We start from the raw sequence: 57287 nt of genomic DNA on the forward strand, positions 1-57287 counted from the left end.
GATGCGCACGGGCGGCACGAACCGTCTGATGAACCGCAGCGGCGGGTCGGTGAGCCCGTAGACGACGTTCGCGAGGACGAGGACGATGCCGGTGGGCCGCCACGTGCGGGAGAAGATCTGGACGAGGTCGATGACGACGCGGGCGAGCAGGACGAGGAGGTAGAGCCACAGGATCAGGCTCAGCGCGCTGAGGACGATCCCCACGATGTCAGGCGCGGGCGAAGTCGAACCCCGAGCGGGGAGACTCCTCCTCGGCGTGCGTCACGGCCACGCTGCGGGGGGCAAGGATGAAGGCTCCCGGCGAAACCTTCTCGAGCACCCCGCCGAGGGCCATGGCGAGTCCGGCGGCGAAGTCGATGAGGCGACGCGCGTCGGCCTCGGAGATCCCCTCCATGTTGAGGATCACCGGAGTGCCGGAGCGGTAGGCGTCACCCACCGCGGGCGCGTCGTTGTAGCTCGTGGGACGCATGGTCACGATGCGGGAGAGCTCGACGTCCACTGGGGCCTCCTGGCGGGCGGGTGCGAGGCGGGTGATGTGGGTGACCTCGGCGTGCCGTTCGCGGGCGGCGGGCTGCTCGCGGGTCTCCTCCGCCTCGCGCCGGTCGTCGTACGACCGCCGGTCCTCGGCGACGCGTCGGTCGTCACGACGGCGGTCGGCGGGCTCGTCGTAGCCTCCCTCACCCTCGTACAGGTCGTCCTGCGGCTCGGCGAAGGAGAGGTACTCCATGAACTTGCGCATGGTGCCGGGCATGGGGGTCGCTCCTCGGTCGTGACGGGCGGCGGGAAGGTCGCTCCCGCCACGCACCTGACGCTAACCGGTGGAGGTCCGCGCCGGTGGTGCGACGCGCCGGGCGGGTCACGGGCCGAGCGTGACGATCCCCGCGAACCGCCCGGTACGCGGCTCGCCGGCGTGCGTGGCCCGCCGGTAGGAGTACAGGCGGCGGTCCTCGTAGGTGCAGGCGCTGTCCCGGGACACGCGGCCGACCCCGGAGGCGAGCAGCGCCGCCTCGACGGCGCCGGCCACGTCGAGGCCGGGCGTGCCGTCGTGCGTGATCGCCTCGGCGGCGGGATGCGCGGCGAGGACCTCTGCCTGGAGGCGGGCGGGAACCTCGTAGCAGCTTCCGCAGATCGAGGGCCCCAGGTGCGCGGAGAGCTCCGACGGGTCGACGCCGGCGTGCGCGAGCGCCCGGACGGCGGTCCCGACCGCGTCCGCGACGAGCCCCGCGCGCCCCACGTGGACCGCGGCGGCCGCCCGGCCGGCGGCGTCGGCGAGCAGAAGGGGCACGCAGTCCGCCACCATGACACCGACCGCGACGACGTCCCCCGCACGCGGCAGCGCGAGCAGCACGTCGGCCTCGCCGACGCTCTCGACGGGTTCCGGCCGCCCGGTCACGGCCGCGACGGTCGTGCCGTGCACCTGGGTCATCCAGGCGACCGGAGCACCGACGAGGCTCGCGACCCGGTCGCGGTTCGTACGGACACGGCTCGGGTCGTCACCGACGTGCGGCCCGAGGTTGAGACCGTCCGCCGCGCCTCCGGTCGCCGACCCGGACCAGGTCGCCGCCGCAGGGACGGCCGCGGCCCACGGCGGGCGTGAGACGCCGCCGTGGGCCGTGGTGAACACTCCGTGCGCCGCCGGGCCGAGGTCGGCGACGCGGACAGGGACAGACATGCGCCGCCGGTTACTTCAGGAAGTCGGGGATGTCGAGGTCGTCGTCCCGGCCGTCGCTCTCGGGGAACACGCGCGGGACGCGCCCGGTCTGGGACGCCGGACGCTGCTGCCCGTTCGGTGCGTACCCACCCGGACCGGGCTGCCGGCCGTCCTGCCCGTGGCCGCCCTGACCGTTGCCGCCCTGACCGTACGCGCCCTCGGCGTGCTGCTCGCCCGGGAAGCGGTCGTCGACGGGACGCTCGTCGCCGTAGGCCGGTCCGCCCTGCGCGTGCGCGGGCACCTGCTGCGGCTGCGCGGCACCCTGGCCCTGGGCCTCGACCGGGACGGGCCGCTGGTCCGTCCGCGGGGTCTGCTCGAACGTCGGGCGGGCGGCCTGGCCGGCACCCTCCCGCGCGCCGCGCGCACCGGCGTCGGCGGGCTCGGCCGCGGCGCGCACCGGGGCGAGCGGCCGACGGCCGACGGTGGACTGTGCCCCCGCGGGGCCCTCGCCCTCGTCGAAGCCCGCGGCGATGACCGTGACGCGCACCTCGTCCCCGAGGGCGTCGTCGATGACCGTGCCGAAGATGACGTTCGCCTCCGGGTGCGCGGCCTCCTGCACGAGCCGCGCCGCCTCGTGGATCTCGAACAGCCCGAGGTCGGAGCCGCCCTGGATCGAGAACAGCACGCCGTGCGCCCCGTCGATGGACGCCTCGAGCAGCGGCGAGGAGATGGCCCCCTCGGCGGCGTCGACGGCGCGGTCGTCGCCGCGCGCGGAGCCGATCCCCATGAGCGCGGAGCCTGCGCCCTGCATCACCGACTTCACGTCGGCGAAGTCGAGGTTGATCAGGCCCGGCGTCGTGATGAGGTCGGTGATGCCCTGGACACCGGACAGGAGCACCTCGTCGGCGGCCTGGAAGGCGTCGAGGATCGAGACGTTCTTGTCCGAGATCGACAGCAGCCGGTCGTTCGGGATGACGATGAGGGTGTCGACCTCGTTGCGCAGCGCGTCGATGCCGGACTCCGCCTGTGAGCCGCGGCGGCGCCCCTCGAAGCCGAAGGGACGTGTGACCACACCGATGGTCAGGGCGCCGAGCGAGCGGGCGATGCGCGCGACGACCGGCGCACCACCGGTGCCCGTGCCACCGCCCTCGCCCGCGGTGACGAAGACCATGTCGGCCCCGCGCAGGACCTCCTCGATCTCCTCCTCGTGGTCCTCCGCCGCCTTCTTGCCGACCTCGGGGTCGGCGCCGGCGCCGAGCCCGCGCGTGAGGTCCCGTCCGACGTCGAGCTTGACGTCGGCGTCGGACATGAGCAGGGCCTGCGCGTCGGTGTTGATGGCGATGAACTCCACGCCCTTGAGCCCGGAGTCGATCATCCGGTTGACGGCGTTGACGCCACCGCCGCCGATGCCGACGACCTTGATGACCGCCAGGTAGTTCTGCGGTGCTGCCACGTGAGTTCCCCTCGTCGTCGCTCGACCTTCAACCTCGACTTGAAGGTGAGACTTCTGTCCTTGTCTGGCGCAGGGAAGGTAGTCGCGACGACCCGGTTCGTGGGGAGCGACGCGCCACGAGAACCACACCGGTGTCGTTCGGTCGACGAGGGCGGTCCTGGGGTCCGGGTCCGCCCCGCGTCAGCCCGTGGTCGGTCGAGCGGGGACGGACACGTCGTAGCGCTGCGCCGGCGACTGCTCGAGCAGGACGAGCAGCACCTCGGACTTCAGCGCCGAGTCCTCCGCGCTCCCCCAGAGCACCTCGGCCTCGTCCGCGAGCGTGAGGGTGATCGTGCCGGGGGCCGACGCCGACGCGGACGCGACCTGGGAGCGCAGCTCGGTGGGCATCTCCCCGAGCGCCGAGAGCAACGCGGTCAGGGCCCGGCGTCCCTCGTCGGGGTCGTCCGGGACGTCGACCTGCGGCAGCGCGTCGTCGGGCTCGTCGGTCCGCGCCACCTCGGCGCCCGTGGCGTCGAGCAGGGCCCAGCCGTCGTCGACCTGCGTGCGGGCCACCGGCACCCGGGGCGTCACCTCGATCTCCAGGCCGGTGGGCCAGGCACGCTCGACCTCGACGTCCGCGACGCCTGGTAGCTCGCCGACCGCCTCGTCGACCGCGCCGGTGTCGACCCGGGCGAGCGGGGTGCCGACCTGTGGGTCGGCGACGGCCGCCACCTCCGCCAGGTCGACGTGGGGCGAGTCCTCGGTCGTCGACACCGACACGTCCTCGAGGGCGGTGAGCGGGGAGAGCAGGACCGCCCAGGCGACGGCGAGGAGAAGAGCGAGCGCGGCCGCGCCGATGACGATCCGCCGCACGGTGAGCCGCCGGGCGGCGTGCTCCTTCTCCGCGCGACGTTGGGCGAGCGAGGCGGTGGGCCGCGCCGGGCCCCGCCGACCACCGCGCGCGTGCACGGGCGGCGCACCGCCCGACGACGCGGCCGACTTCGCCTTCCCGTCCTTCGCCGGCTCGACCGACTTCGCCTTCCCGGCCTTCGCCGGCTCGACCGACTTCGCCTTCCCGTCCTTCGCGGGCCCGTCCGACGTCCCCTTGTCCGCCGCCGACGTCCGCGCGTCGGTACCACGGTCCCGCGAGCGCTCCTGCGGGCGCGACCCTGCGCGCCGGGGCGGAGTCGGTTCACCCCGCCGCGGCGGCCGCGGCGCCCTCACGTCCCCTCGTCCAGGTGCGCGAGGACGACGGGCGCGAGCTCGGTGACGTCGCCCGCACCCATCGTGAGCACGAGGTCCCCGGGCCGCGCGGCGGCCGCGATGGCGCGGGCGGCCTCGAGACGGTCGGCGACGTACCGCGCGCCGGCTGCCCGGTCGGCGACGAGCGAGCCGTCGACGCCGGGCTCCGGGTCCTCGCGCGAGGCGAACACGTCGGTGACGACCGCCCGGTCGGCAGCCTCGAGCGCGGCCGCGAACTGTGCGGCGAACGCCCGGGTCCGGGAGTACAGGTGGGGCTGGAAGAGGACGAGGACCCGTCCGCCGTCGGCCGCGTCCCGCGCGGCGGCCAGGGTCGCCGCCACCTCCGTGGGGTGGTGCGCGTAGTCGTCCACCACGCGCACGCCGCCGGCCTCGCCGCGGGGCTCGAATCGTCGGCCCGTCCCCCGGAACCGACCGAGACCGTCCGCCAGGGCCGCGAGGCCGACGCCCAGCTCCAGTCCGACCGCGACGCACGAGGCCGCGTTGCGCAGGTTGTGCTCCCCGCCGACGGCGAGCGCGAGCTGGGCTCGCTCGCCGTCGACCTCGACCTCACCGAGCGCGCCGGTGGTCCGCGCCTCGCCGACGTTCAGCGCGACGTGCCGCTCCGCGCCGTCGACGCCTGCGGTGGTCCCGTACGTGGCCACCCGGGTCCCGCTCGCCGCGGCGGTCGCGGCGAGGCGCCGGGCCCCGGGGTCGTCCGCGCAGGCGACGAGCAGGCCGCCCGGGCGCAGGCGGGCCGCGAAGTCCTCGAAGGCGGCGTGGAACGCCTCGGCGCTGCCCCAGTGGTCGATGTGGTCGACCTCGATGTTCGTCACGACCGAGACGCGCGGGGCGTAGTTGAGGAAGGAGCCGTCGGACTCGTCGGCCTCGGCGACGAAGGCCCGCCCCGCCCCCAGGTGGGCACCGGTGCCGAGCCCGACGACGGACCCCCCGATCGCGTAGGACGGGTCCAGGCCGGCGACGCGCAGGGCGACGGCCAGCATCGCGGACGTCGTGGTCTTGCCGTGGGCGCCGGCGACGGCGACGAGGTCGAGGTCCTCGGCGACGAGCTGGAGGGCCTCGCTGCGGTGCAGGACGGGCAGCCCGTGGGCGCGCGCGTGGGCGAGCTCCGGGTTGGTCTCGCGCACGGCCGTCGACACGACCACGGTCGCCCCGTCCGGCACGTGCTCGGCCGCGTGGCCGACGCTCACCTGTGCCCCCGCGTCGGCGAGGGCGGCGAGGACCGCGGAGTCCTTCGCGTCGGACCCGCTCACGCGTGCGCCGCGGGCGAGCAGGAGGTGGGCGACGACGGACATGCCGGCGCCGCCGATCCCCACCAGGTGGTAGGCGGTCTCAGCCACGAGCCACCGCCACGACGAGCTCGGCGAGCGGACCGGCGCCGTCGCCGGGGCCCGAGGCGACGGCCGCCTCGCCCATCGCGCGCAGGCGGTCGGCGTCACCGAGCAGCGGGACGAGGTGCTCGCGCACGTAGGCGGGCGTGAGCGCGGCGTCCTCGACGAGGACGCCGCCGCCGGCACCGACGACGTCCGCGGCGTTGAGCCGCTGCTCCCCGTTGCCGTGCGGCAACGGGACGTAGACGGCGGGCAGGCCCAGAGCGGAGAGCTCGGCGACGGTCCCGGCGCCGGAACGGCACACGACGAGGTCCGCGCAGGCGAGCGCGTGCTCCATCTCGGGCAGGTAGTCCAGGACGTGGTAGTCCGCGGCGTCGCCGACGCGCGCCCGGACCGGGCCGTCCTTGTCGCGCCCCGTGAGGTGGAGGACCTGGGCGACGCCGGCGAGGTCGCCGGCGCTCGCGGCCAGGGTGTCGTTGAGGCGCTGGGCCCCGAGCGAGCCGCCGGTGACCAGGAGGATCGGCCGGTCCGGGTCGAGGCCGAGGGCACGCGCGCCCGCCACCCGGGCGGCCGCGCCGCGGTCGTCGCCGGTGCGCTGCGCGACGAGGTCGGCGACGGCGCCGCGCAGGGGCAGCCCGGTGACCTCGGTGCGGCCCCGGCGGGCGGCGAGCGGCGTCGTGGCGAACGTGAGCGCGACGGCGGCGGCGGTGCGCGCGCCGACCTTGTTGGCCAGGCCCGGCCGGGCGTTCTGCTCGTGGACGACGACCGGGACGCCGGCGCGGCGCGCGGCGAGGTAGGCGGGCGTGGCGACGTAGCCGCCGAACCCGACGACGACGTCGGCGCCGGTGGCCTCGATGGCCTCGCGCGCGGCGCGGACGGCGGCCCGCAGGTTGGTCGGCAGGCGCAGGAAGTCCGCCGAGGGCCGCCGGGGCAGCGGGACGCGCGGGACCGGGTGCAGGTCGAGGCCGCTCGCCGGGACGAGGCGGGACTCCAGCCCGTCGCTCGTGCCCAGGGCGGCGCAGGTCGCCCCGTGCTCGCCCGCGAGCGCCGACGCCGTGGCCAGCATGGGGTTGACGTGGCCGGCGGTGCCGCCGCCGGCCAGCAGGACGCGCAGCGGATCAGCCACGGCCGCTCCTTCGCCGGGGCGCCGTCACCGAGCCCGTGCGTCGGGCGCTGCGCGAGCGCACGCGCAGCGCCTCGCGCGCGCCGGGCTCGGTGCGCGCGAAGCTGAGCAGCACGCCGACGCCGAGCAGGGTGGCGATGAGCGCAGAGCCACCGGCGGACACGAGCGGGAGCGGGACGCCGAGGACGGGCAGCAGACCGATGACGACGAGCATGTTGACGATCGCCTGCCCAAAGATCCAGGCGCCCAGGCCGGCGGCCGCGATCTGCACGAACGGGTCGTGGTGCCGGCGCACCACGCGGTAGATGCCGGCGGCGAGGACCGCGAACAGGGCGAGGACGACGAGGGTGCCGATGAGGCCGAGCTCCTCGCCGATGATGGCGAAGATGAAGTCGTTGTGCGCCTCGGGCAGGTACTCCCACTTCTCGCGGGACGCGCCGAGCCCGACGCCGGAGATGCCGCCCGAGCCCAGCGCCCACAGGCCGTGCAGGGGCTGGAGCCCGGCGCCGAGCGGGTCGGACTCGGTGAGGCCGAAGAACTGGGCGACCCGCTGGCGGCGCGAGTCCGAGGACATGATGAGGAAGGCGGCCAGGCCGGCACCGACGACGCCGACGACGGCGAACCAGCGCAGCCTGAGGCCGGCGACGAAGTAGGCGCCGGCGACGAGGACGACCATGATGGCAGCGGTGCCCATGTCGTGCCCCGCGAGGACGAGGGCGATCGCGGCGACCGACCCGAGGACACCGGGGATCGCGGCGTGCAGGAGGTTGTCCATCACCCGCACCTTGCGCGCGAGGACGGCCCCGAGCCAGATGGCCAGCGCGAGCTTGAGGAACTCGGCGGGCTGGATCACCTGCCCCGTGCCGGGCACGACGATCCAGTTGAGGTTGCCGCCCTGGCCGCGCGCGAAACCGGTGAAGATGAGGCTCTGGAGGGCGAGCCCGCCGGCGAGCAGCACCCAGGCCGCGCGCCGGTAGAACCCCGGCGGCAGGATCGCGGCGACGACCGCACCGACCACGCCGACGACGACGAAGAGCAGCTGACCGACCCACTCCTGGTAGGGCGAGCCGGTGTCGGAGATCGCGGTGACTGTGGAGGCGGACAGGCGCATGACGGCACCGAAGGCGACGAGCAGCGCCGAGGAGGCGGCGATGAGGTAGAAGCTCAGCGCCGGGTTCTCCTCGCGGCGGGGCTGGGCACGCTCCTGGGTGACGACCCGGCGCGCGGCGGTGGCGGTCATCGCTCCTCCTGCGTCGCGAGGGCGCGGACGGCGTCGGCGAACGCGCGCCCGCGCTGGTCGTAGGACCGGAACTGGTCCATGGAGGCGCTGGCGGGTGCGAGCAGCACGGTCTGCCCGGGCAGGGCGCGGGCGGCGGCGAGCCCGACGGCGCGTTCCATCACCGCCTCATCGTCGTCCCGGGTGACCTCGACGAGCGGGACCTCGGGTGCGTGTCGCGCCAGGGCGTCGAGCATCGGCTCGCGGTCCTTGCCGATGAGCACGACGTGGGCGAGCCGGTGGGCGTGGGCGGCGACGAGGTCGTCGAACCGGGCGCCCTTGGCCAGCCCGCCGGCGATCCACACGACCGAGCGCTCGGCGTGGGCGGACAGGGCGGCGTCGGCGGCGTGGGCGTTGGTGGCCTTGGAGTCGTCGACGTAGGTGACGCCGCCGAGGGTGGCCACGTGGGTCGCGCGGTGGTCCTCGGCGCGGTAGGCGCGCAGCCCGTCCCGCACGTGGTGGGGCTCGACGCCCGCGGCGCGGGCGAGCGTGGCGGCGGCGAGGGCGTCGAGGACGAGGTGGTCGGGGACGTCGCCCGGGCCGGCGGCGTCCCCGAGCAGGTGCGCGAGGTCGGCGACCTCGCCGAGCTCGGTGGCCGTCGTCCAGCGCCCCGGGCCGACGCGCTCGGCCAGGACGCCGTCGACGACGCCCACCTGGGACACGGCGGGCGGGCCGAGGGTGAGGCCGACGGCGCGGGCGCCCTCGGCCACGTCGGCCTCCTCGACCATGGTCCGGGTGACGGGGTCGGCCTCGGAGTACACGCACAGGCCGGTGACGCCGCGGTAGACGCGCGCCTTGTCCGCCCGGTAGGCGGCGTAGGAGCCGTGCCAGTCGAGGTGGTCGGGCGCGAGGTTGAGGCACACGGCGGCGAACGGGGCGAGGGAGTGCGTGGCGTGCAGCTGGAAGCTCGACAGCTCGGCGGGCAGCACGTCGGGCCCCGGCCCGTCGGCGGTGACGATCTGGACGGGCGGGGTGCCGACGTTGCCCACGGCGGGGGCGTCGAGCCCGGCGGCGGCGAGGATCGCGGCCGTCATGGTGACGGTGGTGGTCTTGCCGTTGGTGCCGGTGACGGCGAGCCACGGCGCGTAGCCGCCGCCCGGGCGGGGGCGCTGGAGCCGCCAGGCGAGCTCGATCTCGCTCCACACGGGGATCGAGAGCTGCTGCGCACGCACGAGCAGGTCGGACGTGGCGGGGATGCCGGGCGAGACGACGAGGACGTCGGGGTCCAGGCCGAGCGTGACCTCGGCGAGCTCGCGCGGCGTCGGGCCGGACGCGAGCACCGCGTCGGGGACCTCGACGGATGCGCCCTGGAGCGCCTCGTCGCGGCCGTCGGTGGCCAGCAGCGCGCCGACCCGGCCCTGGAGCGCGCGCAGGGCGGCGCGGCCGGACGTGCCGAGCCCGACGACGGCGACGCGGGCGCCCGCCAGGTCCCGCGCCTCGCGCTCGGCCCACCGGGCGCGAGCCGCGTCGCGGGCGGCGCCGTGCCCGGGCTGCGCGTCCTCGCCGGGCGTCATGAGACCGCGACCCACTCGCCGTAGAAGATGGCGAGACCCGCGGCGGCGCACAGCAGCGCGATGAGCCAGAAGCGCACGACGATCGTCACCTCGCCCCAGCCGGACAGCTCGAAGTGGTGGTGCAGCGGGGCCATCTTGAACACGCGCTTGCCGGTGGCCTTGTAGACACCGATCTGGATGACGTCGGAGATGACGACGGCGACGAACAGGCCGCCGATGACGACCCCGAGGAACTCGGTGCGGGTGAGGATCGTCATCCCGGCGAGCGCGCCGCCCAGGGCGAGCGAGCCGGTGTCACCCATGAAGATCTTCGCGGGGTTGGTGTTCCACCACAGGAAGCCCAGGCAGGCCCCGACGATGCAGGCGGCGATGATCGTGAGGTCGCGGGGGTCGCGGATCTCGTAGCACCCGGCGCCGGGCGCGTCGAGCACCTGGCAGGACTGGTTCGACTGCCAGAAGGCGATGCCCGTGTAGGCCGCGAACACGATGGCCGACGCGCCGGTGGCCAGCCCGTCGAGGCCGTCGGTGAGGTTGACGGCGTTGGTCCAGGCCGTGATGAGGAAGTTCGCCCAGATGATGAAGAGCACGAGGCCGATGCCGGCGCCCGCGAAGGCCAGGTCGAGCGGGAGGTCGCGGACCCAGGAGATCGCCGTCGATGCCGGGGTCCGGTTGTTCTCGGAGGGGAACTGCAGGGCCATCACCGCGAACGAGATCCCGATGAAGGCCTGGCCGACGATCTTGGCGCGCGCGTCCAGGCCGAGGGAGCGGGCCCGGGAGATCTTGATGTAGTCGTCGAGGAAGCCGATGATCCCCATGCCGACCATGAGGTAGAGCAGCAGCAGTCCGGAGACGTGCGGCAGCCGGCCGGCCGAGATGTTCGCGACGGCGTACCCGATGACGGTGGCCGCGATGATGATGACGCCGCCCATGGTGGGCGTGCCGCGCTTGGTCTGGTGGCTGGTCGGCCCGTCCTGCCGGATGAACTGGCCGTACTCGCGTCTCACGAGGAGCCGGATGAACGCGGGCGTGCCGAGGAGCGTGACGACGAGCGCCACGCCGGCACCAACGAGGACGGCTGTCATGGGCGCATCTTCTCGTCCCGGGCCGCCCCCGGCGCCGAGGCCCGGCCGCCGCCGGGTGTGAGAAGGTCCGCGACCTCCCACACGCCCGAGCCGCGCGAGCCCTTGAGCAGGACGGCGTCGCCGGGCCGGGTGATCTCCCGCACGCGCCCCGCGATCGCGTCGGGCGACGCGCCGGTCAGGTCGTCCACCTGGATTCCTGCGTCGCGCGCGGCGTCGGCCAGCGGGGCGGCCTCGGCCCCGACGACGACGACCGCCTCGATCCCGTGCGCGGCCAGCTCGGGCGCGAGGCCGGCGTGCTCGGCGGCGGACTCCTCGCCGAGCTCGAGCATGTGCCCGAGGACGGCGACCCTGCGGCGGCCGGGCGCGATCGCGCTCAGCGTGGCCAGGCCGGCGCGCATCGAGTCGGGGTTGGCGTTGTAGGAGTCGTCGAGGAGCAGGACGTCGCCGTCGAGCGTGGACACGGCGGTGCGGTGCGCGGACCTCGGGCCGGCGACGCGCAGCCGCGCGGCCAGCTCGGCCAGGTCCTCCCCCAGCGCGAGGCCGGCGGCGGTGGCGGCGAGCGCGTTGGCCACGTGGTGGGGCCCGACGAGGGCGAGCACGACCTCCGCGCTGCCGCGGTCCGTGCGCAGGGTGAAGACCGCGTGCCCGGCGTCGTCGCTGCGCACGTCGGTCGCGACGACGTCGGCGCCGGTGGCGCCCGAGGCGGAGAACGTGAGCACCTCGCCCGGTGCGAGGCGGGCCATCGCGGCGACCCGCTCGTCGTCGGCGTTGAGCACGGCGGTGCCGCCCGGCGCGAGCCCGGACACGAGCTCGGCCTTGGTGCGGGCGACGTTGTCGATCCCCCCGAAGTGGCCGAGGTGCGCGCGGCCGACGGCGAGGACGACCGAGACGTCCGGGGGCGCGACCGACGTGAGGTAGGTGAGGTTGCCGACCCGGTCGGCGCCCATCTCCAGCACGAGCGTGGTGGTCGCCTCGTCGGCGCGCAGGACGGTCAGCGGCAGGCCGACCTCGTTGTTCAGCGAGCCCGGGGGCGCCACGAGCGGTCCGCGCGGCTGCAGCAGGTCGACGAGCAGGTCCTTCGTCGTCGTCTTGCCGACCGAGCCGGTGACGGCGACGACGCCCGGCCGGCCCGAGCTGCGCAGAGCGGCGAGGGAGTGTCGGGCGAGATCGCCGAGGGCGTCGACGGTGTCCGGCACGACGACGAGGCGCGCGGGGTCGACGCCGTCCGCGACGGGCCGCGCCGGGTCGGTGACGAGGGCTCCGACGCCGCCCGCCGCGAGCGCCGCGGCGACGTGCGCGTGCCCGTCGGTGCGCTCGCCGGCGATGGCGACGAACAGGTCGCCCGGGCCGACGACCCGCGAGTCCTGCTGGGCGCCGCCGGTCACGTCCACGTCGTCGACGGCGGAGGCGGACCCGGTCGCGCGGGCGATCTCGGTCAGGCTGAGAGTGATCACGCCCCATCCTCCCCCGTGCCCGCCCCGCGCCGGGCGAGCGCCGCCCTCGCCTCCTCGCGGTCGTCGAGGTGGTGCGCGACGTCGCCGACCTCCTGGATCGTCTCGTGGCCCCGGCCGGCCAGCAGCACGGTGTCCTCGGGCGCGGCGGCGAGCACGGCGTGGGCGATGGCCTCCCGGCGGTCGCCGATCTCGACGACCGAGGTCCCGGCCACCGACCGGGCACCGGCGAGGATCTGGGCGCGGATGGTGGCGGGGTCCTCGGAGTGCGGGTCGTCGTCGGTGATGACGACCTCGTCGGCGAGGCGCGCGCTGACCTCGCCCATGAGGGGGCGCTTGACGGCGTCGCGGTCCCCGGCGGAGCCGGTCACGCACCACAGGCGGCCCTTCGTGGTGGGCCGCAGCTCGGCGAGCACGGTCTGCAGCGCCTCGGTGTTGTGGGCGAAGTCGACGACGACGCGGGGGCTCTCGGCGAGGACCTCCATCCGGCCCGGCACCGCGGGGCTGACCCCGCCGTGGTCCGCCAGGGCGCGGGAGACCTCCTCGGTTCCGTGGCCGGCGCGCAGGACCATGCCGACGGCGAGGGCCGCGTTGGCGACGTTGAACGCGCCGGGCATGTCGGTGGCCGTCCGCACGTCGCCGCCCGGTCCGGTGAGCACGAGCGTGCCGGGCGGCGCGGCCTCGATCCGCAGCCGGGCGTCCGCGGACCGGCCGAGGGTCCACACCTGACCGGGGCGAGCCCGACCGGCGTCGGCGGCGAGGCGGGCGCCCCAGGAGTCGTCGACGGTGATCACCCCGGTGCGCGACCGGTCCGGGGCGAACAGCCTGGCCTTGGCGGCGAAGTACTCCTCGACCGTGCGGTGCAGGTCGAGGTGGTCCGGGGTGAGGTGGGTGAACCCGGCGACGTCGAACGTCACGCCGTCGACCCGGCCGAGCATGAGCGCGTGGGAGGAGGCCTCCATGACGAGGTCGGTGACCCCGGCCTCCGCCATGGCGGCGAGCATGGCGTGCAGCTCGTCGGCCTGCGGGGTGGTCAGGGCGGCCGGCACGGAGGTGCCGGCGACCCGGATCTCGACCGTGCCGATGAGCCCGGTGGTGCGGCCGAGCGCGGTGAGCACGTGGTCGACCATGAACGCGGTCGTCGTCTTGCCGTTGGTGCCGGTCAGGGCGAACGTGCGCAGGCGCTCGGCGGGGCGGCCCCAGGCGAGAGCGGCGACCGGGCCGACGACGGCGGCGACGTCGTCGACGACGACGAGCGGGACGCCCGGGTCTCCGCCGGCACGGGCGAGCCGGGCGCCCTCGGGATCGGTGAGGATCGCGGCGGCCCCGCGCGCGACGGCGTCCGGGGCGAAGCGCGCGGCGTGGTGCCGGGCGCCCGGCCGGGCGACGAACAGCTCGCCGCCGATGATCCTCCGGTTGTCGGCGACCACGCCGGCGACCCGGGTGCCGGCGCCGGGCGCCGGCCCGACGAGGTGCTGCTCGGCAGCTCGCGTGAGCTCGGCGAGGTCGACGGGCGCCACGGAGCTCGGCCGTAGCGAGAAGGTCACTGGGGCCCCCACTCCACCCCGGGCTCGAGCGGCAGGTAGGGGGCGGGCTCCGTCGAGGGCGGGACACCGAGGTGGGACATCGCGACCTCGGCGACGTCGGAGAAGACGGGGGCGGCCACGCGCGAACCGTACGACGCGCCGTCGGCGTTGTACATGACGACGCCGATGGCGACCTCGGGTGCGTCGGCGGGGATGACGCCGATGAACGTGCCGACACGTCCCGACAGGGGGCCGTTCTCGTCCGGGACCTGGGCGGTGCCGGTCTTGCCGGCCACGCGGTACCCCTCGACGGCGGCGAGCTGGGCGGTGCCCTCCTCGGAGACGGCGCCCTCCATCATCGCCAGGGTGTCCGCCGCGCTCTCCTCGGAGACGACCCGCTGGCCGTCGAGGAGCGGGGTGGGGGTCATCGTGCCGTCGACCTCCTCCACGGCCTCGACGACGTGCGGGTCCATCCGGACCCCGCCGTTGCCGATCGTCGCCGCCGTCGAGGTCGACTGCAGGAGCGTGAGCGCCAGGCCCTGGCCGAACATCGACGTGTAGTTCTGCCGCTCGTCCCAGCTCTCGTAGGGGGCGAGGATGCCGGACGACTCGCCGGGCAGCTCGATCCCGGTCCGCTGGCCGAGGCCGAACCGCTGGAGGTAGTCGTACCGGACGTCGATCGGGACCGTGTCGCCGATCTGGACGAGCCCGGTGTTGTAGGAGCGGGCCAGCACACCGGCGGTGGTGAGGGTGACCGGGTCGTGCGAGTCGTTGTCCCGGAACTCCTGCCCGTTGGGCATCGTGATCCGGTCCGGGGTCAGCCACTCGTCGTCGACCTCGACCCCGCCGGCGTCCAGGGCCATCGCGAACGTCGGGATCTTGCCGGTCGAGCCGGGCATGTACGGCGTGGTGACCGCGCGCGAGCCGCGGTCCTCGGGGGCCGAGTCCTGGTAGTTGCCCGGGTCGACGGTGTTGTTGTCGCACAGCGCGAGGATGCGGCCGGTGCCGATCTCCTCGACGACGACGGCGCCCCAGGCGGCGCCGTGCCGCTCGACGGCCTCGTCGATGATCCGCTGGCACTCGTACTGGAGGTTGCGGTCGATCGTGGTCTGGACGTCGCGCCCCTGGACGGCCGGGACGTCCTCGCGGGTGGCGCCGGGGATCACCTGGCCGTCGCGGCCGATCTCGACCGTCGTCGAGCCGTCGGTCCCGGACAGGACCTCCTCGTAGCTCAGCTCGAGGCCGGCGAGCCCGACCCCGTCGCGGCCGACGAAGCCGACGACGTTCCCGCCGGTGTTGCCGTTGGGGTACAGGCGGTCGACGGCGGCCTCGGGCTCGATCCCGATGATCCCGAGCTCGCGGATCTGACGCCACTGGGCGGGGCTGATGTCGCGGGCGATGTAGGCGAAGGTCGAGTCGCCGACCATGAGCGCGCCGAGCTCGGCGGGGTCGACGTCGAGGATCGGGGCGATGCGCTCGGCGGCGGCGGAGATGCCGGTGCCGACGACCTCCCCGTCCTCGTCGCGTGCCTCGTAGGAGGTGATGAGCTGCTGGTTGACGCCGAGGTTGTACGTCTGGACCGAGGTGGCCAGGACCTCGCCGTTCGCGTCGAGGATCTCGCCGCGCTGGGCCTGGATCGCGTACGTGCGGGTCCGGTTGTCCCGTGCGTCGCTCGCGAGCTGCGGGCCCTCGAGCGCCTGGACCCAGATGAGGCGGCCGGCGACGACGAGCAGGATCGCCAGGAGGACGACGAGCAGGAGGCGGGTGCGGCGGATCCAGTCGCGCGGGTCGGCGGACACCAGCGGCGAGCGTGCCATCAGCTGTTCTCCTCCTCGGTGGGCCCGCCGGTGACCTCACCGGTGCCGAGCTCGATGAAGTAGGTGGTCCCGGGGCGGCTCATGCCGAGCTCCTGGGCCTGCTCGTCGAGCGCGGCGGGCGAGCCGGCGGCGTCGAGCTCGATCTGGAGCGCGGCGACGGACTCCTCGACGAGGGCGAGGTCCATCTGCCGGTCGTGCAGGGCGTAGGCGGCCTCGGCCATGCGGATGTTGAGCACGAGGACCGTGGCGAGCGCGCCGAGCAGGATGAGCGCGAGGAGCGCGACGAAGGGGGCCCGCGAGCGCGCCGGCACCGGGCTGGGGACGACGGTGAGGCGGGTGGACCGGCGTGCGGCGGGCACCTGCGACGGCGCGGCCGCCCGACGCCGTGGCGTGCGGGACGGCCCGGGCAGGGGCTGTGCGCTCATCGATGGCTCCTCGGCTGCGCGGTACGCGCTTCGGCGGGTCGGTCGGCGGTGCTGTCGGTGGTGCGGCGTGCGGTGCTGCGTGCGGTGCTCGGGCCCGCGTCGGGTGCCGTGCGGCGCCGAGGGCCCGGGCGGTCCCCGCCGCGGGCCAGGTGCGCGGGGGTGGGACGCAGCCGCTCGGCGGCCCTCAGTCGGACGGCGCGGGCCCGGGGGTTGGCGGCGACCTCGCCGGTGTCCGCCTCCTCCGCGCCGCGGGTGAGCAGGCGCAGGTAGGGCTGGTGGGTGTCGGGGACGACCGGCATGTCCGGCGGGGCCGAGGTCGTGGCGCCGCGGGCGAGCTCCGCCTTGACGAGGCGGTCCTCGAGGGACTGGTAGGACTCCACGACGATCCGGCCGCCGACGGCGAGCGCCTCGACGGCCCGCGGCAGCGCACCGGCGAGGATGTCGAGCTCGCCGTTGACGGCGATGCGCAGGGCCTGGAAGGTCCGCTTGGCGGGGTTGCCGCCGGTGCGCCTGCCGGCGGCCGGCATGGCGGCGTCGACGACGGCGACGAGATCGGCGGTCGTCCGCAGCGGGTCGGTGGTCCGGCGCCGGACGATCTCGGCGGCGAGGCGGGGGGCGAACCTCTCCTCGCCGTACTGGCGCAGGATGCGCCGCAGCTCCCGCTCGTCGAGGGTGGCGAGCAGGTCGGCGGCGGTCGGGCCGGTCGTCGCGTCCATCCGCATGTCGAGCGGCGCGTCCTGGGAGTAGGAGAAGCCCCGCGCGGTCTCGTCGAGCTGGAGTGAGGAGACGCCGAGGTCCATGAGGACACCGTCGACCGCGCCGCCGGCGTGCTCGGCGACGACCTCGTCGATCTCGTCGTAGGTGGCATGGACGCCGGTGAACCGGCCCGGGTACCCGGCGAGACGCTCGGCAGCCAGCGCGAGGGCCTCGGTGTCCCGGTCGATCCCGATGACGCGCAGCTCGGGGAACCGGGCGAGCGCGCCGGCCGCGTGCCCGCCGAGACCGAGAGTGGCGTCGACGAGCACCGCCCCGGGGGCCTCGAGTGCCGGGGCGAGCAGGTCGAGGCAGCGCTCCAGGAGGACCGGCAGGTGACGGTCCTGAGTCGCGCGCGGCGCGGGCTCCGGCGTGGTGGTCATGCGGTCCTCCTCTCGGGTGTCTCGTGCTGAGGCGGTCGGGCTGCCTCGGTCGGGCCGGCGGAGCCGGACGGGCGGGTCCGGCTGCGGCGGGGCGGGCTGGCGGCACGAGCTCGGGGTGCGTTCCGGCTCGTACCGCCAGGACTCCCACCTCCGTCTCCGGCGCCGGGGAAGTGCGCCGGGGACGGGCGCACCGACGCCGGGGAAGTGCGTCGGTGCGGTGGGAGACCTCGCGGGGCGAGCTCCGGTGTGCCGTCACAGCTGTGCAGATGTGGGGTGGAGCGGGGTGGGGCGTCGGGGCGGGCAGGTCCGGGCGGGCGATGGTCGGGCGGGTCAGAACAGACCCGGGACCACCTCCTCGGCGGTGTCGGCGAACGACTCCTCCTGGGCGGCGAGGTAGTCGGCCCATGCGGTGGCGTCCCAGATCTCGATCCGGCTGCCCGCCCCGATGACCGCCAGCTCGCGGTCGAGCCCCGCGTAGCGGCGCAGGTTCGCCGGGATCGTCAGGCGGCCCTGCTTGTCCGGCACCTCGTCCGAGGCGCCCGAGAGGAACACGCGCAGGTAGTCGCGGGCCTGCTTCGAGGTGACCGGCGCCTGCCGGAGCCGCTCGTGCATCGACTCGAACTCGGCCGTGGGGAACGCGAAGAGGCAGCGGTCCTGCCCCCGGGTGAGCACGAGGCCGTCGGCGAGGTCCGTGCGGAACTTCGCGGGCAGTATCAGCCGGCCCTTGTCGTCCAGACGCGGTTCGTAGGTGCCGAGGAACATCGCGGCACCTCCCTCGTCGTCGCCCTGCCGCTCCCGTGACCACCACGTTACTCCACTTCACTCCACCGCGATAGCAGATTGCGCCGACATCCGACGCGTGTCGCGCGACTTCCCAGGTAATTCCTGGTGGTGGCCGGTGGAGGGAAAGTTCCCCGACGACGACGCCCCGCGCGGCACCGCCTCCTCGTGTGGTCCCGCCCGACCGGTGGTGCTCCGCACGGGCGCGGACGGATCGGTGAGATCCCGGCCTCCTGGCGGACGGGCGCGCGGCCGGCCGACGACACCGGCTGCGCGCGGGGAGCGAAGTGGGGCGCGAAGTGGGGAGCGACGTGGGGAGCGAAGTGGGGAGCGACGTGGGGGACGCGGCACGGGCACCCTCGGACGACCCGGCCGCCCTCGCCATGCACGACGACGGCCCCCGGTCCGCATCGCTGCGGGCCGGGGGCCGTCGGTCAGGCGTGCGGTCGCCGGCGCGTCAGTGCCGGGGACCGGGGTGGGTCAGACTCCGCGGCCCTCGCCGCGCTGCTCCCACTTCTCCTGCTGGCGTTCCATGAAGCTCTTGCCGCTGGTCGTCCGCCCACCGCTGGGGCCCGTGCCGTTCCCGGAGCCCGGGCCACGACCACCGCGGCCGCCCCGTCCACCGGGGCCCGCACCGGGCGATCCCTGGCCGGCGCGCGTGCCGGACCGCGCCGGCGACATGGCGAGGAGGACGCCGCCGACCATGGCGACGAAGCCGAGGACGCCGAGCCAGATCCACCCGGTGGCGACGCCGCCGACGAGGCCGCCGATACCCGCCAGGGCGACGAGCGCGCCGAGCGCGACCCGGCGCAGGTCGGGGCCGGCAGGGTCGCCGAGCGTCTCCGCCAGACGCGGGTCGTCCGCGTGCAGCTGGGCTTCCATCTGGGCGAGCATGCGCTGCTCGTAGTCGGAGAGTGGCATCCTGCCCCCTTCCTCGGCACCGGTCGGATCTCGGCTCGCGTCCGGACGGATCGCGACTGCTCTCAGGATAGGTCCTGGCGGGTGTCCTCGTCACGCGGGGGGACGCCGTCATGACCGGGCCGATCTCCCCCGTCGACCGCCCGACGCCTCAGCAGGGCAGCCGGAGCGAGGGCGGAGCGCCCGAACCGCTCGCGCACGGCGTCGAGCGCCTCCTCTGCGAGGGCCGCGCCCGGATCGTCGTCGAGCGCGAGCTGGAGGCCCTGACCTGCGGGTTCGAGCGTCTCGAGCCGCACGCCGAGCAGCCGCAGGCCCGCGCGCGGCACCTCCACCGTCCGCAGCAGGGCCCGCGCCGCGGCGGCGACGTCCCGCGCGAGCGACGTGGCGGCAGGCAGGCTCCTCGAGCGGGTGATCGTCGTGAAGTCGGTGAATCGCACCTTGATGCTCACGGTGCGCGCGAGCAGCCCGGCCGCGCGCAGCCGTGCCGCGGCGCCGTGCGACTGCTCGAGCAGCACCCGGTCGAGCTCGTCCAGGTCGCCGACGGGGTCGAAGAAGGTGTGCTCGCTGCCGATCGACTTCTCCCCCGCCCGTTCGGAGCGGACCTCCCGCGCGTCCGCGCCCATGGCGAGCGCATGCAGCCGCGCCCCCGCGGCCCTGCCCAGCGCCCGCTCGAGGTCGACCACCCGGGCGCGCGCGACGTCGCCGACCGTGTCCCAGCCGTGCCGCCTCAGCACCTCGGCCGACTTCTCCCCCACGCCCCACAGCGCGCCCACCGGTAACGGGTGGAGGAACTCGAGGGTGGCGTCGGCGGGGACGAGCAGCAGCCCGTCCGGCTTCGCGGCGCCCGAGGCGATCTTGGCCACGTGCTTGGTGCTCGCGACGCCCACGGATGCCGCGAGACCGGTCGCCTCGCGCACCCGGGCCCGCACGTGGGCGCCGATGGTCAGGGGCGGGCCGAGCCTGCGGACGGCCCCGCGGACGTCGAGGAAGGCCTCGTCGACGCTCAGCTGCTCGACGCGGTCGGTGACCGTGGCCAGCACCCCCATGACGGTGCGCGAGATCTCCCGGTACCGGGAGTGCCTACCGGGCAGGAGGACCGCCTGCGGGCACAGCGCCCGGGCCTGCGCGACCGGCATCGCGGAGCGCACGCCGTAGGCGCGGGCCTCGTAGGTGGCGGCCGAGACGACGCCGCGCTCGGGCCCGCCGACGATGACGGGACGACCGGCCAGGGAGGGGTCGTCCAGCACCTCGACGGCGGCGAAGAACGCGTCCATGTCGACGTGCAGGACGAAGGCCCCGGTGTCGTCGGTCCCGAACGGCGTGGGTCCGCGCCGGGGCGTCCCGCTGGCGCGGACGGGCTTGCGGCTCACGCCTCGACGCTAGCGTGAGCCTGTGACACCGCGACGCCGGACCGATCTCGCCCGCTGGCCGGAGCACCCCGTACCCACCACGTTCTCGGTGGCCGAGGTGGTGCCCGAGCCGGGCGCTCCGCACCGGGTGATGCTCCTGCTCGGCGGGTCGGAGTCCTCGTTCCTCGACCTCGAGGACCCGGCGTACCTGGAGTTCGAGTACATGCAGCACGTGCGCGCCGTCGTCGACGTCGCGCTGCCCCGCGACCGGGCCGACCGGCCGGGTCGCTTCGTCCACCTCGGCGGGGCGGCCTGCGCGCTGCCGCGCGCCCTGCTCGCGGACCGGCCGCGCTCGCGGCACCTCGCCGTCGAGCTGGACACCGAGCTCGCCCGGCTCGTCCGGGCGTGGTTCGACCTGCCCCGCTCCCCCATGCTCCGCATCCGCAACGCGGAGGCGCGCGCGTCGGTCGAGCACCTGCACCCGGGTTCCGCGGACGTGCTCGTCCGCGACGTCTTCGTCGACGCCGAGGTGCCCGAGCACGTGCGGACCGTGGAGTTCGTCCGGGCCGCGGACACCGCGCTCGCGCCGGACGGCGTGTACGTCCTCAACCTCACCGACTCCCCCGGGCTGCGCCGGGTCCGCGAGGAGCTCGCGGCGCTGGGCCAGGTGTTCCCCGAGGCCCTGGCCGTCGCGGACCCCGCGGTGTGGAAAGGCCGCCGCTACGGCAACGTCGTCCTCGTCGCCTCCCACCACCGGCTGGACGCGGCCGCGATCGACCGGGGCCTGCGCCGGCTGCCGTTCCCTGCGGGCGTCGTCACGGGCGGCGAGCTCGCCCGGATGCGAGCGACGACGCCGCCCCCCTACGACCCGCCCGCCATCGCCTGAGCCGGCACGGCGACGCCCGGCACGTCCGGCCCCGACCACGCCCGCCGGTGCGTCCGGCGCGCACCCGGGCCGGGCACGGCGACGGGGCCCGCACCCAGAAGGTGCGGGCCCCGCGAAGAGTATGGGTCGAGCGCTCGGGTCAGAGCGGGACGACGTTCTCCGCCTGCGGGCCCTTCGGGCCCTGGGTGATCTCGAACTCGACGCGCTGGGCGTCCTCGAGCGACTTGTAGCCGTCGGCCTGGATGGCCGAGAAGTGAACGAAGACGTCAGGCGCGTTGCCACCGTCCTGCTCGATGAAGCCGTAGCCCTTCTCGGAGTTGAACCACTTGACGGTTCCCTGTGCCATGTAACTGTTGTCCTTCCGGGACGTCGGGGCCCGACCCTGTGCCGGTCCCCACTTGCCGCACTGAATTCGTCCCACGTCCTTGCCGGAGCCGTGCCCCCCGACGGTCCTACCGACGACGGTCACAACAGGGAAACGCAGATGCAACAGGCCTAGCATGCCACGCCGGAGCCGTTCGTGCGCGTTTCTGGTGGAGAGATCCGCACGAGGCCCCTGCCGGGCGGCGCGGCGGTCAGCCGCGGCGCGGTGCGGACTCGGAACCGGGTCCCAGCCGCCGGGTCGCGAGCAGCAGGCCGGTGAGGCCGACGAGGACGACCGCGGCCTGGGAGGCCATCGCCACGCGGAACGCCTCCGGCCCCGGCGAGGAACCCCCGACGACGTCGAGCACCACGCCGACGAGCAGCACCGCGAGCAGGGTCGCGACGAAGCCGCCGCTGTTCGCCAGGCCCGTGGCCGTGCCGAGCCGGGAGCGGGGCACGTGCGCGCGCACGACGTCGAACGACACGTTGCTCGCCGCTCCGCCGAGGCTGAGGATCATCATGAGCACGGCGAGCAGCCACGCCGGGACGGGCGGCGGCACGAGGAGGACCACCGTCCAGGTCGTCACGGCGAGCATCGACCCCGTGACGACGAGGCGCAGGCGGAGGCGGGGGAAGCGGGCGGACAGCGTGCCGACGAGGAGCGCCGACAGCGCCATGGCCACCACCCCGAGGACGAGCACGGTCGACGCCGTCGCCGCGCTGTGCCCGTTGCCGGCGCGCATGTACGGCACGCCCCACATGAGCGCGAACGTGGAGACGAAGAACATCGTCGACCAGTGCGCGAACAGGCCCGCCCACACGCCGGGTTCGCGGGCGACCTCGCGCAGGGCGTGCCGCACGCCCGTGCGTCCGGCGGGCGGCGCCGCGGGGGCCGTCCGGGCCCGGCCGGGCGACCCGGGATCCGCGGCGGGCCGGTCGCGGACGACCACGAGCACGGCGATCGCGACGAGCACCCCGGTCGCGGCTAGCGAGAGGTGGGCCACGCTCCAGCCGCTCACGCGCAGCACCGCGTAGAACGGCACGGCGGAGACGACCTGGCCGAGCTGCCCGAGCGCCCCGGTCGCCTGGTTGACGAGCGGCACGTGGCGCATCGCGAACCACTCCGGCACGAGCCGCAGGACGGAGATGAAGGCCGTGGCGTCGCCCAGCCCGACGGCGACGCGCGCCGCGAGCGTGAGCGGCAGCACCGTGGACAGGGCCATGACCGTCTGCGCCGCCGCGAGCAGCAGGGCGCCCGCGACGAGGACGCGGCGCGGGCCCCACCGGTCGATGGCCAGGCCCACGGGGATCTGCGCGGCGGCGTAGGTGCCGACCTGGAGGACGACGAACGTCGACAGGATCGCGGGGCCGACGTCGAACCGCTCGAGCGCGGCCAGGGAGGCGACCCCGAACGAGCTGCGGCCCGCGATGGCGAGGATGTAGCACAGCACGGCGACGCCCCACACCGTCAGTGCGGTGCGGGGCGACGCGGGAGGGGTCAGCCGGGCCATCATCGGCCCCGTCCCCGCTGCTCTGCGGCTCCCGGTACGGTCCGGGTCACGCCTCCTCGGCGGGGTCGTCGTCCGAAGGCTCGTCGCCCGCCGGACCGTCGGAGACACGGCCGTCGGACGCCGGGTCGCCGGCCGCCGGGTCCTCGCCCGCCGGCCCGTCGCCCGCGCCGTCGTCGGCCCGCCCGGTCGCCCGGGCCTCGCCGCTGCCGATCTCGGGGACGCCCTGGTCGCGCCAGCCCTCGAGCGGGGGGCCGCTGGCGAGGAAGGCCTCGAGCTCGGCGCCGATCTCGTCGGCCGTGGGCAGCTCGGCGGCGGGCTCCTCGGTCGTCGTGCGCGCGACGGGGCTGCGGTCGTAGCGCTCCTCCAGGGCCCGCACGACCTGCGCGATCTCGGGGTTGGCCTCGACCTGGGAGTCGATCTGGGCGAGCACCTGGGCGGTGAGGGACTCCAGGTCGCCGACCGGGAGGGACATGCCGCTGGCTGTCGACAGCGTGCGCAGCAGGCTGGCCGAGGCCACGGGGTACTCCGAGCCGGACAGGTAGTGCGGCACGTGCACGGCCAGGCCCAGGACGTTCATGCCCTGCTGGGACAGGCGCAGGTCGAGGAGGGCCTCGGCGGAGCCGGGAGCCTGGAACTCCCCGACGAACAGGTTGGGGCCGGGCTCGAGCCGGCCGCCGGCGTCGCGGTCGGTGCCGTGCGTCGTGATCGCGGCGGGCCTGGTGTGCGGGACGCCGGCGGGCACGCCCTGCAGCCCGACGACGAGCTCGACGCCGTGCTCACGGACGATGCCGGCGACGGCGCGCGCGAAGCTCTCCCACGCGTGGTCCGGCTCGTGGCCGTGCAGCACGAGCAACGCCCGGCCCTCGTGGTCCCGCACGGCGTCGACGGCGAGCACGGGCTCGTCGTAGTCCACCCAGCGTCCGTCGGCGAAGGTCATCGCCGGGCGGCGCGAGCGCAGGTCGAGCAGCTGCTCGGTGTCGAAGGTCGCCACGCGCTCGACCGGCATGCTGGACAGGAGCTGCCGCACGGCGAGCTCCCCGGCGCTGCCGGCGTCCATGCCGCCCTGGAGGGCGTGCACGAGCACCGGGACCTCGCCGACGTGATCGGCCGCGGGCCCGCTGGTGTAGAGGGTCTCGTCGCTCATCGCGCCACCTTCCTGTCGATCGTCTCTGCCGGCGTCAACGCCGGTCCATCCTGCGTCATTCCCCGACCGGGAGCGGGACGTGCCACACCGCGTCCGGGGCGGACGGGGGTGCGGCGACCCGCGCGCGTGCACCACAATGGACGGTCGCGCGTGCCGACCCCGGGGCCGCGCTCTGGAGGAGGTCCGATGGCGCTGGACGAGCCGCGTGCCGACGTCGAGGCGGACGGGCCGGCCCACGAGGCGGCGTCGAGCGACGAGCTGCCGCGCGAGCAGGCTCGCGTGGACACCGTCTACGCCCGCCTGGACGAGCTGCGCGCCCAGTACCGTGAGCGCCTCGCGGACGTCCGGCGGGGCGGGTCGGTCGGGACGCACCAGATGCGCTCCGAGCGGGACGCGTTCGCCGCCCACTACTCGCAGGCCGTCGCCCGCCTGGACCAGGTCGAGGAGCGCCTCGTCTTCGGTCGGCTCGACCTGCGCGAGGGGCCGCCCCGGTACGTCGGGCGGATCGGCATCCAGGACAGCACCCGCAGCCAGCTGCTGCTCGACTGGCGCGCACCGTCGGCCCGGCCCTTCTACCAGGCCACCGCCGTGCACCCCGAGGGCGCCGTACGCCGCCGGCACCTGCTCACGCGCCGGCGCCGGGTGGTCGGCGTCGAGGACGAGCTGCTCGACGCCGAGCACCTGCCCGAGGACCTGCGGCTCGAGCTGCGCGGCGAGGGCGCCCTGTTCGCCGCGATGAACGCCGCCCGCACCGGGCGGATGAGCGACATCGTGGCGACCATCCAGGCCGAGCAGGACGAGGTCGTCCGTTCCCCGCTCGACGGGGTGCTCGTGGTCCAGGGCGGCCCGGGCACCGGCAAGACCGCGGTCGCGCTGCACCGCATCGCCTACCTGCTCTACGCCCACCGGGAACGGCTCGCCCGTTCCGGCGTGCTGCTCGTCGGTCCCTCCGACGTGTTCCTCACGTACGTCGAGCGCGTGCTGCCCTCGCTCGGCGAGACCGACGTCGTCGCCACGACGATCGCCGATCTCCTCCCGGGCGTGCGGGCCCGGGGCACCGAGACGCCCCGCGCCGCGCGGATCAAGGGCAGGACCATGATGGTCGACGTCGTGGGCCGTCTGGTGCGGCAGTTCCAGCGCGTGCCGCCCGAGGCCCGGCTCCTCGACGTCGAGGGCTCGACGATCCGCCTGGAGCCTGCCGACGTCCGGGCCGCGATCGGGCGCGCCCGCCGCGCCCACCGCACGCACAACGCCGGGCGCGAGACGTTCGTCCGGTCGCTGCTGCCGGTCCTCACCGACCGGTACGCGGCGGTGCGCGGCATCGACGACCCCGAGGAGCGCGCCGCGCTCATGGAGGACGTGCGCTCGTCGCGCGACGTGCGGGTCGCGCTCAACCTGTGCTGGATGCCGCGCACCGCCGCCGAGCTGCTGGACCGCCTCCTGTCCGGGCCCGAGCTGCTCGCGGCGTGCGCGCCCGAGCTGGACGAGGCCGAGCGGCGCGCGCTGCTGCGCCCGCGCGGATCGGCGCCCACGGAGGCCGACGTCCCCCTCCTCGACGAGCTCGCAGAGCTCCTCGGCCCCCACGAGGAGGCCGAGGACCGGGCGGCACGTGCCCGGGCCACGGCCGAGCGGGCGCAGGCCGTCGAGCTGGCGCGCGAGGCGATCGAGTCCCAGGACCTGGGCGACGGCATCGTCAGCGCCGAGATGCTGGCGGACCGGTTCGCCGCCGGCGGCCCGTCGCTGACGACCGCCGAGCGGGCGGTGGCCGACCGCTCGTGGACGTACGGGCACGTCGTCGTCGACGAGGCGCAGGAGCTGAGCCCGATGGCCTGGCGGATGCTCGCCCGCCGGGTCCCGGTGCGGTCGATGACCGTGGTCGGGGACCTCGACCAGCGCCGAGGCACCGAGCGCCCGGCGAGCTGGGCGAGCCTCCTCGGCGAGGCCGCCGGGCCGTCCCTGCGCGAGTCCGTCCTCACCGTCTCCTACCGCACGCCCGCCACCGTCCTGGACGCGGCCACGCGGATGCTCGCCCGCGCGGGTACGCCGCCCGCCCATCCGGTCACCGCGGCGCGCGACCTGCCCGGCGCTCTGGTCACGCGCAGGGTGGACGCGGACGGGCTCGTCGCCGGCGTGCTGGACGAGGCCGCCCGCGCGCTCACCGCTCTAGCCGGCACGGACGACGACGCCGGTCGCGTGGCGATCGTCGCTCCGCCTTCCGTGGTCGACGACGTCCGCGCCGCCGCACCGGACCGGGCGGGCACGGCCGAGGCGCTGCGCGGCCCGGACCTGCTCGGCGCACGCCTGGTGATCACCGACCCGGCGGGCGCCAAGGGCCTGGAGTTCGACGTCGTCGTGCTCCTCGAGCCGGCCGCCATGACCGAGGACGGGACCGGTGACCTCTACGTGGCGATGACCCGCCCGACCCGCCGGCTCGTCGTCGTCCACCACCGCGAGCTCCCCGCGGGCGTCCTGCCCGCCGACTGAGCCGCCGCGTCGCGGCTCACGGTCGCGGCGGGCCGCGACCGAGCGGTGGAACGCGTTTGCCACTCCCCCGCGCCGGGGCGACGATGTGCCGGTGACTCGAGCCCTCCTGCTGGAAAGCCCCCACTCCAACGCCGACGCCGTCCTCAGCGGCGCCGGCCTCGACGTCGTGCGCCACCCGCACGCCATGTCGGAGGACGAGCTGGACGAGGCGCTCGACGGCGTCGAGGTCCTCGGGATCCGGTCGACGACCACGGTCACCGAGCGGGTGATCGCCAACCACCCTCAGCTGCTCGCGATCGGCGCGTTCAGCATCGGCACCAACCAGATCGACCTGCGCGCGGCCACGCGGCACGGCGTCGCCGTGTTCAACGCGCCCTTCTCCAACACGCGCTCGGTCGTCGAGCTGGCGGTGGCCGAGATCATCGCGCTCACCCGTCGACTGACCGAGCGGGACAAGTCGCTGCACGACGGCGTGTGGGCGAAGTCCGCCGCCGGCTCCCACGAGGTGCGCGGCCGCACGCTCGGGATCGTGGGTTACGGGAACATCGGCTCCCAGCTCTCCGTCATCGCCGAGGCGCTCGGCATGCGGGTGATCTTCTTCGACACCTCCGAGAAGCTGGCGCTGGGCAACGCGCGCGGGACGGCGAGCCTCGAGGAGCTCCTCGGCGAGGCCGACGTCGTCACGCTGCACGTGGACGGCCGCGAGGGCAACGCGGGCATGTTCGGCGCGAAGCAGTTCTCAGCCATGAAGCGCGGTGCGGTCTTCCTCAACCTCTCGCGCGGGTTCCTCGTGGACTACGCGGCCCTGCGCGACCGCGTCCTCGACGGGTCCATCACCGGCGCGGCCGTGGACGTGTTCCCCGACGAGCCGCGGAGCAACGGCGAGAGGTTCGACTCCGAGCTGCGCGGGCTGCCCAACGTCATCCTCACCCCGCACGTCGGCGGATCGACCGAGGAGGCCCAGGAGAACATCGGCCACTTCGTGTCGAGCAAGCTCGGCTCCTACTACCGGCTCGGGATCACGGACCTGTCCGTCAACCTCCCGCGCCTCACGCTGGGTACGACCTCTGCGACCCGGCACCGCCTCGCCTACGTCCACCGCAACACGCCGGGCGTCCTGGCGCTCGTCAACCAGACATTCGCCGAGGCGGGGGCGAACATCGAGGGCCAGATCCTCGGGACGTCGGGCGAGACCGGCTACGTCATCACCGACATCTCCTCGGAGATCCCGGTCGCGGCCCTGTCCGCGATGCAGTCGATGGAGGACACGATCAGGCTCCGCGTCCTCTCCCGCCCGGACGCCTGACCGGCGGGCCGCCGGCCCGGCCACGACTGGTCGGCGCGGCGCTGGCCCGGCCACGACTGGTCGGCGCGTCGGCTGCCCGGCCACCCGACGGCCCGCACACCTCGCGCAGGGCCGTCGTGGCTGCGGGGAGTCCTGCGCAACAGCGGGAGGACCGGCGCCCCGCACGCACAGGCCGTCGGTGACGTCGGCTTCCCCTCCGGCGTCACCGACGGCGGTCGGTGCCGGCGCCTGCGGACCTCGCGCGACCACCGGGAGGACGACCGGGTCGCGGGCCCGGCGGATCGCCGGTGAGTCAGAGCCTAGCGGGTCCGCGGGGTGCGTGGAACGCCGTTGTGGAGGGACCCCATCCGGTCGGTGCGCACGCCACCCCGAACCTCCGGAGCACTCCTCCACCGAGTCTGCGACACCGCACCGGGAGCTCCGCACGGGCTACCGGGTGCCGCCCGATGACGCGTCCACCGCGCCGTCCGGCACTTCGCCGTCGGATTCCGTTCCGTCCGACCCAGCGCCGTCCGGCCCCGCGCGCTCCGGCCCCGCGCGCTCCGGTCCCGCGTCGTCCGCGGCCGGTTCGCCGGCCCGTGCGCCGATGCCGTCGGGCTCCCCGACCTCGCCTCCCGTGCCGTCGGCCCCCTCGACGCCCGCGGCGCCCTCGACGTCGCCGGCCCTGGTGGCGCGGTCCGCGCGCAGGGCCGCGATCGCGGTCTCGAAGTCCTCGAGGGAGTCGTAGGCGGAGTACACGGAGGCGAACCGCAGATAGGCGACCTCGTCGAGGGCGCGCAGGGGCTCGAGGATCGCGGTGCCAACGTCGTGCGCATCGACCTGCGACGACCCGGAGGCGCGGACGGTCTCCTCGACCTGCTGGGCGAGCCGCGCGAGGTCGTCGTCGGAGACCGGGCGCCCCTGGCTCGCCTTCCGCAACCCGCCGACCACCTTGTCCCGGCTGAACGGCTGGACGACGCCGGAGCGCTTGACCACCTGCAGCGACGAGGTCTCCAGCGTGCTGAACCGGCGGTTGCACTCCGGGCACAGCCGGCGGCGACGGATCGACGTGCCGTCGTCGGCTGTGCGCGAGTCGATCACGCGGGAGTCCGGGAAGCGGCAGAAGGGACAGTGCATCGGGCCATCATTCCAGCCCCGACCCCGCCGCCCGGCGCGGGGGCCGCGCGGCCGCCGGCGTGGGGCCCCACGGCCGTCAGGGCGCAGGCTCCCACGGCAGTCAGCGCGGGAGGCGCAGGACCTCGCCCACGGACACGGACTGACCGCTCAGCCCGTTGAGCTCGGCGATCTGCGCGACGACGTCCCGGACGTCCTCGCCGGGACCGGCAACGCCGGACGCGACCGACCAGAGCGACTCACCCGGCGCGACGACGACCGTGGCGTCCGAGGCCTCGACACCCGGGGAGGCGAGGGCTCCGACGCCGGCGCCCAGGCCGACGACGACGAGCAGGGCGGCGCCGAGCACGAGGGCCCGCAGCGCCATGACGCCGCGGGCGGTCAGGCGCAGCGGCGCCGGGCGCGCCGCCGGGGAGTCCCCTCGCACGGCCGGGGCGGCGACCGACGGACGTGCGAGGGGACGGCTGGGGGCGACGGGAAGCGCCGCGGGGCGCGCGCTCGGCGCAGCCGCCGGACCCGGGACGAGCACGGCGGTGGCGGCGCGGTCGGGCGCCTCGTCGCGCAACGGGGGCTGCGGTACGAATCCCGGGCCGACGAGCTGGAGCCGCGGGCGGGGGCGGCGCGGGAGGACGGGGCCCGTCTCCAGGGGAAGTGCGCTCATCTCAACTCTCCTCGAACGTGCGTTCGTCGAACCTATGTTCGCCACGGTAGTGCACCGGCCGACGAAAGTCGACACTCCGGTCGAACACATGTTTGAGATGCGCCCCGCACCGGCCTACCCTGGACTCGTCCGCACTCCATCGCAGACCACTGACATCGACGATCCGGCCGCGGCCGGCCGAGGACCTGGAGGCCCGTCATGGGCGAGAGAACCGCTCCCGAACCACCCGTGCTGACCGTGCGCCAGCGGGAGGTCCTCGCGTGCCTGCGGGAGACCCTCGCCAAGCGCGGGTATCCGCCGTCGATCCGGGAGATCGGTGACGCGGTGGGTCTCGGCTCGCCGTCGTCGGTCAAGCACCAGCTCGACTCGCTCCAGCGCAAGGGCTACATCCGGCGCGACCCGAACCGCCCCCGGGCGATCGAGATCGTCGAGCTCGAGCCGGCGCCGGACCCCACCGGGCCCGCGGACCCCGACGCACCTCCGAGCCAGGACGACGAGGACCACGTCGTCCTCACGCTGCACGACGGCGAGGGGCTCGGCGGGTCGGCGCCGACCTACGTCCCGCTCGTCGGACGCATCGCCGCCGGCGGACCGATCCTCGCCGAGCAGGAGATCACCGCGTCCCTGCCCCTGCCCCGCGAGCTCGTCGGGTCGGGCGACCTGTTCATGCTCGACGTCGTGGGCGACTCGATGATCGAGGCGGCGATCTGCGACGGCGACCGCGTGGTCGTGCGCCGCCAGAACGTGGCGGAGAACGGCGAGATCGTCGCCGCGATGATCGACGGCGACGCCACCGTCAAGGCGCTGTCCCGCACCGACGGGCACGTGTGGCTGCTCCCGCGCAACGAGAGCTATGCGCCGATCCCCGGCGACGAGGCGATGATCCTGGGGAAGGTCGTCGCGGTCCTGCGCTCACTCTGAGCGGACCGTCCGCCGGCCCGGTCACGTCGCGGCCGGCGCTCGGCGGGACCCCGCCCCACGGCGTGCCTCGTCACCGTTCGAGCCACAGAGCGACGGCGCGTGGGACGACGGCGCCGATCCCATGCTCGCGCAGACAGGAGCGGATCGCGCGAGGAGTACAGAGCTGGCGGATCTTCACCCCCAGCCCGCCGCGAGAGCGTCCGATCGCATCGTCGTCGGGATCGATCAGCAGGTCCGACCAGGACGACAGCGCACCCTGTGCGCCTCGGAAGGTTGGTGGCGCGCTGATGGGCACCAGTGACCGCGGACTCCACGCTGGACCGGCCGGTCGATGTCGTCAGCCGCGTCCGCCTCGGCCGGCACCACCGCGTGGATCACGCCCGGGGCGCCATGGGCGCTGAACCTGCAGTGCCGCTTCCACACCGGCCACCAAGGGCCGAGACGCACCGCCTCCGCCGACGTGGCCCACGTCCGTAGGCTGCGGGAGCCGAGGCGAGACGAACCGGCCCGCCCGCTGCGGCACAGCGGCCGTGCTCTCGAGGTCGACGGCCCGCGCGAGATCGAGGACGGCGTCACCGCAGCCACCGCCGACGACCTCACCGCCATCCCTGCACGCTCCACATCCCCAGATCCGCACAGACAAGCGAACTTCACTAAATGACAAGTGCACTTGTCATTTAGTGAAGTTCGCTGTACTTTCGACGGCATGAAGAAGGAGAAACTGTGTCCCTCTGAATGGGTCGCGGTCACCGCAGGCACCGCTCTGCTCTTCGCCAGCGTGATCACAGCGGTCGCGTTACCGACGCTCGGCTCGCTGGAACCATGGGTGGGATGGTCGCTGGCGGCCGCCGCGATCCTCGGACTGCTGGTCCTGACCGCGACGACGGTACGCGCGCTCCTGCGCACCGACACCGAAGGAGTTGAGCGGCAGGACGCGGCACGTGCAGCCCTGGTCGCCGTGCTCTTCGTCGTCGTGGCCGGCTTGGGCTATGCCCTGCTCGAAGCGTTCGCCGGCCTGCCGAGGCTGACCGCCGCAGTCCCGGCCGTCACGGCCGCACTGGTGTGGATGGTCGCGTTCGTCTGGGATCGCCCGCAGGGCGATGCATGATCACCAACCGCCTCCCCGTGCTCCGCGCAGAACGCCGCTGGAGCCAGGCTGCGCTCGCGGGCCGCATCAGCGTGTCCCGGCAGACCATCGTCTCGTTGGAGAACGGGCGGTACGAGCCGACGCTGAAGATCGCGATGCGGCTCTCGGCCGTCCTCGGGGTGCCCATCGAGGACATCTTCGCCCCGGATCCCGATGACCTCGCTCTCGTGGCCGCCGATAGTGCGGAGTCCTGAGCCTGCTGCCGCACGGGCCGAGAACCGGGGAACCGCCGCCCTGGCCGGGCACCAGCAGCATCAGCGGATCGATCCGCTCCCGGTGCGCAACGGTCAACTACCCGGTTCGAGGCACGCATCGGGCCCTTCAACGACCTCCCCGAGCCAGTGAAGGACACCCTAGAAGCCGAAGCGCGCCGCGACGGCGCGGATCGACTCGGCCGAGGCGAGCAGCGACGCCTGCTCGGCCGGAGAGGCGGGCAGCGTGAGCGTCCGCCCGGCCCCGTCGCGTCCGATGATCGTCGGCATCGACATGCACACCGGACCGCTGCCGTAGACGTCGGGCAGGCGGCTGGAGACCGACAGGACGCGGTGCTCGTCGCGCAGGACCGCCTCGATGATCCGGGCCGTCGACAGCCCGATGGCGTAGTTCGTCGCCCCCTTGCCGCGGATGATGGTGTCCGCGGCGTGGACGACCTCGTGCCGGATCTAGTCGCGGTCGGCCTGGTCGAGCACGTCGGTGCCGGTGGCCGCCGGCCAGTCCTCGACCGGGATGCCCCCGATCGTGGCGGAGCTCCACATGGGCACCTCGGAGTCGCCGTGCTCGCCGGCGATGTAGCCGTGCACGGACTGCACGGCCACGCCCGCCCGCCGGGCCACGAGGTAGCGCAGGCGGGAGGTGTCGAGCACGGTGCCCGAGCCGAAGAACTGGTTCGGGCCGAGACCGGAGATGGCGAGCCCGGCCTGCGTGACGACGTCGACGGGGTTGGCGACCATGAGGTGGACAGCGTGCGGGGCGACCTCGACGAGCTGCGGGACGAGCGTGCGCATGATGTCGATCGTCGCGCCGGCGAGGTCGAGCCGCGACTGACCGGGCTTCTGCTTCGCCCCCGCGGTGATGACGACGACGTCGGCGTCCGCGCACACGGAGATGTCGTCCCCGCCGCCCACGCTGTTCATCGGCGTGAAGGAGATGCCGTGCGCGAGGTCGAGCACCTCGGCGTTGACCTTGTCGGCGTTGATGTCGTAGAGCACGACCTCCCGGGCGGAGCCCCGCAGGAGCATCGCGTAGGCGATCGCGGAGCCGACGGCGCCGGCGCCGACGACGGCCACGCGGCTGGCCCGTCTCGGCAGGTCGGCGGAGGTCCGGGGCGGCGGCGCCGTGACGCGGGGATCGGCGGCGTGCGCGTCGCCCGGGGGCACCTGTCCCTCCCGCTCCTGCGGATCGCGACCTGCGGGCGCTCCGCCGGTCCGGACGGTCTCGGGCTGGTCGCGCTGCGGCTCGGTCACTGGTCCTCCTGGGAAGCGTCAGCGGGTGCAGCGCCAGGCTACGTCGTCGTGGCGAGCCGGCGAAGGGCCGCGCGCACGACCTCGCCGTCCCTCGTCGGCCACATCGGTGGCAGCGAGGCCCGCAGGTAGCCACCGTACCTGGCGGTGACGAGCCGCGGGTCGAGGACGGCGACGACACCACGGTCGGAGGTGGCGCGGACGAGCCGGCCGACACCCTGGGCCAGCAGCAGCGCGGCATGGGTGGCGGAGACCGCCATGAACCCGCTCGTACCACGAGCCTGGGCGACCTCGCTGCGCGCCTGCGCGATCGGGTCGTCGGGCCGCGGGAAGGGGATCCGGTCGATGACGACGAGGCGGTTGGCCCGGCCCGGCACGTCCACGCCCTGCCAGAGCGACAGGGTGCCGAACAGGCAGGCGTCGTCGTCGGCGGCGAAGGCCTCGACGAGGGCGGGCAGGGAGTCCTCGCCCTGGCAGAGCACGCGCAGGTCCGTGCGGTCGCGGACGACCTCGGCGGCCTCCTCGGCCCCCCGCCTCGAGGAGAACAGGCCGAGCGCGCCCCCGCCGGAGGCCGTGACGAGGTCGACGAGCTCGGCGCGGGTCGCCTCGGCGGTCCCGTCCCGGCCGGGGGGCGGCAGGTGCGTCGGCGTGTAGAGGATGGCCTGCCGGCCGTAGTCGAACGGTGAGCCGACGTCGACGCCGTCCCACTGCGCGCCGCGCGAGAGGCCGAGCTGGGTCGCGATCGGGGCGAGCTCGCCGCCGAGCGTGAGCGTCGCCGACGTCGCGACGACGCCCCGGTCGTCCCACAGGTGCGTGGCCGCGCGCTCCGCGACCTCGACCGGGGCGAGCTGGAGGCGCGGCGGGTCGAGCTCGTCGCGGCCCCGGTCGCACCACATGACGTCGGCGCGCGCGGCGACGCCGCCCGAGACGAACCGCTCGCACACCTCGGCGAGGACGACGGCGGCCGACCGCGCCGCCACGCGCCCGCCGGCCCCGTCGGGCGAGCCCGCCTCCCCGGCCAGCGACCGGGCGGCCTCGGTGGCGGCGGACCCGACGAGGGCCACGACGCCGCCGAGCAGCTCGCCCGGGCCGTCGGGCATGCGGCCGGCGGGCAGGACCTCGAGGGCGCCGCGCAGGTCGCCGGCGGCCCGCGTGAGGTCCTCGGCGGCGCCGTTCTCGGCGCGCACGACCCGCGCCACGCGCTCGACGACGCCGACGCTCAGCTCGACGGTGCCCTGGCTGCGCAGACGGCCGGCGAGCTCGTGCGCCTCGTCCACGACGAGGACGTCGTGCTCGGGCAGCACGCCCGGCGAGCCTGTGGCGGCGATGCCGAGCATGGCGTGGTTGGTGACGACCACGTCGGCGGCGGCCGCCTTCTCGCGGGCGAGGACGGCGAAGCACTCGTTCCACTGCGGGCACGACCGGCCGAGGCACTCGAGCCGGGTGACCGAGACATGCCGCCACGCGCGGTCGGAGACGCCCGGCAGGAGCTCGTCGCGGTCCCCGCTCTCGCTGCTCGCCGCGAACTCCCGGGCGCGCACGACCTGCTCACCGAGCGGGCCGCGCGCACCCTGCCCGGCGGGTGCGGTCGTCGCGGGCGCGGCGAGCAGGGTCGGCTCCTCCTCCTCGGGGTAGCCGCCGTCGACCTTGTGCCGGCACACGTAGTTGTGCCAGCCCTTGAGCAGGGCGATCTCGGGGCGGGTGCCCGTGCGCTCCTTGATGGCGTCGGCCACGGCGGGGGCGTCCTTGGTGAGCACCTGGCGCTGGAGCGCGAGCGTCGCGGTCGAGACGACGGCGCGCTCGCCGGCGGCGACGGCGTGGGTCATCACGGGCGCGAGGTACCCGAACGACTTGCCCGTCCCGGTCCCGGCCTGGACGAGCAGCCGCTCGCCGCCCGCGACGGCCCGGGCCACGCGCCGGGTCATCTCGCGCTGACCGTGGCGCCGGCTGCCGCCGGAGCCGGTGACGACGGCGTCGAGCACGTCGAGCGCGCGCGCCTCGTCCTCGGCGCCCTCGGCGGGTCCGTGCGCGTCGGCGCCATCGGTCGTCTTCTGCGCGACGGCGCTCTCGGGCGGTCCGTGCGCATCGGCGCCATCGGTCGTCTCCTGCGCGCTCACGCCCCGGTGGCCGCGCGGAGGTCGGCGGCGAGCGCCGGGTCGACCAGCGCGCGCAGCTCGGTGCCCTCGGCGGTCCACCGCTCGTCGAGCACCTCGCCGTCGGAGTGGGCGCGGGCGACGAGGTCCCCGCGGGCGAACGGCACGGTGAGCTCGATCGTCTCGCCGATCGGGGCGACCTCGGCGAGCTCCCGCCCGATCGCGTGCGCCAGCTCCTCGATGCCCTGGCCGGTGTAGGCGGAGACGGCGTGCGCACCGGGGAACCGCGTGTGCAGGGCCATGAGCTCGGCCTCGCCCGCGAGGTCGGACTTGTTGAGGACGATGATCTCGCGGACGTCGGAGGCGCCCTCGATCTCGGCGAGCACCGCGTGGACGGCCTCGACCTGACCGACGGGGTCCGGGTGCGCGGCGTCGACCACGTGCAGGAGCAGGTCGGCCTCGGCGATCTCCTCGAGCGTGGAGCGGAACGCCTCGACGAGCTGGGTCGGCAGCCGCCGGACGAACCCGACCGTGTCGGTGAGCGTGTACTCGCGCCCCTCGGGGGTGCTCGCGCGCCGAACGGTCGTGTCGAGCGTGGCGAAGAGCTGGTTCTGGACCAGCGCCCCGGCGCCGGCGATCCGGTTGAGCAGCGAGGACTTGCCGGCGTTGGTGTACCCCGCGATCGCGACGGCGGGCGTGTGGTTGCGCCGTCGGCTCGAGCGCCGCGTGCTGCGCGCCGGCGCCATGTCCCGCAGCTGTCGGCGCAGGCGCGCCATGCGGGTGCGGATGCGACGCCGGTCGAGCTCGATCTGGGTCTCGCCGGGTCCGCGCGAGCCGATGCCCTCACCGCCGGCGACGCGTCCACCGGCCTGCCGGGACATCGACTCGCCCCAGCCGCGCAGGCGCGGCAGCAGGTACTCGAGCTGGGCGAGCTCGACCTGCGCCTTGCCCTCCCGGGACTTCGCGTGCTGGGCGAAGATGTCGAGGATGAGCGCGGTCCGGTCGACGACCTTGACCTTGACGACGTCCTCGAGCGCGCGCCGCTGGGAGGGGGCGAGCTCGGAGTCGACGACGACCGTGTCCGCACCGACCGAGGCGACGACGTCGCGCAGCTCGGCGGCCTTGCCCGAGCCGAGGAAGGTGGCCGGGTCCGGGTGCGGGCGACGCTGGAGCAGCCCGTCGAGGACGACCGAGCCGGCCGTCTCGGCGAGCGCCGCGAGCTCGCGCAGGGAGACCTCGGCCTCGGCCATGGTTCCCGACGTGGCGAGTCCGACGAGCACGACCCGCTCGAGCCGCAGCTGCCGGTACTCGACCTCGGTGACGTCCTCGAGCTCGGTGGACAGCCCGGCGACGCGGGAGAGCGCCTGACGCTCGGTGCGGTCGAGCTGGTCGCCGTCGTGGCTGGTCCCCTCGTCCGCGGCGGTCTGCAGCGCGGTGCCGGAGCGGGCGAGGATGCGCGCGACGACGTCCTCGGCCTGGTTCTCGTGCGGCGCGCCGGGGGTGCTCGGGTGGGTCATGTGGTCCTTCGTCTCGGGGCGTCCATGGTCCCACGGTCCGGCGCCGCCCCCAAGGAGTTTCGCCGTGGGCTGTGGACGGCCTGGGTACGGTGGCGCCTGTGGACGCCGCGCACTACTTCTCCCCCGACGACACGGCGCCCGCCGACCTGCGCAGCCGTGACGTCACCCTGCGCGGCCGGCCGCACACCGTGACGACGGGCGGCTCGGTCTTCTCCGCCGGGGGCCTGGACAAGGCCACGGCCGTCCTCCTCGAGGAGGTCCCGGACCCGCCGCCCGCCGGCACGCTGCTCGACCTGGGCTGCGGCTGGGGGCCGATCGCGCTCGCCCTGGCCGACGCCTCGCCGGGCGCGGACGTCCTCGCCGTCGACGTCAACCGACGCGCGCTCGACCTCACCGCCCGCAACGCGGGCTCCGCCGGTCACGGGCGGACCCTCGCGCTGTCCCCGGACGACGCGCTGGACCGGCTGGGGCCGGACGGGCGGGTCGACGCGATCTGGTCCAACCCGCCCGTGCGGGTCGGCAAGCAGGCTCTGCACGACCTGCTCGACCTGTGGCTGCCCCGCCTCGCCCCCGGCGCCCTCGCGCACCTCGTGGTGGGCAAGAACCTCGGTGCGGACTCGCTGCACCGGTGGCTCGCCGACGAACGCGGCTGGGCGGTGGAGCGCCTCGGCAGCTCGAAGGGGTTCCGGATCCTCGTCGTCGCCGGCCGGGCGGCCGCCGGCGTCTCCTGATCCCGCCGCCGATCCGGCCACCGGTCGGCGCCGGTCCGGCGGGCGGCGCGCGGGCCGTCCCGTCTCAGCGCAGCGTGAGATCGCCGAGCAGGACCGCCGGTCCGGTCAGCGTGACCTCGCCGTCGGGCGCGATGTCGACGTGCACGGTGCCGCCCGGCACGGACACGCGCCACCGGTCGGGGGCGCCGGCACCCGCCCACGCGCGAACGGCGACCGCAGCCGCGCAGCAGCCGGTCCCGCAGGAGCGGGTCTCCCCCACCCCGCGTTCGAGCACCCGCATGGTCAGGGTGCCGACCCGGCCGTGCGCGCCGACCTCCTCCACACCGGGCACGACGAGCTCGAGGTTCGTTCCCTCGGGTGGCTCGGGCGCGTACTCGACCTCGCCGAGCGCGAGCCGGGCTCCGGCGAGGTCCTCGGTGCTCGGCAGCGCGACCACGGTGTGGGGGTTGGGCATCGTCACCCTGAGCCCGCCGCGGGTCCCGGGCAGGCCGGGCACGACGACGGCGACGTCGGTCCCCTCGGCGAGCGCCCGGTCGCCGCCGGGCAACCCGAAGCGCCCCATCGCGACGGCGTACTCCTCGCCGACGAGCCGGACCTCCCGCACACCGCCGCGGGTCCCGACCCGGACGGTCTGACCGTGCTCGAGCCGGACGTGGCCGCGGTCGCGCAGGTGGGCGACGAACACGCGCACGCCGTTGCCACACATCTCGGCGACCGAGCCGTCGGCGTTGCGATAGTCCATGAACCAGGTCACGCCCGGCTCCTCGGCGGCGATGCGTGCGGCGGTCGGGTCGCTCGCTGCGAGCGCCTCGGTGCGGACGACCCGGATGGCGCCGTCCCCGCCGATCCCGCCGCGCCGGTCGGCGAGCGCGCGGACCTGCTCGGGCGTGAGGTCCGTGGCCGCATCTGGGTCGTCGATGAGGACGAAGTCGTTCTCCGTGCCGTGCCCCAGCGTGACCGTGGTCCCGCGGAGGCGGGCGAGGGCGGTGCGGCGGTCCTCCGGCGTCATGCCCCCAGCGTAGGTCGGGCCGCGTACGGCGCGGCGCCGCGGTCCGTCAGGGTCTGCCGAGCGTCCGCCAGCCCTGCCCCACCGCGGTCGCTGCGGCCACGACGAGATCGGCGTCGGCGGGCACCCAGGTGATGCGGGTGTCGCGGCGGAACCAGGTCTCCTGCCGGCGCGCGAGCCGACGGGTGGAGCGGGCGATCGCGGCCGGCAGGTCGGCGAGCGGGAGCTCGCCCCTCAGGTGGGCGAGCGCCTCGACGTAGCCGACGGCGCGCGCGGCGGTCCGGCCCAGGCCGGCCGCGTCGAGGGCCCGGGTCTCCTCGACGAGCCCGCCCGCGACCATGGCGTTCGCGCGCGTCTCGATGCGGGCATCGAGCTGCTCACGGGGGACGTCGATCGCCACCTGGACGGTCGGCCGGAGGTAGCGCGGGGGGCGGGAGCGGGCGGAGAACGGCTCCCCGGTGAGCTCGATGACCTCCAGCGCGCGCACGGTGCGGCGCACGTTCGCCGGATCCATGTCCGCGGCGGCGTCGGGGTCGGCCTCGGCGAGCTCGGCGAACAGGGCGGCCGCGCCGATCCGCTCGGCCCGTTCCTCGATCGCGGTACGGACGTCGGGGTCGGTGGGGGGCAGCTCGACGTCGTCGAGCAGCGCCCGCAGGTACAGGCCGGACCCACCCACGACGACGGGCCGACGGCCACGGGCGATGATCGCGTCCATGTCGGCCCGCGCGGCGCGCTGGTAGGCGGCGACGGAGGCGACGTCCGACGGTGAGAGCACGTCGATCTGGTGGTGCACGAGCCCGCGTCGCTGATCGGCGGGCAGCTTCGCGGTACCGATGTCCATGCCGCGGTAGAGCTGGGCGGCGTCGGCGGAGACGATCTCGTAGAGCTCGGGGGCGCCGAGCGCGAGCTCGGCGGCGAACTGCTCCGCGAGGTCGAGGGCGAGCTCGGACTTGCCGGTCGCGGTCGGCCCGACGACGGCGACGACGAACCCCTCGGCGACCGGGCGGTCGGCGGACGTCTCCGCGCCGCCGTCCGTGGGGACCCCCGCCGACCCGTCGCGGGACGGTCGGGCCGTGCTCCCCTCGTCGGTCGTGGCCCCGCCCATGCTCAGGCCCGCCTGAGGGTCGGCATGCCGAGGGACACCGGCTGGCCGAGCGCGGTCGCGCCGCCGTGATCGTGCCCGCCGCTCTCGCGCGCCTCCCACGCGTCCCCGGCCCGCGTGCGGCGCACGGCGAACGTGCCGCCCGTCAGCGCCGAGTCCGCCACGAGGTGGTGGGGCGCGCCGTGGGTGACTCTCGCGGTGACCATGTCCCCGGGCCGCGGCCGGTCGACCTCGGCGAGGTTGTCCGGCAGGGCCACGTGGACGAGACGGTTGTCGGCCGCCCGACCGGTGACGCGTCCGGTCGCGGCGTCCTTGGCGCCCTCGCCCTCGGCGACGAGGACCTCGACGGTGCGTCCTTCCTGCTCCTGGCCCAGCTCGGTCGAGATCCGGCGCTGCAGGTCGGTGAGGCGCTGGTAGCGCTCGGTGACGACCTCGGCGGGCACCTGGTCGGGGTAGTCCGCCGCCGGGGTGCCCGGGCGGCGCGAGTACTGGAAGGTGAACGCCGAGGAGAACCGGGAGGCCTCGACGACCTCGAGCGTGGCGGCGAAGTCCTCCTCCGTCTCGCCCGGGAACCCGACGATGAGGTCGGTGGTGATGGCGGCGTCCGGCATCGCTGCACGCACGCGGTCGAGGATGCCGAGGAACTTCGCCGACCGGTAGGAGCGGCGCATGCGACGCAGGACGGCGTCGGAGCCCGACTGCAGCGGCATGTGCAGCGAGGGCATGACCGCCGGGGTGCTCGCCATCGCGTCGATGACGTCGTCCGTGAACGCGGCCGGGTGGGGTGAGGTGAACCGCACCCGCTCGAGCCCCTCGACCGCCCCGGTGGCCCGCAGGAGGTCGGCGAACGCGCCGCGCTCCCCGAAGGAGACCCCGTAGGAGTTGACGTTCTGGCCGAGCAGCGTGACCTCGATCGCCCCGCTCGCGACGACCGCCTCGACCTCGGCGAGGATCTCGCCCGGCCGCCGGTCGCGCTCCTTGCCGCGCAGCGAGGGCACGATGCAGAACGTGCACGTGTTGTTGCACCCGACCGAGATCGACACCCAGGCGGCGTACGCGGACTCCCGGCGCGTCGGCAACGTGGAGGGGAAGACCTTGAGGGACTCCTCGATCTCGACGGCGGCACGGTCGTTGTGGGCGGCCCGCTCGAGGAGGGCGGGGAGCACGTCGAGGTTGTGGGTGCCGAGGACGACGTCGACCCACGGGGCCCTCTCGACGATCTCCTCGCGCATCTGCTGGGCGAGGCACCCGCCCACCGCGATCTGCATGCCGGGCCGGGTCCGCTTGACCTCGGCGAGCTGCCCGAGGTTGCCGAAGAGCTTGTTCGCCGCGTTCTCGCGCACCGAGCACGTGTTGAGCACGACGACGTCGGCCCCCTCGTCACCCGCACGGGTCGCGCGGGCGGCGGCCTCGGGCACGCTGAGCACCGGGCGGTAGCCGGCGTCGTCGAGGAGCCCGGACAGCCGCTCGGAGTCGTGGACGTTCATCTGGCAGCCGAGCGTGCGCACGTGGTAGGTGCGCTCCGGGGCCGGGACGGTGGTGCTCATCCCGTTCATCCTAGGAGCGCCGGCGACGGGCCGGGCCGGGGCGGCGCGGGTAGCGTGCCGATGTGGTCGACATCCCGCCCGGACTGACGGCGACCGTCACCGGCCGGGCCCCCGACCCTGCGCTCGGCACGGACGGCGTCCACGGCGACCGGTGGCTCGCCGGCCTGCCCCGCCTGGTGGCCGGGGCGGGCGCGCGGTGGGGCCTCACCGCGGACGGCCCCGCGATGCACGGTGAGAACGCGCTGGTGGTGCCCGTCGTGGCGCCGTCGGGCAGGGCCGTCCTCAAGGTGACCTGGCCGCACGAGGAGGCCCGGCACGAGCACCTCGCGCTCCGGCTCTGGGGCGGTCAGGCCGCCGTCCGGCTCCTCGCGGCGGACCCCTCCGCCCAGGTCCTGCTCCTCGAACGGCTCGACGACCGCCGGCCGCTCACGGCCGAGCCGGTGCTCGACGCCTGCGAGGTCGTCGGCCGGCTGCTGCGCGCCCTGGACCGGCCCGCACACCCCCGGCTGGCCACGGTCGCCGCCCGCGCCGACCGCTGGCGCGAGACGCTTCTCGCCGGTTCCGCGCTCGTCCCCCACCGGCTCGCGGTGCAGGCGCGCGCCGAGCTGGACGACCTGCTCGCCGACGCTCCCGAGCCCCGCATGGTCCACGAGGACCTGCACGACGCGAACGTGCTCGCCCCGCTCGACGCCGCCCGCGGCGCCTGGCTCGCCATCGACCCCAAGCCGGTCGCCGCCGAGCCGGCGTTCGGCGTCGCCCCGATCGTGTGGAACCGTGCCGAGGAGACGGCGCGCGCCTGGTCGCCGCGCACCCACGTCCGGCTGCGCGCCGACGTCGTCGCCGACGCGGCGGGCCTCGACCCCGACCGGGTGGGGGCGTGGACCCATGTCCGGCTCGTGCTCAACGCGCTCGAGGCCGCGCGGCACGCCCCGGCGTCGGACGACTTCCGCGAGCGCATGATCACCCTCGCCAAGGCGTTCGCCGACTGACCGCACAGGCCCCGGGCTCCGGCCGGTGACCGAGCCCGGCCCGGCGACCGCACTCCGCCCGCTGAGCGGCCGTGGAGTACCTCTCGACGGCTGCACCGTGCCGCGACCACGCGACCACGCGACCACGCTCCACCTGCATCGTTGCAGTCTCGTGACCTTCGTGTCACATGTCGGACCCACCCGTGGCCGTATGGTGCACCGCATGACCGAGACCACACACCGGGACCGCGCCGACGCGGTCCCGGAGTCCGACGTCCCGCTCGTGTCCATGCGGGGCGTCGACAAGTACTTCGGCGACCTGCACGTGCTCAAGGACATCAATCTTGAGGTGGCACGCGGCGAGGTGGTCGTCGTCATCGGCCCGTCGGGGTCCGGCAAGTCCACGCTGTGCCGGACGATCAACCGGCTCGAGCCGATCAACTCCGGCCGCATCCTCGTCGACGGCAACGAGCTGCCGGAGGAGGGCAAGGCGCTCGCGAAGCACCGCGCCGAGGTGGGCATGGTGTTCCAGTCGTTCAACCTCTTCGCCCACCGGTCGATCCTCGACAACGTCACGCTCGGGCCGACCAAGGTCAAGGGGATCCGCACCGCGGACGCGAAGAAACGGGCGATGGAGCTCCTCGAGCGCGTGGGCGTGGCCAACCAGGCCCACAAGCGACCAGCCCAGCTCTCGGGCGGGCAGCAGCAGCGGGTGGCCATCGCGCGGGCACTCGCGATGGACCCCAAGGTCATGCTCTTCGACGAGCCGACGTCCGCCCTCGACCCCGAGATGATCAACGAGGTCCTCGACGTCATGACCGGGCTCGCCAGGTCCGGCATGACGATGATCGTCGTCACCCACGAGATGGGCTTCGCCCGGAAGGCCGCGGACCGGGTCGTCTTCATGGACGACGGTCTCATCGTGGAGGAGGCCACGCCCACCGAGTTCTTCTCCAACCCGCGCTCGGACCGGGCGAAGGACTTCCTCTCCAAGCTCATCACCGACTAGTCACCCACCGAGTTCTCACCCACCGACCACCCCACCGACCACCCCACCGGCCGGCCGCCCGGCCGGCCGGACGCTCGAGACACCTGGAGATCCCATGCGACGCACCAGATACGCGACCGCGGCAGCGCTGCTGGCGGCCGGGACGTTCCTGGCAGCCTGCACCTCCGACGCCCCCGACGAGGGCGGCGACGCAGGCGGCGACAACGGCGCCGACACCGGCGACGACACCGGTGGAGACACCGGCGAGGACGGCGGCGGCGAGACCTCGACGGACGGTGGTGCCGGAGCCGCCGACGGCGAGGGCCTGACCATCGGCATCAAGTTCGACCAGCCCGGCCTCGGGTACCAGGACGGCAGCGAGTTCACCGGGTTCGACGTCGACGTCGCGCACTACGTGGCCGAGCACATGGGGTACTCGCCGGACCAGATCACCTTCGTCGAGGCGATCTCGGCCAACCGGGAGACCATGCTGCAGAACGGTCAGGTCGACATGATCTTCGCGACCTACTCGATCACCGACGAGCGCGACGAGGTCGTGGACTTCGCCGGCCCGTACTTCGTGGCCGGGCAGGACCTCCTCATCCGCTCCGACGACGAGGGGACGATCACCGGCCCGGAGTCCCTCGACGGACTCAACCTCTGCTCGGTCTCCGGCTCGACCTCGGCCCAGCGCGTGCAGGACGAGTACTCGGAGGGCGTCCAGCTCATCGAGCAGCCGGGCTACTCCGAGTGCATCCAGTACCTCATCGGCGGTCAGGTCGACGCGGTGACCACGGACGACATCATCCTCGCCGGCCTCGCCGCCGACGAGGGCAGCGGCGCGCTCGCCGTGGCCGGGAGCCCCTTCTCCGAGGAGCGCTACGGCGTCGGCATCCCGGACGGGGACACCGAGACGTGCGAGCAGATCAACGAGGCGATCCAGGCGATGATCGACGACGGCGCCTGGGAGGAGGCCGTCACCGCCAACACGGAGGGCACCGGCTTCACGCCGGACGAGTCGCTCAACCCCCCGGAGCTGGACTCCTGCAGCTGAGCCGGTCTCCCGGCACGAACGACGGGTGGGGGCGCCCCCGGCGCCCCCACCCGCTCCCCCTTCCCCACGACCGAAAGGCGGTGACCGGTGGGCGACTACCTCGAGATCCTCTCGAGCTACGACCTGCTCGACGCGTACCTCGTCAACCTCCGGCTGGCCTTCTTCTCGGCGCTCATCGCCCTGCTCATCGGCGTGATCCTCGTGCTCATGCGGATCTCACCCGTCCCCACGATGCGGTGGGCCGGGTCCCTCTACGTCACGCTCGTCCGCAACACACCGCTGACGATCATCATCGTCTTCGCCGCGCTCGTGCTGTGGCCGGTGCTCGGCCTGGAGTTCTCCCGGACCTTCGAGGTCAACTTCTTCTGGCTGGCCGTCCTCGCGCTCGGCGTCTACCACGCGTCGTTCGTCTGCGAGGCGTTGCGCTCGGGGGTCAACACGGTGCCGGTGGGGCAGGCCGAGGCCGCCCGCGCGATCGGCCTGTCGTTCCTCCCGGCGGCCCGCCTGGTCATCCTCCCGCAGGCGTTCCGGGGTGCGATCGCGCCGCTCGGCAACACGCTCATCGCCCTCATCAAGAACACGACGGTCGCCGCGGCGGCGTCGGTGTCCGAGGTCTCCCAGCTCATGCGGGCCATGATCGAGAACCAGGCCAACTACGTGCTGGCGATCTTCTTCACGGTCGCGATCGGCTTCGTCGTCATCGTCATCCCGATCGGCCTGCTCACCACGTACCTCTCCCAGCGTCTGGCGGTCGCCCGATGAGCTCGCACCAGGTCCTCTTCGACGCCCCGGGCCCGCGCGGCCGGCGGATCATCCTCGTCGGCAACGTCATCGGCACCCTCGTCGTGCTCGGCATCGGCGCCTGGGCACTGTGGACGATGTACGAGAACGACCAGTTCCGCGCCGAGCTGTGGGCCCCGATGGTCGAGGCCCGCTCCTGGCAGTACTACTTCCTCCCGGGCCTGCAGAACACCCTGGTCGCGGCCGCCTACTCCGTCGTGCTGGCGATGATCTTCGGCACGCTCTTCGGCGTCGGCCGTCTCGCGTCCAACCCCGTCCTGCGCTGGTTCTGCGGTGTGGTCGTCGAGTTCTTCCGCGCCGTGCCGGTGCTCATCATGATGGTCGCCGGCTGGTTCCTCCTCGGCTCCACCGGCTGGGTCTCACCGTCGATGGCCCCGCTCGTCGCGGTCGTCGCGGCGCTGACCCTCTACAACGGGGCCGTGATCGCCGAGCTCGTCCGCTCGGGCGTCCACGGTCTGCCCCGCGGCCAGCGCGAGGCCGGCCTGGCCATCGGGATGACCCGGCGCAAGTCGATCCAGCACATCGAGCTGCCGCAGGCCCTCATCGCCATGCTCCCGGCGCTCGTGAGCCAGTTCGTCGTCATCCTCAAGGACTCGGCGCTCGGCTCGATCATCACCTACAGCGAGCTGCTGCGGAACTCCCGGCTGCTCGGCTCGGGCAGCCCGTTCCCGATCCTCCAGTCCCTGTTCGTGGCGGCGGTGCTGTTCATCATCATCAACTTCATCCTCACGAAGATCGCCGAGCTGGCGGCCCGCCGGGTGGGTTCCCTCACCTCCGGCCGAGGTGCACCCCCGGGTCAGCCGGATGCCGCCGTCGAGGCCGCCGTCGCACGCGTGACCCTCGAGCCGAACCCGGACATCCCCGACCGGCCGCGACAGACGCCCTGACGGCCGTCACCGGCCGGCTGGCGACGTTCCTCGACCCGCGCACCGTCGCGCAGGCCAAACGGCACGAACCGGCGCTGACGATCGACGCCGACTAGCTCGCGGACCCGCCGCCCGACTCTTCCTCGCCCGCCACCGAGCCCGCCAGCGTCAGCGGGACCTCGGAGACGGCGACGTCGTACATGTCGCCGCCGAGCCCGATGACGATGCTGACCTCGACGACGGCCTCCGTCGCGTCGACCGGGAGCTGGAACCAGACCCGCCGCGTGAACGGGCCGTCGGATCCGCCGGTGTTCGTCTCGGGCTCGACCGTCGAGCCATCCGCGAGCCGGAGTCGGATCGTCGACTCGTCGTAGTGCGGGGAGGGGGGCTCCCGGGTCGTCACGTCGACGCCGAGGTAGACGTGGCCCGGGTTCGCCCAGCCGACCTCGGGGACGAACGGGGTGAGCACGCCGCCCGTCAGCTGGCCCGTCTGGGTCATCGCGCCGTACCGGGTGTCGTAGTCGTGGCTCCAGGAGGCACCGTCGCCGACCTCCACCTCGGTCGGCCGCGCGTAGATGTCCTCGACGACGGACGCGGTCCGCGTCCCGTCGATCAAGCTGAGCTCCTGGCGCACGCCGTCGGCGAGACTCTCGAGCACGACGTCCTCGGGCGCCGCGCCCACAGGCACCGACGCCACGAGGGTGATCTGGTCCCCGGGCGTGAGCTCGAGGTCGAGGTCGACCTCGCTCCCCTCGACCCGGACGACGTTCTCCGTGACCTCGTACGACTCGAGCTCGTCGTCGACCGGTTCCCAGCGCGGGTCGTCGACGCGGACGACCGCGACGGCGAAGGTCTCGCCGTCGGCGGCCAGGACCTCGTCGACGTCGCCGAGCTCCGTCTCGCTGCCGGGGTGCTCGGCGAGCACCTCCTCGGCGACGTCCACCGGAAGGGTGTCGACCGTCGCGGTCCGCGGCACGGAGACCTCCTGGTCGAACGCGGTGACGACGGTGCCCGCGTCCTACTCGATCCCGGTGAGGCCGAGGTCGGGCGTCTGCACGAGCACCGCGGTCACACCCGACGGCATCCGGGCGGTCGCGCCGGCATCGCTGTCGCCCGGGCCGGGCGCGGTGGTCGTCGCGGCGTCGCGCTCGGAGGCAGGCTCCGACCGCCCCTCGGGTGCCGCCGGGGGTGCCGGCGGCGGTGGTGCAGCACCGGTCGGATCGTCGTCCCCTCCCCCGCAGGCGGAGAGGGCCATGGCGAGGACTACGGCGCCCGTCGTCGTCGGGAGCAGGCGGGCGCGGCCGCGCATGGGGGCCTTTCGCTGGGGGTGCGGGCAGGGGACGGAGGCCGTCGGCGCCAGACCGTACCCAATCGGACCCCGGCGGGACAATTTCGCCGCCGCGCACCGCCCGTCGGAGAGGATCGACATCTCTGTCAGTGGACCTCGACGTCCCCGTCCGGCCCGCCGAGGTCGTCCTCGCCGAGGTCGTCCTCGCCGAGGTCGTCCTGGGCAGGATCCTCCTCCGCGAGCGCGCTGCGCATGGCGCGTCGCGCGACGTCGCCGGAGAAGCCCTTGCGTCCGAGCGCGGCGATCGTGCGGCGGTGGCGAACCTCGGCGGCCAGGCCGCGGGTGGCGCGCAGGCGGGCCCGGGCGACGGCGGTGGCGGCGGCCACCTCGTCCTCCTCGTCCAGCTGGTCCAGGGCACGAGCGGCCACGGACTCGTCGATGCCCTTGCGGCGCAGCTCGGCGGCGATCGCCCGGCGTCCCTGGTGACGCTCGGAGTGACGCGTGCGCACGAGGCGGTCGGCCAGGTCGGCGTCATCGACGAGCCCGACGGCGCAGAGTCGGTCGAGGAGTGTCTCGGCGACGCCGACCTCGACGCCCTTGGCCGCGAGCTTCTCGGCGAGCTGCGCCCGCGTGCGCGGCGCCCCGGCCAGTGATCGCAGCGCGATGGCCCGCGCGGCCTCGAGCGGGTCCTCCGCGGACGGCTCGGCCGCCGACGCCCCGGCGCCGACCGGCTCAGCCGCCGACGACCCGGCCCCCGAACCGTGCGGCTCGGGGGCCGGGTCGCGCCGCGAACGGCTCACGGACCGTCGTCCCCGGCTCAGAACGAGACCGGGACCTCGGCCCGGTCGGCGGCCGCACCCTTCCGAGCGGCGGGGGCCTTGACTGGTGCCATCGGCTCGTCGGTCCCGATCGGCTCGGCGACCTCGGGCTCCGGCGCCGCCTCGCCGATGCCGAGCTTGACGAGGATCTTCTTCTCGATCTCCTCGGCGAGCTCCGGGTTGTCCTTGAGGAACTGCCGGGAGTTCTCCTTGCCCTGGCCCAGCTGGTCGCCCTCGTAGGTGAACCAGGAGCCGGACTTGCGCACGATTCCCTGCTCCACGCCGAGGTCGATGAGCCCGCCCTCGCGGGAGATGCCCTGGCCGTAGAGGATGTCGAACTCGGCCTGCTTGAACGGCGGCGCCATCTTGTTCTTGACGACCTTGACCCGGGTCCGGTTGCCGACCGCATCGGTGCCGTCCTTGAGGGTCTCGATCCGGCGGACGTCGAGCCGCACCGAGGAGTAGAACTTCAGCGCCTTGCCGCCCGTGGTGGTCTCGGGCGAGCCGAAGAACACGCCGATCTTCTCGCGGAGCTGGTTGATGAAGATCGCCGTGGTGCCCGACGCGGACAGCGCACCGGTGATCTTGCGCAGCGCCTGCGACATGAGGCGGGCCTGCAGGCCGACGTGGCTGTCGCCCATCTCGCCCTCGATCTCGGCCTTGGGCACGAGCGCGGCGACCGAGTCCACCACGACGATGTCGAGCGCGCCGGAGCGGATGAGCATGTCGGTGATCTCGAGCGCCTGCTCACCGGTGTCCGGCTGCGACACGAGCAGGGCGTCGGTGTCGACGCCGAGCTTCTTCGCGTACTCGGGGTCGAGCGCGTGCTCCGCGTCGATGAACCCCGCGATGCCGCCGGCGCGCTGGGCGTTGGCCACGGCGTGCAGGGCGACGGTCGTCTTGCCCGAGGACTCCGGGCCGTAGACCTCGACGATCCGGCCGCGCGGGAGGCCGCCGATGCCGAGCGCGACGTCCAGCGCGACGGAGCCGGTGGGGATGGTCTGGACCTTGGGTCGCGTCTCGTCGCCGAGGCGCATGACGGACCCCTTGCCGAACTGGCGGTCGATCTGGCTGAGCGCGGCCTCGAGTGCCTTGCTGCGGTCTGCTGCGGGAGCGGGCATGAACTCTCACCTCTTGGCTGGGGGACGCTGGGCGCCCCGTCTGGACGGTCACGGGCTGGCCTTGTCAGGGCGGGTCCCTCTCCGGGCCGCTGCCTGGGATGACGCTATGTCCGACCACCGACATCCGTTCCCGCCCACCACTGGCCTGTGGACGAGCGGGAGTCGTCGTCACCTGTGGAGCACACTACGACGAACAGATGTTCGAGCGCCTCCGACACGCCGTGCGCGTCGCCACGGGTCTGCGAGCGGCTACTCGTCGAGCTCGCGGCGGTGGTGCCAGCGCGTCGAGGCGTCCAGGCCGAGCTCGTCGACGACCGCGTCCCACACGTCCCGCGGCCGGTAACCCTGCTCGAGGGCCTCCTCGGCCGTCCGGTAGCCGACGCCGGCCAGCGTGAGGTCCGCGAGGTAGGACGACGCCGTCGCCTCCCCCAGGACCTCGCGCGCGACGGCCGCGAACTCGGATCGTTTCACCGCACCAGGGTGTCACCGCGGCCCCGGCCCGGCAGCGGCGGACGCGCCGGTGAGACCGACGACGCACGCGGGGCCGGCCCGCACGACGAAGGGCCGACCGCGGACCCGGGAGCGGCCCCGGCTCCGGCGTCGCCCCGGCAGCGGCGCCCCGGCAGCGGCGCCCCGGCACCTCGTCGTCGGACCTGCCTGCCACGATGTCCCGGTGACGTTCGGACCGGCGACCACCGCGTGGTTCGAGCGCGCCTTCGCGGCCCCGACCCCCGCGCAGTCGGGCGCGTGGGACGCGATCGCCTCCGGCGAGCACGCGCTGGTGGTCGCGCCCACCGGGTCGGGCAAGACCCTGGCGGCGTTCCTGTGGGCGATCGACGAGATGCTCGCCGAGCCGGTCCCGGACACGGCGCAGCGCACCCGCATCCTCTACGTCTCCCCGCTCAAGGCGCTGGCGTTCGACGTCGAGCGGAACCTCTCCCGGCCGCTGGCCGGCATCCGCGCGGAGGCCGCCCGCACCGGCGCCGAGCTGCCCGACCTGCGCGTGGGCGTGCGCACCGGGGACACCCCGCCGGCCGAGCGCCGTCGCCTCGTCACGCGCCCGCCGGACATCCTCATCACCACGCCCGAGTCGCTGTTCCTCATGCTCACCTCGGCGGCGCGAGAGGCGCTCACGCACGTGCGGACCGTCGTCGTCGACGAGGTCCACGCGATCGCGGGCACCAAGCGCGGCGCGCACCTGTTCCTCAGCCTCGAGCGGCTCGACGCGCTCACGCCGGTCCCGGTCCAGCGCGTCGGCCTCTCGGCCACGGTGCGCCCCGCCGAGGAGGTGGCCCGCGCGCTGGCGGGCGAGCGCTCCCTCGACGACGGCGGACGGCCGGTCCGCGTGGTGGCCCCGCCCTCGCCGCGGCGGCTCGAGCTCGACGTGCAGCTCCCGGTGCCCGACCTCGCGGCGCCGGGACCGCCGCCCGGGAGCGCCCCGGACGCCACGGCGCCCGAGGATGCCGCGGCACCCGACGACACCGCGGCACCCGACGACGCCGCAGGTCCCGGGCGTCGCCCCGAGCCGCCGTCGATCTGGCCGCACGTGGCGGCGCGCGTCGTCGACCTCGTCGAGTCGCACCGATCGACCATCGTGTTCGTCGGCTCCAGGCGGCTCGCCGAGCGGCTGGCGGCGCAGGTCAACGAGGAGCACGACCGCCGACGGGGCGGTGCGGGCGTCGAGGGCGAGGGCGAGGTGTGGCCCGCGACGGTGCCCGGCCAGTCCGGCACCTCGCTGGGCCTGACGCCGGTCCTGGCCCGCGCCCACCACGGGTCGATGAGTCCGTCCGAGCGCCGGATCGCCGAGGAGGCCCTCAAGTCCGGGGAGCTGAGGTGCGTCGTCGCCACCTCGACCCTCGAGCTCGGCATCGACATGGGCGAGGTCGACCTCGTCGTGCAGATCGGCGCCCCACCGACGGTGGCGTCCACCGTCCAGCGGGTCGGCCGCGCGGGACACCAGGTCGGCGGCACCTCCCGCGGCGTGCTCCTGCCGGTCCACCGCGCGGAGCTGCTGCCGACCCTCGTCGCGGCGCGCAGCGCGCTCGCGGGCGAGGTGGAGCAGACGTCCCTCCCGCGCACACCGCTCGACGTCCTCGCCCAGCAGCTCCTGGCGATGGTCGCCGTCGAGGACCTCTCCCCCGCCGAGGCGCTGACGCGGGTACGTCGGGCGGCCAGCTACGCCGACCTCGGCGAGGCCACCTTCGACGCAGTGGTCGACATGCTGTCGGGGCGCTACCCGGCCGAGGAGTTCGCGGAGCTGCGACCCCGGCTCGTGCACGACCGCGCGGCCGGCCTCCTGCGCGCGCGGCCCGGGGCGGCCCGGCTCGCCGTCACCTCCGGCGGCACGATCCCCGACCGCGGCCTGTTCGGCGTCTACCTCTCGGGCGGCGAGGGGACCGGCGCGCGGCGGGTCGGCGAGCTCGACGAGGAGATGGTCTTCGAGTCCCGGGTCGGGGACACGTTCACCCTGGGCAACTCCACCTGGCGGATCGAGACGATCACCGCCGACCGCGTCCTCGTCACCCCCGCCCCGGGCCGGCCGGGCCGCCTGCCGTTCTGGCTCGGCGACACCCTCGGCCGCCCCGCCACGTTCGGTGCCGAGATCGGCAGGACAGTGCGCGAGTGGCCGGCACCGGCCGACGGGACGGGGAACGCGGGCACGTCCAGCGCCGACCGGCCGGGGCCGGCGACGAGCACCGCCGACGCCGAGGGCCTCACCCTGGCACCGGAGACGGCGGCCGGCATCGGCGCCTGGATCGCCGACCAGCGCGAGGCCACCAGCGCCGTGCCCGACGACGAGACGATCGTCGTCGAGCGCTTCCGCGACGAGCTCGGCGACTGGCGGATCGTCGTCCACTGCCTCGCCGGCCGCCGGGTCAACGCGCCGTGGGCGCTGCTGATCGCCGCCGCGCTCCGCGAGCGCACGGGTGCGGACGCCCAGGCGCAGGCGGCCGACGACGGCATCGTGCTGCGGCTCCCGCCCGGCGCTACCGAGGAGCTCGGACCGGGCGACCTCCTCGTGGATCCCGGCGACGTCCGGTCCCGGGTCGTCGACGCACTCACCGGTTCGCCGCTGCTCGCCGCCCGCTTCCGCGAGGCGGCGTCCCGCGCGCTCCTGCTGCCCCGCCGTTTCCCGGGCAGGCGGCAGCCCCTGTGGCAGCAGCGGCACCGGGCCGCGGCCCTGTTCACGGTCGCGTCGCGGTACCCCGAGTTCCCCATGACGCTCGAGGCGGTGCGCGAGGCGCTCCAGGACGACTACGACGTCCCCGCGCTGACCGAGCTCATGGCCGCGATCGCCGCGCGCCGCGTGCGGGTCGTCGAGGTGACGACCCCGCGCCCGTCGCCCTGGGCGCGCTCGCTGCTCATGGGCTACACGGCGCGGTTCCTCTACGGCGAGGACGTGCCGCCCGGGGAGCGCCGCGCGGCGGCCCTCGCGCTCGACACCTCGCTGCTCGCCGAGCTCCTCGGGGGCGACACCGCAGATCTCGTCGACGTCCTCGACCCCCGCGCCGTCGCGGAGGTCGCCGCGGAGGTCGGCCTGCTGACGGAGGCGGCCCGGGCCCGCGACGCCGAGGGGGCGGTCGACCTGGTCCGCCGCCTGGGCCCGCTGCCGCGCAGCGAGCTGGCGGAGAGGCTCGAGGAGCCCGCCGACGTCGAGGCGGTCGCGGAGGCGCTCGTGGGGGCCGAGCGCGTGCTCGAGGTGGCGGTCGGCGGCGAGCCGCACCTGGTGGTGGCCGAGGACGCGGGCCGCATGCGCGGCGCACTGGGCGTCGACCTGCCCGACGGCGTCCCGGACGAGCTCCTCGCCGACGTAGCGGACCCGCTCGGCGACCTGCTGCGCCGCTACGCCCGCACGCACGGTCCGTTCACCCCCGCCGACGTCGCGGCCCGGTACGGGCTGCCGGTCGGGACGCTGCGGGCGCCGCTGGACCGGCTCGTGGCCGAGGAGGTGCTCGTCACCGGTCGCGTGACCGGGCACGCGGAGATGCTCGAGCTCGTCGACGCCGACGTGCTTCGGCGGATCAGGCGCCGCTCGCTGGCTCTGCTGCGCGGCGAGGTCGACGCCGTCGACCCGACGGTGCTCGCCCGCGCGACGCTGCGCTGGCACGGGGTGGCGGCGGAGGGTGCCGGGCCGAATCCACGGGACGCGAACGGTGCCGAGGTCGAGGCCGCGCTCCTGGACACGATCGACCGGCTCGCGGGCCGGCCGCTCCCGCTCGTCGGGCTCGAGACGCACGTGCTGCCCCGCCGCGTGCCGGGCTATCGGCCCGGCACGCTCGACGAGCTGGTCGCGGGCGGGGAGGTCGTCTGGGTCGCCCGGGGGCCCCGCACGCACCCCGCGACGCCGGACCAGGTGGTGCTGCTGCCCGCCGACGCCGTCGCGGACCTCGCACCGGCCGGCGACTCCTGGTCGGCGCCGACCGGCGAGCCGGGCCCCGGTCAGCACCTCCCGACGGAGCGGCTGCTGCGGTCGGTGGTGCGGGCGCTGTCCGACGGCGGCTCCCGCACGCTGTCCGACCTGGTCGCGGCGGTGGCGGCGCCGGACGCCGGCGACCCCTGGGACCTCGGCGAGCCCGCGCGGGAGATCGTCCCCCCGGACACGTCTGCGGGCACCGCTCCTCCCGGCGCCGTCGCTCCGGAGACCGCTCCGCCGGACGCCCCTCCGCCGGACGCCGCCGTGGTCGGCGAGGCGCTGTGGTGGCTCGCGACCTCGGGGATCGTCACGTCGGACACGTTCGCCGCCGTCCGGAGCCGGGCCGCCCAGGTGGGCGGGCCCCTCCGCGCCCGGACCGCGTCCCGTCCGCCGCGGCCGATGCGCGGGGGGCTCCGGCGACGCGCGACCGCCGCCGTCCGGCCACGCTCCACGCTCGCCGCCGCTCCGAGCGACCTCGCCGGCAGGTGGTCGCTCGTGCGCCGCTCGGTCGTCGAGCCGGACCCGACGGTCGCCCTCGCCGCGCGGGTGGCGCAGCTGGTGGAGACGCACGGCGTGCTCACGCGCGACTCGTCGGGGGTCGATGAGCTGCCGGGAGGGTTCTCGGCCACCTACGAGGTGCTGCGACGGCTCGAGGACGCCGGGCAGGTGCGGCGCGGGTACGTGGTCGACGGGCTCGGCGGCGCCCAGTTCGCGCTCGAGGCGATGCTCGCCACGCTCCGCGAGGTGGGCCGGGACGGGTCGGGACCGGGCGCCACGACCGACGCGCCCGTCCTTCACGTCCTCGCCGCCTCCGACCCGGCGAACCCGTACGGCGCCGCGCTGCCGTGGCCGACCACCGAGGGGCTGCGTCCCTCCCGGCGCCCGGGGGCGTTCGTCGTGCTCGTCGACGCCGTGCCGGCGCTGTTCGTCGAGCGCGGCGGTCGGTCGCTCCTCACGCTCACGACTGATCCGGGTGCACTCCCGGCCGCGGCGACGGCGCTCGCGGCCCAGGCGCGCGACGGTCGGCTGCCCCGTGCCACGCTCCGGCAGGTCGACGGCGCGCCGCCCGCCGGGACGCACGGGGCCGGTCCGGCCGAGCGCGCGCTGGTCGCGGCCGGCTGGGTGCGGGGCCCCGGAGGCCTCCACCCGCCGTCGTGAGCGGTGCGCGGACCCGGAGGCCTCCACCCACCGTCGCGAGGGGCGGGCGCGACCGCGGGACGTCCCCCGGTACGCCCTCCAGACACGCCGATGCCCCCGCCCGGTCGGGCGGGGGCATCGGCGTCGTACGTGTGGATCCGGGGCGCCTCCCCTCGGCTCTGCGGCCCAGGGAGTCCGGCTCAGCGACTCACGGCGCGGCGGGCGCCAGCTCGTCGAGGAACTCGTCCGGCACAGTGTCCGGCACGCGCACGGGCTCGTGGGCCGCGAGCCGGCCGGAGACCACGCGCATGAGGTGGCTCAGCGGGGTGTTCAGTGCCTCGGAGATCGAGGCGAGCAGCTCGGAGGAGGCCTCCTTCTGGCCGCGCTCCACCTCGGAGAGGTAGCCGAGCGAGACCTTCGCGTCCGAGGACACCTCGCGCAGGGTGCGGCCCTGGCGCTGACGGACCTCGCGGAGCACGTCGCCGATCACGTTGCGCAGCAGCACGGGGGTCCCCCTCTCGTCGGGCTCGGGCTCGTCGGCCGTCGGGGCCGCGGGCATGGAGATACGGTACCTGGCCCGGGCGTGCGCAGGGGATCCGGGGCGTGTGACATCGTGCCGGTCGGGACGACCGACTGGTCGGGTGAGGTTCGTCGAGGGCATCATCACCGGGCACAACACGGTCGTCGCCCATCTTGTTCCCGTGGTCGGGGCCGGGCTCGTCCTGCCGCGGGACCGGCACGTCCCGGCCCGGCCCGGGTCCACCGTCTACCCGGCTGCTCCGGTCGAGTGGTCGGCACCGACGTCCCCGACGACGTCGACCAGCAGCCCGAGTGCCGCGCCGACCGCCGCCTCCCGCACCACGGCCCGGGTCCCCGCCGCCAGCCACGTCCGCGTCCGCACGCCGCCCGGCCGCGCGCACGCGACGTGGAAGGTGCCGGCCGCGTGGCCGTCGGCGGGTCCGGGGCCGGCCACGCCCGTCGTCGCGAGCGCCACGTCCGCCCCGAGGAGCAGACCCGCGCCGCGTGCCATCTGCACCGCGACCTCGGCCTGGACCGGTCCGCCGTGGTCGAGGAGACCGGCGTCGACGTCGAGGACGGAGGTCTTGACGTCGCTCGCATAGGCGACCACGCCGCCGCGGAGGACCGCCGAGACGCCCGGGACGGCCGCGAGCCTGGCGGCGAGCGCCCCGGCGGTCAGCGACTCGGCGACCGCCAGCGAGAGCCCGGCACGCGCGAGGGCCGTGACGATCGGCGCCAGCGGGTCACGCGCCGGTCGCACCCGGTCCTGCCCCGGTCGCACCCGGTCCCACCTCGCTCGTGCCCGGGCCCGCCCCGGAGCCGCGCGCCTCGCGGATCGCCCGAGCGGCGGCCACGAAGTACTGGATGCCCGACAGGAGCGCGACAGTCATGGCTGCCCACGCGATCACCAGGGCGATCCAGAGGAGCACGTCGGAGACCCGCTCCGACAGGAACGTCGCCCACGGCACGAGCATCACCGAGATGAAGACGAGCTGGAGGACGGTCTTCAGCTTGCCGCCCTGCGAGGCCGGCATCACGACCTCGCGGCGCCGCATGACGTCCCGCAGCACGGTGACCGCGAGCTCACGCACGAGGATGACGATCGTGATGACCCACGGCAGCTCGCCCGCCCAGGACAGGAGAACGAGCGCCGCCCCGACGAGCGTCTTGTCGGCGATCGGGTCGGCGAGCTTCCCGAAGTCGGTGACGAGGTTGCGGGACCGCGCGAGGTAACCGTCGAGCTTGTCCGTGATCGCGGCGACGACGAACACCGCGGCGGCGGCCCACCGCATGGCATCGCCGTCCAGCAGGAAGAGCACGACGAACACCGGCACGAGCACGATCCGGAGCATCGTGAGGATGTTCGCGATGTTCCACAGGGGCGCCTGCGCGGCACCGGGGACGGACGACGTCATGCGCCAAGGGTAGGACCACGCGGACCGACTCCCACGCCCGGGCGGCTCGGCGTGGCACCCTTCGGTCATGCCACGTCTGTCCCGGACCGCCGAGCTGGTGATCGTCGTCGTGCTCGTCGTCGCGCTCGCCGTGGGGCTTCTCGTCCTCGCGATGCGCCTCGCGTCCGGCTCCGAGCCCGAGGAACCCGGCACCGGCGACGACGCGCCCGAGGCGCCTGCCGGGGACGGCGAGGACGCCGGTGGCGAGTCCGGCTCGGACGGCGCGGAGACCCCCTCCGACGACGCCGCGGCCGGCGACGACGTCACGTTCACCCTCGCCGCGGCCGGCGACGTCATCACCTACCCGCTGATGAACGCCGAGGCCGTCCAGCCGGACGGTTCCTACGACTACTGGCCGATGATCGAGCCGGTCGCCCCCTACATCGCCGGCGCCGACCTCGCGCTGTGCAACCTCGAGGTCCCGATCACGCAGGAGGGCGCGGAGCCGGTGGGGTACCCCGTCTTCGCGGCACCGCCGGACATCGTCCCACTGCTCGCCGAGGCCGGCTACGACGGGTGCTCGACGGCGACCAACCACTCCGTGGACCAGCAGACCGAGGGCGTCATCCGCACCATCGAGGTGATGGAGGAGGCCGGCCTGGGCTATGCGGGCACGGCCCGAACGCCCGAGGAGCAGGCGGTCCCGCAGATGTACGTCCTCGAGCGGGGCGGACGCGAGATCACGGTCGCCCACGTCGCGGCGACGTACTCGACGAACGGCATACCCGTCGCCGAGCCGCACCTGGTCGACATGATCGACGACGAGCCGCTCGTGGACCAGGCTGTGACCGCGCGC

At 74.9% G+C, this 57287-nt stretch carries 50 protein-coding genes and 1 pseudogene (2 of these 51 running past the window's edge); 14 read left to right on the plus strand and 37 right to left on the minus strand.

What is annotated here, in order from left to right; translation table 11 throughout:
- From ACZLKG_RS09895 to dinB, 18 genes are all read right to left on the minus strand, one after another.
- On the minus strand, window positions 1-204 hold the 5' portion of the coding sequence (locus tag ACZLKG_RS09895) for a YggT family protein (RefSeq protein ID WP_425708689.1). The gene continues 99 nt to the left of window position 1, outside the view; 204 of the gene's 303 nt are visible here — the first part of the coding sequence; the start codon lies at window positions 202-204; the stop codon falls past the left edge of the window.
- 4 nt (window positions 205-208) lie between these two features.
- Window positions 209-751 (minus strand): cell division protein SepF, encoded by a 543-nt coding sequence (locus tag ACZLKG_RS09900; RefSeq protein WP_425708690.1) that lies wholly within the window; start codon window positions 749-751, stop codon window positions 209-211.
- 105 nt (window positions 752-856) lie between these two features.
- Window positions 857-1672, minus strand: a complete 816-nt coding sequence (locus tag ACZLKG_RS09905) for a purine nucleoside phosphorylase YfiH/LACC1 family protein (protein WP_425708691.1) — start codon at window positions 1670-1672, stop codon at window positions 857-859.
- A 10-nt stretch (window positions 1673-1682) separates the two neighbouring features.
- Window positions 1683-3104, minus strand: coding sequence for a cell division protein FtsZ (ftsZ, locus tag ACZLKG_RS09910; RefSeq protein ID WP_425708692.1), 1422 nt, complete (start codon window positions 3102-3104; stop codon window positions 1683-1685).
- Window positions 3105-3284: 180 nt separating this feature from the next.
- Complete coding sequence (locus ACZLKG_RS09915; RefSeq protein ID WP_425708693.1) at window positions 3285-4307, minus strand: cell division protein FtsQ/DivIB; 1023 nt, start codon at window positions 4305-4307, stop codon at window positions 3285-3287.
- A complete protein-coding gene (murC, locus tag ACZLKG_RS09920) occupies window positions 4304-5638 on the minus strand; it encodes a UDP-N-acetylmuramate--L-alanine ligase (protein WP_463648692.1) in 1335 nt (444 codons plus the stop codon). The genes ACZLKG_RS09915 and murC overlap by 4 nt, the downstream gene beginning before the upstream one ends.
- Window positions 5639-5675: 37 nt before the next feature.
- The gene (locus tag ACZLKG_RS09925) at window positions 5676-6740 is read right to left on the minus strand and encodes a UDP-N-acetylglucosamine--N-acetylmuramyl-(pentapeptide) pyrophosphoryl-undecaprenol N-acetylglucosamine transferase (protein ID WP_463648693.1); all 1065 of its coding nucleotides are present in this window, start codon (window positions 6738-6740) and stop codon (window positions 5676-5678) included.
- 52 nt (window positions 6741-6792) lie between these two features.
- Window positions 6793-8037 carry a peptidoglycan glycosyltransferase FtsW gene (locus tag ACZLKG_RS09930; protein ID WP_425708696.1) on the minus strand — a complete coding sequence of 415 codons (1245 nt, stop codon included), beginning with the start codon at window positions 8035-8037 and terminating at the stop codon, window positions 6793-6795.
- The gene (murD, locus tag ACZLKG_RS09935; RefSeq protein WP_463648632.1) at window positions 8034-9587 is read right to left on the minus strand and encodes a UDP-N-acetylmuramoyl-L-alanine--D-glutamate ligase; all 1554 of its coding nucleotides are present in this window, start codon (window positions 9585-9587) and stop codon (window positions 8034-8036) included. The genes ACZLKG_RS09930 and murD overlap by 4 nt, the downstream gene beginning before the upstream one ends.
- Window positions 9584-10669 carry a phospho-N-acetylmuramoyl-pentapeptide-transferase gene (mraY, locus tag ACZLKG_RS09940; RefSeq protein ID WP_425708698.1) on the minus strand — a complete coding sequence of 362 codons (1086 nt, stop codon included), beginning with the start codon at window positions 10667-10669 and terminating at the stop codon, window positions 9584-9586. Before mraY ends, murD begins: the two co-directional genes overlap by 4 nt.
- On the minus strand, window positions 10666-12123 hold the full coding sequence (locus ACZLKG_RS09945) for a UDP-N-acetylmuramoyl-tripeptide--D-alanyl-D-alanine ligase (RefSeq protein WP_463648633.1): 1458 nt from the start codon (window positions 12121-12123) through the stop codon (window positions 10666-10668). Before ACZLKG_RS09945 ends, mraY begins: the two co-directional genes overlap by 4 nt.
- Complete coding sequence (locus ACZLKG_RS09950) at window positions 12120-13667, minus strand: UDP-N-acetylmuramoyl-L-alanyl-D-glutamate--2,6-diaminopimelate ligase (RefSeq protein WP_463648634.1); 1548 nt, start codon at window positions 13665-13667, stop codon at window positions 12120-12122. The genes ACZLKG_RS09945 and ACZLKG_RS09950 overlap by 4 nt, the downstream gene beginning before the upstream one ends.
- Window positions 13664-15463, minus strand: coding sequence for a peptidoglycan D,D-transpeptidase FtsI family protein (locus tag ACZLKG_RS09955; RefSeq protein ID WP_463648635.1), 1800 nt, complete (start codon window positions 15461-15463; stop codon window positions 13664-13666). Before ACZLKG_RS09955 ends, ACZLKG_RS09950 begins: the two co-directional genes overlap by 4 nt.
- Window positions 15463-15888, minus strand: coding sequence for a cell division protein FtsL (gene ftsL, locus ACZLKG_RS09960; protein ID WP_463648636.1), 426 nt, complete (start codon window positions 15886-15888; stop codon window positions 15463-15465). The genes ACZLKG_RS09955 and ftsL overlap by 1 nt, the downstream gene beginning before the upstream one ends.
- A complete protein-coding gene (rsmH, locus tag ACZLKG_RS09965) occupies window positions 15885-17024 on the minus strand; it encodes a 16S rRNA (cytosine(1402)-N(4))-methyltransferase RsmH (protein WP_425708703.1) in 1140 nt (379 codons plus the stop codon). The genes ftsL and rsmH overlap by 4 nt, the downstream gene beginning before the upstream one ends.
- A gap of 330 nt (window positions 17025-17354) precedes the next feature.
- On the minus strand, window positions 17355-17786 hold the full coding sequence (gene mraZ / locus ACZLKG_RS09970) for a division/cell wall cluster transcriptional repressor MraZ (RefSeq protein WP_425708704.1): 432 nt from the start codon (window positions 17784-17786) through the stop codon (window positions 17355-17357).
- A 498-nt stretch (window positions 17787-18284) separates the two neighbouring features.
- On the minus strand, window positions 18285-18725 hold the full coding sequence (locus ACZLKG_RS09975; protein ID WP_425708705.1) for a DUF3040 domain-containing protein: 441 nt from the start codon (window positions 18723-18725) through the stop codon (window positions 18285-18287).
- A 62-nt stretch (window positions 18726-18787) separates the two neighbouring features.
- Entirely contained in the window at window positions 18788-20092 is a 1305-nt protein-coding gene (dinB, locus tag ACZLKG_RS09980; protein WP_425708706.1) for a DNA polymerase IV, read from the minus strand.
- A gap of 22 nt (window positions 20093-20114) precedes the next feature.
- Here dinB and ACZLKG_RS09985 point away from each other — a divergent pair, with 22 nt between their 5' ends.
- The gene (locus ACZLKG_RS09985) at window positions 20115-20957 is read left to right on the plus strand and encodes a spermidine synthase (RefSeq protein ID WP_425708707.1); all 843 of its coding nucleotides are present in this window, start codon (window positions 20115-20117) and stop codon (window positions 20955-20957) included.
- A 139-nt stretch (window positions 20958-21096) separates the two neighbouring features.
- Here ACZLKG_RS09985 and ACZLKG_RS09990 read toward each other — a convergent pair whose 3' ends face one another.
- The 3 genes from ACZLKG_RS09990 to ACZLKG_RS10000 all read right to left on the minus strand — a co-directional run bounded on the left by ACZLKG_RS09990 (window position 21097) and on the right by ACZLKG_RS10000 (window position 23975).
- A complete protein-coding gene (locus ACZLKG_RS09990) occupies window positions 21097-21303 on the minus strand; it encodes a cold-shock protein (RefSeq protein ID WP_425708708.1) in 207 nt (68 codons plus the stop codon).
- Window positions 21304-21532: 229 nt separating this feature from the next.
- A complete protein-coding gene (locus ACZLKG_RS09995) occupies window positions 21533-22834 on the minus strand; it encodes an MFS transporter (RefSeq protein ID WP_425708709.1) in 1302 nt (433 codons plus the stop codon).
- A 43-nt stretch (window positions 22835-22877) separates the two neighbouring features.
- Window positions 22878-23975, minus strand: a complete 1098-nt coding sequence (locus tag ACZLKG_RS10000; RefSeq protein ID WP_425708710.1) for a proteasome assembly chaperone family protein — start codon at window positions 23973-23975, stop codon at window positions 22878-22880.
- 186 nt (window positions 23976-24161) lie between these two features.
- On the opposite strand from ACZLKG_RS10000, the gene ACZLKG_RS10005 reads away from it, so the two are divergent.
- Both ACZLKG_RS10005 and serA read left to right on the plus strand, forming a co-directional pair.
- Complete coding sequence (locus tag ACZLKG_RS10005) at window positions 24162-26459, plus strand: HelD family protein (protein WP_425708711.1); 2298 nt, start codon at window positions 24162-24164, stop codon at window positions 26457-26459.
- A 91-nt stretch (window positions 26460-26550) separates the two neighbouring features.
- Entirely contained in the window at window positions 26551-27765 is a 1215-nt protein-coding gene (serA, locus tag ACZLKG_RS10010) for a phosphoglycerate dehydrogenase (RefSeq protein WP_463648637.1), read from the plus strand.
- Between the two features lie 429 nt (window positions 27766-28194).
- On the opposite strand, the gene nrdR is transcribed toward serA, so the two are convergent.
- Together nrdR and ACZLKG_RS10020 are read right to left on the minus strand one after the other, a co-directional pair.
- Window positions 28195-28881, minus strand: coding sequence for a transcriptional regulator NrdR (nrdR, locus tag ACZLKG_RS10015; RefSeq protein ID WP_463648638.1), 687 nt, complete (start codon window positions 28879-28881; stop codon window positions 28195-28197).
- A 100-nt stretch (window positions 28882-28981) separates the two neighbouring features.
- Window positions 28982-29539 carry a LysM peptidoglycan-binding domain-containing protein gene (locus ACZLKG_RS10020; protein ID WP_463648639.1) on the minus strand — a complete coding sequence of 186 codons (558 nt, stop codon included), beginning with the start codon at window positions 29537-29539 and terminating at the stop codon, window positions 28982-28984.
- 198 nt (window positions 29540-29737) lie between these two features.
- Between ACZLKG_RS10020 and lexA the strand changes: the two genes are divergently transcribed.
- The 3 genes from lexA to ACZLKG_RS10035 all read left to right on the plus strand — a co-directional run bounded on the left by lexA (window position 29738) and on the right by ACZLKG_RS10035 (window position 31801).
- The gene (gene lexA / locus ACZLKG_RS10025; protein WP_463648640.1) at window positions 29738-30460 is read left to right on the plus strand and encodes a transcriptional repressor LexA; all 723 of its coding nucleotides are present in this window, start codon (window positions 29738-29740) and stop codon (window positions 30458-30460) included.
- A gap of 706 nt (window positions 30461-31166) precedes the next feature.
- Window positions 31167-31568: a hypothetical protein gene (locus ACZLKG_RS10030; protein WP_463648641.1), complete on the plus strand. Its 402-nt coding sequence runs from the start codon at window positions 31167-31169 to the stop codon at window positions 31566-31568.
- Window positions 31565-31801, plus strand: a complete 237-nt coding sequence (locus tag ACZLKG_RS10035; protein WP_425708716.1) for a helix-turn-helix transcriptional regulator — start codon at window positions 31565-31567, stop codon at window positions 31799-31801. The genes ACZLKG_RS10030 and ACZLKG_RS10035 overlap by 4 nt, the downstream gene beginning before the upstream one ends.
- A 159-nt stretch (window positions 31802-31960) precedes the next feature.
- On the opposite strand, the pseudogene ACZLKG_RS10040 reads toward ACZLKG_RS10035, so the two are convergent.
- From ACZLKG_RS10040 to hflX, 3 genes and pseudogenes are all read right to left on the minus strand, one after another.
- Window positions 31961-32914, minus strand: a pseudogene (locus tag ACZLKG_RS10040) (L-lactate dehydrogenase).
- Window positions 32915-33108: 194 nt separating this feature from the next.
- Entirely contained in the window at window positions 33109-34992 is a 1884-nt protein-coding gene (locus ACZLKG_RS10045; RefSeq protein ID WP_463648694.1) for an ATP-dependent DNA helicase, read from the minus strand.
- Between the two features lie 188 nt (window positions 34993-35180).
- Window positions 35181-36677 carry a GTPase HflX gene (gene hflX / locus ACZLKG_RS10050; protein ID WP_463648643.1) on the minus strand — a complete coding sequence of 499 codons (1497 nt, stop codon included), beginning with the start codon at window positions 36675-36677 and terminating at the stop codon, window positions 35181-35183.
- Between the two features lie 98 nt (window positions 36678-36775).
- On the opposite strand from hflX, the gene ACZLKG_RS10055 reads away from it, so the two are divergent.
- A complete protein-coding gene (locus tag ACZLKG_RS10055; RefSeq protein WP_425708719.1) occupies window positions 36776-37408 on the plus strand; it encodes a class I SAM-dependent methyltransferase in 633 nt (210 codons plus the stop codon).
- A gap of 64 nt (window positions 37409-37472) precedes the next feature.
- On the opposite strand, the gene dapF is transcribed toward ACZLKG_RS10055, so the two are convergent.
- From dapF to miaB, 3 genes are read right to left on the minus strand one after another with little or no spacing between them, the layout of a single operon-like run.
- Entirely contained in the window at window positions 37473-38417 is a 945-nt protein-coding gene (gene dapF / locus ACZLKG_RS10060) for a diaminopimelate epimerase (RefSeq protein ID WP_463648645.1), read from the minus strand.
- 46 nt (window positions 38418-38463) lie between these two features.
- On the minus strand, window positions 38464-39525 hold the full coding sequence (gene miaA / locus ACZLKG_RS10065; RefSeq protein WP_463648695.1) for a tRNA (adenosine(37)-N6)-dimethylallyltransferase MiaA: 1062 nt from the start codon (window positions 39523-39525) through the stop codon (window positions 38464-38466).
- Window positions 39522-41063, minus strand: coding sequence for a tRNA (N6-isopentenyl adenosine(37)-C2)-methylthiotransferase MiaB (miaB, locus tag ACZLKG_RS10070; RefSeq protein WP_425708722.1), 1542 nt, complete (start codon window positions 41061-41063; stop codon window positions 39522-39524). The genes miaA and miaB overlap by 4 nt, the downstream gene beginning before the upstream one ends.
- 62 nt (window positions 41064-41125) lie before the next feature.
- On the opposite strand from miaB, the gene ACZLKG_RS10075 reads away from it, so the two are divergent.
- The 5 genes from ACZLKG_RS10075 to ACZLKG_RS10095 all read left to right on the plus strand — a co-directional run bounded on the left by ACZLKG_RS10075 (window position 41126) and on the right by ACZLKG_RS10095 (window position 45761).
- On the plus strand, window positions 41126-42052 hold the full coding sequence (locus ACZLKG_RS10075) for an aminoglycoside phosphotransferase family protein (protein ID WP_463648646.1): 927 nt from the start codon (window positions 41126-41128) through the stop codon (window positions 42050-42052).
- 202 nt (window positions 42053-42254) lie between these two features.
- Window positions 42255-43040 carry an amino acid ABC transporter ATP-binding protein gene (locus ACZLKG_RS10080; RefSeq protein ID WP_425708724.1) on the plus strand — a complete coding sequence of 262 codons (786 nt, stop codon included), beginning with the start codon at window positions 42255-42257 and terminating at the stop codon, window positions 43038-43040.
- Window positions 43041-43134: 94 nt separating this feature from the next.
- Window positions 43135-44073 (plus strand): glutamate ABC transporter substrate-binding protein, encoded by a 939-nt coding sequence (locus ACZLKG_RS10085; protein WP_425708725.1) that lies wholly within the window; start codon window positions 43135-43137, stop codon window positions 44071-44073.
- Between the two features lie 87 nt (window positions 44074-44160).
- Complete coding sequence (locus ACZLKG_RS10090; protein WP_463648647.1) at window positions 44161-44835, plus strand: amino acid ABC transporter permease; 675 nt, start codon at window positions 44161-44163, stop codon at window positions 44833-44835.
- On the plus strand, window positions 44832-45761 hold the full coding sequence (locus tag ACZLKG_RS10095) for an amino acid ABC transporter permease (RefSeq protein WP_425708727.1): 930 nt from the start codon (window positions 44832-44834) through the stop codon (window positions 45759-45761). The genes ACZLKG_RS10090 and ACZLKG_RS10095 overlap by 4 nt, the downstream gene beginning before the upstream one ends.
- 91 nt (window positions 45762-45852) lie before the next feature.
- Here ACZLKG_RS10095 and ACZLKG_RS10100 read toward each other — a convergent pair whose 3' ends face one another.
- The 5 genes from ACZLKG_RS10100 to ACZLKG_RS10120 all read right to left on the minus strand — a co-directional run bounded on the left by ACZLKG_RS10100 (window position 45853) and on the right by ACZLKG_RS10120 (window position 49438).
- Window positions 45853-46716 carry a hypothetical protein gene (locus ACZLKG_RS10100; protein WP_463648649.1) on the minus strand — a complete coding sequence of 288 codons (864 nt, stop codon included), beginning with the start codon at window positions 46714-46716 and terminating at the stop codon, window positions 45853-45855.
- Window positions 46717-46758: 42 nt separating this feature from the next.
- Window positions 46759-47049, minus strand: coding sequence for a hypothetical protein (locus ACZLKG_RS10105; protein ID WP_425708729.1), 291 nt, complete (start codon window positions 47047-47049; stop codon window positions 46759-46761).
- 125 nt (window positions 47050-47174) lie between these two features.
- Complete coding sequence (locus tag ACZLKG_RS10110) at window positions 47175-47828, minus strand: regulatory protein RecX (RefSeq protein ID WP_425708730.1); 654 nt, start codon at window positions 47826-47828, stop codon at window positions 47175-47177.
- A gap of 17 nt (window positions 47829-47845) precedes the next feature.
- A complete protein-coding gene (gene recA / locus ACZLKG_RS10115) occupies window positions 47846-48967 on the minus strand; it encodes a recombinase RecA (RefSeq protein WP_425708731.1) in 1122 nt (373 codons plus the stop codon).
- Window positions 48968-49216: 249 nt separating this feature from the next.
- Entirely contained in the window at window positions 49217-49438 is a 222-nt protein-coding gene (locus ACZLKG_RS10120; RefSeq protein ID WP_425708732.1) for a DUF3046 domain-containing protein, read from the minus strand.
- Between the two features lie 202 nt (window positions 49439-49640).
- Between ACZLKG_RS10120 and ACZLKG_RS10125 the strand changes: the two genes are divergently transcribed.
- Window positions 49641-54539: a DEAD/DEAH box helicase gene (locus ACZLKG_RS10125; protein WP_463648650.1), complete on the plus strand. Its 4899-nt coding sequence runs from the start codon at window positions 49641-49643 to the stop codon at window positions 54537-54539.
- A 187-nt stretch (window positions 54540-54726) separates the two neighbouring features.
- On the opposite strand, the gene ACZLKG_RS10130 is transcribed toward ACZLKG_RS10125, so the two are convergent.
- The 3 genes from ACZLKG_RS10130 to pgsA form a co-directional block, all read right to left on the minus strand.
- Window positions 54727-55077 carry a helix-turn-helix domain-containing protein gene (locus ACZLKG_RS10130; protein ID WP_425708734.1) on the minus strand — a complete coding sequence of 117 codons (351 nt, stop codon included), beginning with the start codon at window positions 55075-55077 and terminating at the stop codon, window positions 54727-54729.
- Window positions 55078-55284: 207 nt separating this feature from the next.
- Complete coding sequence (locus tag ACZLKG_RS10135; protein ID WP_425708735.1) at window positions 55285-55797, minus strand: CinA family protein; 513 nt, start codon at window positions 55795-55797, stop codon at window positions 55285-55287.
- Window positions 55781-56452: a CDP-diacylglycerol--glycerol-3-phosphate 3-phosphatidyltransferase gene (gene pgsA, locus ACZLKG_RS10140; protein WP_425708736.1), complete on the minus strand. Its 672-nt coding sequence runs from the start codon at window positions 56450-56452 to the stop codon at window positions 55781-55783. Before pgsA ends, ACZLKG_RS10135 begins: the two co-directional genes overlap by 17 nt.
- Before the next feature lie 67 nt (window positions 56453-56519).
- Between pgsA and ACZLKG_RS10145 the strand changes: the two genes are divergently transcribed.
- Window positions 56520-57287, plus strand: partial view of a CapA family protein gene (locus ACZLKG_RS10145; RefSeq protein ID WP_463648651.1) — the 5' portion only. Its footprint extends 543 nt past the window's final position; 768 of the gene's 1311 nt are visible here — the first part of the coding sequence; it begins with the start codon at window positions 56520-56522; its stop codon lies off the right edge, out of view.

The organism is Georgenia sp. Z2081, from assembly GCF_055326445.1.

Coding starts and splice junctions, on each gene's coding strand:
- ACZLKG_RS10005 (WP_425708711.1), top strand. CDS start 24,162: ATGGCGCTGGACGAGCCGCGTGCCGACGTCGAGGCGGACGGGCCGGCC.
- ACZLKG_RS10080 (WP_425708724.1), top strand. CDS start 42,255: ATGACCGAGACCACACACCGGGACCGCGCCGACGCGGTCCCGGAGTCC.
- ACZLKG_RS09925 (WP_463648693.1), bottom strand. CDS start 6,740: ATGCTGGCCACGGCGTCGGCGCTCGCGGGCGAGCACGGGGCGACCTGC.
- ACZLKG_RS10000 (WP_425708710.1), bottom strand. CDS start 23,975: ATGAGCGACGAGACCCTCTACACCAGCGGGCCCGCGGCCGATCACGTC.
- ACZLKG_RS09955 (WP_463648635.1), bottom strand. CDS start 15,463: ATGGCACGCTCGCCGCTGGTGTCCGCCGACCCGCGCGACTGGATCCGC.
- ACZLKG_RS10020 (WP_463648639.1), bottom strand. CDS start 29,539: ATGAGCGCACTTCCCCTGGAGACGGGCCCCGTCCTCCCGCGCCGCCCC.
- miaB (WP_425708722.1), bottom strand. CDS start 41,063: ATGAGCACCACCGTCCCGGCCCCGGAGCGCACCTACCACGTGCGCACG.
- ACZLKG_RS09900 (WP_425708690.1), bottom strand. CDS start 751: ATGCCCGGCACCATGCGCAAGTTCATGGAGTACCTCTCCTTCGCCGAG.
- ACZLKG_RS09990 (WP_425708708.1), bottom strand. CDS start 21,303: ATGGCACAGGGAACCGTCAAGTGGTTCAACTCCGAGAAGGGCTACGGC.
- rsmH (WP_425708703.1), bottom strand. CDS start 17,024: ATGACCACCACGCCGGAGCCCGCGCCGCGCGCGACTCAGGACCGTCAC.
- lexA (WP_463648640.1), top strand. CDS start 29,738: ATGGGCGAGAGAACCGCTCCCGAACCACCCGTGCTGACCGTGCGCCAG.
- ACZLKG_RS09905 (WP_425708691.1), bottom strand. CDS start 1,672: ATGTCTGTCCCTGTCCGCGTCGCCGACCTCGGCCCGGCGGCGCACGGA.
- ACZLKG_RS10045 (WP_463648694.1), bottom strand. CDS start 34,992: ATGACCCGGCGCGTGGCCCGGGCCGTCGCGGGCGGCGAGCGGCTGCTC.
- ACZLKG_RS10130 (WP_425708734.1), bottom strand. CDS start 55,077: ATGCCCGCGGCCCCGACGGCCGACGAGCCCGAGCCCGACGAGAGGGGG.
- murD (WP_463648632.1), bottom strand. CDS start 9,587: ATGACGCCCGGCGAGGACGCGCAGCCCGGGCACGGCGCCGCCCGCGAC.
- ACZLKG_RS10035 (WP_425708716.1), top strand. CDS start 31,565: ATGATCACCAACCGCCTCCCCGTGCTCCGCGCAGAACGCCGCTGGAGC.
- ACZLKG_RS10105 (WP_425708729.1), bottom strand. CDS start 47,049: ATGCGCGGCCGCGCCCGCCTGCTCCCGACGACGACGGGCGCCGTAGTC.
- recA (WP_425708731.1), bottom strand. CDS start 48,967: ATGCCCGCTCCCGCAGCAGACCGCAGCAAGGCACTCGAGGCCGCGCTC.
- ACZLKG_RS09975 (WP_425708705.1), bottom strand. CDS start 18,725: ATGCCACTCTCCGACTACGAGCAGCGCATGCTCGCCCAGATGGAAGCC.
- ACZLKG_RS09995 (WP_425708709.1), bottom strand. CDS start 22,834: ATGATGGCCCGGCTGACCCCTCCCGCGTCGCCCCGCACCGCACTGACG.
- mraZ (WP_425708704.1), bottom strand. CDS start 17,786: ATGTTCCTCGGCACCTACGAACCGCGTCTGGACGACAAGGGCCGGCTG.
- pgsA (WP_425708736.1), bottom strand. CDS start 56,452: ATGACGTCGTCCGTCCCCGGTGCCGCGCAGGCGCCCCTGTGGAACATC.
- mraY (WP_425708698.1), bottom strand. CDS start 10,669: ATGACAGCCGTCCTCGTTGGTGCCGGCGTGGCGCTCGTCGTCACGCTC.
- hflX (WP_463648643.1), bottom strand. CDS start 36,677: ATGACCCACCCGAGCACCCCCGGCGCGCCGCACGAGAACCAGGCCGAG.
- nrdR (WP_463648638.1), bottom strand. CDS start 28,881: ATGCACTGTCCCTTCTGCCGCTTCCCGGACTCCCGCGTGATCGACTCG.
- ACZLKG_RS09930 (WP_425708696.1), bottom strand. CDS start 8,037: ATGACCGCCACCGCCGCGCGCCGGGTCGTCACCCAGGAGCGTGCCCAG.
- ACZLKG_RS10095 (WP_425708727.1), top strand. CDS start 44,832: ATGAGCTCGCACCAGGTCCTCTTCGACGCCCCGGGCCCGCGCGGCCGG.
- ftsL (WP_463648636.1), bottom strand. CDS start 15,888: ATGAGCGCACAGCCCCTGCCCGGGCCGTCCCGCACGCCACGGCGTCGG.
- ACZLKG_RS10085 (WP_425708725.1), top strand. CDS start 43,135: ATGCGACGCACCAGATACGCGACCGCGGCAGCGCTGCTGGCGGCCGGG.
- murC (WP_463648692.1), bottom strand. CDS start 5,638: ATGTCCGTCGTCGCCCACCTCCTGCTCGCCCGCGGCGCACGCGTGAGC.
- ACZLKG_RS10030 (WP_463648641.1), top strand. CDS start 31,167: ATGAAGAAGGAGAAACTGTGTCCCTCTGAATGGGTCGCGGTCACCGCA.
- dapF (WP_463648645.1), bottom strand. CDS start 38,417: ATGACGCCGGAGGACCGCCGCACCGCCCTCGCCCGCCTCCGCGGGACC.